48 protein-coding genes and 1 other annotated feature (1 of these 49 only partly in view) are annotated in these 57,671 nt (G+C 51.9%); of the genes, 41 read left to right on the top strand and 7 right to left on the bottom strand.

Translation table 11 applies throughout. The annotated features are described in order from the left end of the window. On the top strand, nucleotides 1-1,505 hold the 3' portion of the coding sequence (locus ACTRC3_RS01940) for an NAD(P)/FAD-dependent oxidoreductase (RefSeq protein WP_440321127.1). It extends 58 nt beyond the left edge of the window; the window shows 1,505 of its 1,563 coding nt (coding positions 59-1,563); its start codon lies beyond the left edge, outside the window; it ends in the stop codon at nucleotides 1,503-1,505. Nucleotides 1,506-1,600: 95 nt separating this feature from the next. Here the strand turns inward: ACTRC3_RS01940 and ACTRC3_RS01935 are convergent, their stop codons facing one another. Both ACTRC3_RS01935 and ACTRC3_RS01930 read right to left on the bottom strand, forming a co-directional pair. After that, nucleotides 1,601-2,974 (bottom strand): sodium-dependent transporter, encoded by a 1,374-nt coding sequence (locus tag ACTRC3_RS01935; protein WP_440321125.1) that lies wholly within the window; start codon nucleotides 2,972-2,974, stop codon nucleotides 1,601-1,603. Between the two features lie 193 nt (nucleotides 2,975-3,167). Further along, nucleotides 3,168-3,659 carry a QueT transporter family protein gene (locus ACTRC3_RS01930; RefSeq protein WP_178039227.1) on the bottom strand — a complete coding sequence of 164 codons (492 nt, stop codon included), beginning with the start codon at nucleotides 3,657-3,659 and terminating at the stop codon, nucleotides 3,168-3,170. 261 nt (nucleotides 3,660-3,920) lie between these two features. Between ACTRC3_RS01930 and ACTRC3_RS01925 the strand changes: the two genes are divergently transcribed. The 3 genes from ACTRC3_RS01925 (at nucleotide 3,921) to ACTRC3_RS01915 (ending at nucleotide 9,497) form a co-directional block, all read left to right on the top strand. Next, complete coding sequence (locus ACTRC3_RS01925) at nucleotides 3,921-4,679, top strand: DeoR/GlpR family DNA-binding transcription regulator (protein WP_440321121.1); 759 nt, start codon at nucleotides 3,921-3,923, stop codon at nucleotides 4,677-4,679. A 65-nt stretch (nucleotides 4,680-4,744) separates the two neighbouring features. Further along, nucleotides 4,745-6,751: a 2-oxo acid dehydrogenase subunit E2 gene (locus ACTRC3_RS01920; protein ID WP_440321119.1), complete on the top strand. Its 2,007-nt coding sequence runs from the start codon at nucleotides 4,745-4,747 to the stop codon at nucleotides 6,749-6,751. A gap of 265 nt (nucleotides 6,752-7,016) precedes the next feature. Next, nucleotides 7,017-9,497, top strand: coding sequence for an alpha-ketoacid dehydrogenase subunit alpha/beta (locus tag ACTRC3_RS01915; RefSeq protein ID WP_349163808.1), 2,481 nt, complete (start codon nucleotides 7,017-7,019; stop codon nucleotides 9,495-9,497). Between the two features lie 88 nt (nucleotides 9,498-9,585). Here ACTRC3_RS01915 and ACTRC3_RS01910 read toward each other — a convergent pair whose 3' ends face one another. Then, nucleotides 9,586-10,923 (bottom strand): MATE family efflux transporter, encoded by a 1,338-nt coding sequence (locus ACTRC3_RS01910; protein WP_440321117.1) that lies wholly within the window; start codon nucleotides 10,921-10,923, stop codon nucleotides 9,586-9,588. Nucleotides 10,924-11,047: 124 nt separating this feature from the next. On the opposite strand from ACTRC3_RS01910, the gene ACTRC3_RS01905 reads away from it, so the two are divergent. The 17 genes from ACTRC3_RS01905 to ACTRC3_RS01825 all read left to right on the top strand — a co-directional run bounded on the left by ACTRC3_RS01905 (nucleotide 11,048) and on the right by ACTRC3_RS01825 (nucleotide 31,042). Then, on the top strand, nucleotides 11,048-12,034 hold the full coding sequence (locus ACTRC3_RS01905; protein WP_440321115.1) for a lipoate--protein ligase: 987 nt from the start codon (nucleotides 11,048-11,050) through the stop codon (nucleotides 12,032-12,034). A gap of 196 nt (nucleotides 12,035-12,230) precedes the next feature. Then, complete coding sequence (locus tag ACTRC3_RS01900; protein WP_178038733.1) at nucleotides 12,231-13,223, top strand: rod shape-determining protein MreB; 993 nt, start codon at nucleotides 12,231-12,233, stop codon at nucleotides 13,221-13,223. A 124-nt stretch (nucleotides 13,224-13,347) separates the two neighbouring features. After that, entirely contained in the window at nucleotides 13,348-15,630 is a 2,283-nt protein-coding gene (gene recD2 / locus ACTRC3_RS01895; RefSeq protein ID WP_440321112.1) for an SF1B family DNA helicase RecD2, read from the top strand. Continuing rightward, complete coding sequence (locus ACTRC3_RS01890; RefSeq protein WP_440321110.1) at nucleotides 15,551-16,285, top strand: double zinc ribbon domain-containing protein; 735 nt, start codon at nucleotides 15,551-15,553, stop codon at nucleotides 16,283-16,285. Before recD2 ends, ACTRC3_RS01890 begins: the two co-directional genes overlap by 80 nt. Before the next feature lie 50 nt (nucleotides 16,286-16,335). Next, entirely contained in the window at nucleotides 16,336-16,767 is a 432-nt protein-coding gene (locus tag ACTRC3_RS01885) for a hypothetical protein (RefSeq protein ID WP_440321109.1), read from the top strand. After that, nucleotides 16,764-17,750: a hypothetical protein gene (locus ACTRC3_RS01880; RefSeq protein WP_349163801.1), complete on the top strand. Its 987-nt coding sequence runs from the start codon at nucleotides 16,764-16,766 to the stop codon at nucleotides 17,748-17,750. The genes ACTRC3_RS01885 and ACTRC3_RS01880 overlap by 4 nt, the downstream gene beginning before the upstream one ends. Before the next feature lie 30 nt (nucleotides 17,751-17,780). After that, nucleotides 17,781-18,659 carry a diadenylate cyclase CdaA gene (gene cdaA, locus ACTRC3_RS01875; RefSeq protein WP_178038738.1) on the top strand — a complete coding sequence of 293 codons (879 nt, stop codon included), beginning with the start codon at nucleotides 17,781-17,783 and terminating at the stop codon, nucleotides 18,657-18,659. Then, the gene (locus ACTRC3_RS01870) at nucleotides 18,637-20,073 is read left to right on the top strand and encodes a CdaR family protein (protein WP_440321106.1); all 1,437 of its coding nucleotides are present in this window, start codon (nucleotides 18,637-18,639) and stop codon (nucleotides 20,071-20,073) included. Before cdaA ends, ACTRC3_RS01870 begins: the two co-directional genes overlap by 23 nt. Nucleotides 20,074-20,094: 21 nt before the next feature. After that, entirely contained in the window at nucleotides 20,095-20,358 is a 264-nt protein-coding gene (locus ACTRC3_RS01865; RefSeq protein WP_178038740.1) for an HPr family phosphocarrier protein, read from the top strand. Beyond that, the gene (locus tag ACTRC3_RS01860; RefSeq protein ID WP_440321104.1) at nucleotides 20,348-23,059 is read left to right on the top strand and encodes a DUF2142 domain-containing protein; all 2,712 of its coding nucleotides are present in this window, start codon (nucleotides 20,348-20,350) and stop codon (nucleotides 23,057-23,059) included. Before ACTRC3_RS01865 ends, ACTRC3_RS01860 begins: the two co-directional genes overlap by 11 nt. Before the next feature lie 18 nt (nucleotides 23,060-23,077). Next, on the top strand, nucleotides 23,078-24,604 hold the full coding sequence (locus ACTRC3_RS01855; protein WP_440321103.1) for a lipopolysaccharide biosynthesis protein: 1,527 nt from the start codon (nucleotides 23,078-23,080) through the stop codon (nucleotides 24,602-24,604). 24 nt (nucleotides 24,605-24,628) lie between these two features. Continuing rightward, entirely contained in the window at nucleotides 24,629-25,639 is a 1,011-nt protein-coding gene (locus tag ACTRC3_RS01850) for a glycosyltransferase family 2 protein (protein WP_440321101.1), read from the top strand. Further along, the gene (locus tag ACTRC3_RS01845; RefSeq protein WP_440321100.1) at nucleotides 25,632-26,606 is read left to right on the top strand and encodes a glycosyltransferase family 2 protein; all 975 of its coding nucleotides are present in this window, start codon (nucleotides 25,632-25,634) and stop codon (nucleotides 26,604-26,606) included. The genes ACTRC3_RS01850 and ACTRC3_RS01845 overlap by 8 nt, the downstream gene beginning before the upstream one ends. After that, nucleotides 26,593-27,663: a glycosyltransferase gene (locus ACTRC3_RS01840; protein WP_440321098.1), complete on the top strand. Its 1,071-nt coding sequence runs from the start codon at nucleotides 26,593-26,595 to the stop codon at nucleotides 27,661-27,663. The genes ACTRC3_RS01845 and ACTRC3_RS01840 overlap by 14 nt, the downstream gene beginning before the upstream one ends. 127 nt (nucleotides 27,664-27,790) lie before the next feature. Continuing rightward, nucleotides 27,791-28,049 (top strand) — a binding site (T-box leader). A 106-nt stretch (nucleotides 28,050-28,155) separates the two neighbouring features. Next, on the top strand, nucleotides 28,156-29,214 hold the full coding sequence (locus tag ACTRC3_RS01835) for an ABC transporter substrate-binding protein (RefSeq protein ID WP_440321096.1): 1,059 nt from the start codon (nucleotides 28,156-28,158) through the stop codon (nucleotides 29,212-29,214). 95 nt (nucleotides 29,215-29,309) lie between these two features. Then, on the top strand, nucleotides 29,310-30,233 hold the full coding sequence (locus tag ACTRC3_RS01830; RefSeq protein ID WP_440321094.1) for an ABC transporter permease: 924 nt from the start codon (nucleotides 29,310-29,312) through the stop codon (nucleotides 30,231-30,233). After that, complete coding sequence (locus ACTRC3_RS01825; RefSeq protein WP_440321093.1) at nucleotides 30,233-31,042, top strand: ABC transporter ATP-binding protein; 810 nt, start codon at nucleotides 30,233-30,235, stop codon at nucleotides 31,040-31,042. The genes ACTRC3_RS01830 and ACTRC3_RS01825 overlap by 1 nt, the downstream gene beginning before the upstream one ends. A 60-nt stretch (nucleotides 31,043-31,102) precedes the next feature. On the opposite strand, the gene ACTRC3_RS01820 is transcribed toward ACTRC3_RS01825, so the two are convergent. Both ACTRC3_RS01820 and ACTRC3_RS01815 read right to left on the bottom strand, forming a co-directional pair. Beyond that, a complete protein-coding gene (locus ACTRC3_RS01820; RefSeq protein ID WP_440321091.1) occupies nucleotides 31,103-31,912 on the bottom strand; it encodes an alpha/beta fold hydrolase in 810 nt (269 codons plus the stop codon). Then, the gene (locus tag ACTRC3_RS01815) at nucleotides 31,905-33,020 is read right to left on the bottom strand and encodes a Gfo/Idh/MocA family protein (RefSeq protein WP_440321089.1); all 1,116 of its coding nucleotides are present in this window, start codon (nucleotides 33,018-33,020) and stop codon (nucleotides 31,905-31,907) included. Before ACTRC3_RS01815 ends, ACTRC3_RS01820 begins: the two co-directional genes overlap by 8 nt. 142 nt (nucleotides 33,021-33,162) lie before the next feature. Between ACTRC3_RS01815 and ACTRC3_RS01810 the strand changes: the two genes are divergently transcribed. Genes ACTRC3_RS01810 through ACTRC3_RS01795 form a run of 4 tightly spaced genes read left to right on the top strand, consistent with a single transcriptional unit; the run spans nucleotide 33,163 to nucleotide 35,069 of the window. Further along, nucleotides 33,163-33,789 carry a MurR/RpiR family transcriptional regulator gene (locus ACTRC3_RS01810; protein ID WP_440321087.1) on the top strand — a complete coding sequence of 209 codons (627 nt, stop codon included), beginning with the start codon at nucleotides 33,163-33,165 and terminating at the stop codon, nucleotides 33,787-33,789. A gap of 18 nt (nucleotides 33,790-33,807) precedes the next feature. Further along, a complete protein-coding gene (locus tag ACTRC3_RS01805; RefSeq protein WP_440321085.1) occupies nucleotides 33,808-34,029 on the top strand; it encodes a hypothetical protein in 222 nt (73 codons plus the stop codon). 34 nt (nucleotides 34,030-34,063) lie between these two features. After that, nucleotides 34,064-34,423, top strand: a complete 360-nt coding sequence (locus tag ACTRC3_RS01800) for an FGGY family carbohydrate kinase (RefSeq protein WP_440321083.1) — start codon at nucleotides 34,064-34,066, stop codon at nucleotides 34,421-34,423. Then, nucleotides 34,377-35,069, top strand: coding sequence for an FGGY-family carbohydrate kinase (locus tag ACTRC3_RS01795; protein WP_440321082.1), 693 nt, complete (start codon nucleotides 34,377-34,379; stop codon nucleotides 35,067-35,069). Before ACTRC3_RS01800 ends, ACTRC3_RS01795 begins: the two co-directional genes overlap by 47 nt. Here the strand turns inward: ACTRC3_RS01795 and ACTRC3_RS01790 are convergent. Both ACTRC3_RS01790 and ACTRC3_RS01785 read right to left on the bottom strand, forming a co-directional pair. After that, complete coding sequence (locus ACTRC3_RS01790) at nucleotides 35,029-37,581, bottom strand: YfhO family protein (RefSeq protein ID WP_440321080.1); 2,553 nt, start codon at nucleotides 37,579-37,581, stop codon at nucleotides 35,029-35,031. The genes ACTRC3_RS01795 and ACTRC3_RS01790 overlap by 41 nt on opposite strands. A gap of 37 nt (nucleotides 37,582-37,618) precedes the next feature. Beyond that, a complete protein-coding gene (locus ACTRC3_RS01785) occupies nucleotides 37,619-38,359 on the bottom strand; it encodes a hypothetical protein (protein ID WP_349163777.1) in 741 nt (246 codons plus the stop codon). A 177-nt stretch (nucleotides 38,360-38,536) separates the two neighbouring features. On the opposite strand from ACTRC3_RS01785, the gene ACTRC3_RS01780 reads away from it, so the two are divergent. The 16 genes from ACTRC3_RS01780 to ACTRC3_RS01705 all read left to right on the top strand — a co-directional run bounded on the left by ACTRC3_RS01780 (nucleotide 38,537) and on the right by ACTRC3_RS01705 (nucleotide 57,596). After that, complete coding sequence (locus ACTRC3_RS01780) at nucleotides 38,537-41,566, top strand: fucose pyrophosphorylase domain-containing protein (protein ID WP_440321078.1); 3,030 nt, start codon at nucleotides 38,537-38,539, stop codon at nucleotides 41,564-41,566. An 11-nt stretch (nucleotides 41,567-41,577) separates the two neighbouring features. Beyond that, nucleotides 41,578-42,783, top strand: a complete 1,206-nt coding sequence (locus ACTRC3_RS01775) for a glycosyltransferase (RefSeq protein ID WP_440321076.1) — start codon at nucleotides 41,578-41,580, stop codon at nucleotides 42,781-42,783. 4 nt (nucleotides 42,784-42,787) lie between these two features. Further along, entirely contained in the window at nucleotides 42,788-43,534 is a 747-nt protein-coding gene (locus tag ACTRC3_RS01770; protein WP_440321074.1) for a glycosyltransferase family 2 protein, read from the top strand. Between the two features lie 175 nt (nucleotides 43,535-43,709). After that, nucleotides 43,710-44,411 (top strand): glycosyltransferase, encoded by a 702-nt coding sequence (locus ACTRC3_RS01765; RefSeq protein WP_178038760.1) that lies wholly within the window; start codon nucleotides 43,710-43,712, stop codon nucleotides 44,409-44,411. Then, nucleotides 44,408-44,767, top strand: coding sequence for a DUF2304 family protein (locus ACTRC3_RS01760; RefSeq protein ID WP_178038761.1), 360 nt, complete (start codon nucleotides 44,408-44,410; stop codon nucleotides 44,765-44,767). Before ACTRC3_RS01765 ends, ACTRC3_RS01760 begins: the two co-directional genes overlap by 4 nt. A 4-nt stretch (nucleotides 44,768-44,771) precedes the next feature. Next, nucleotides 44,772-46,400, top strand: a complete 1,629-nt coding sequence (locus ACTRC3_RS01755; protein ID WP_440321072.1) for a DUF6056 family protein — start codon at nucleotides 44,772-44,774, stop codon at nucleotides 46,398-46,400. Nucleotides 46,401-46,410: 10 nt separating this feature from the next. Further along, on the top strand, nucleotides 46,411-47,277 hold the full coding sequence (gene rfbD, locus ACTRC3_RS01750; RefSeq protein WP_178038763.1) for a dTDP-4-dehydrorhamnose reductase: 867 nt from the start codon (nucleotides 46,411-46,413) through the stop codon (nucleotides 47,275-47,277). Nucleotides 47,278-47,308: 31 nt separating this feature from the next. Further along, nucleotides 47,309-48,262, top strand: coding sequence for a glycosyltransferase (locus ACTRC3_RS01745; RefSeq protein WP_178038764.1), 954 nt, complete (start codon nucleotides 47,309-47,311; stop codon nucleotides 48,260-48,262). 13 nt (nucleotides 48,263-48,275) lie between these two features. Next, nucleotides 48,276-49,478 (top strand): hypothetical protein, encoded by a 1,203-nt coding sequence (locus ACTRC3_RS01740; RefSeq protein WP_440321069.1) that lies wholly within the window; start codon nucleotides 48,276-48,278, stop codon nucleotides 49,476-49,478. Beyond that, the gene (locus tag ACTRC3_RS01735; protein ID WP_440321067.1) at nucleotides 49,478-50,380 is read left to right on the top strand and encodes a hypothetical protein; all 903 of its coding nucleotides are present in this window, start codon (nucleotides 49,478-49,480) and stop codon (nucleotides 50,378-50,380) included. Before ACTRC3_RS01740 ends, ACTRC3_RS01735 begins: the two co-directional genes overlap by 1 nt. 22 nt (nucleotides 50,381-50,402) lie before the next feature. Continuing rightward, nucleotides 50,403-51,836 (top strand): MBOAT family O-acyltransferase, encoded by a 1,434-nt coding sequence (locus ACTRC3_RS01730; protein ID WP_440321066.1) that lies wholly within the window; start codon nucleotides 50,403-50,405, stop codon nucleotides 51,834-51,836. A 93-nt stretch (nucleotides 51,837-51,929) separates the two neighbouring features. Further along, nucleotides 51,930-52,865, top strand: coding sequence for a hypothetical protein (locus tag ACTRC3_RS01725; RefSeq protein WP_349163769.1), 936 nt, complete (start codon nucleotides 51,930-51,932; stop codon nucleotides 52,863-52,865). 81 nt (nucleotides 52,866-52,946) lie between these two features. Further along, nucleotides 52,947-54,107 carry an acyltransferase family protein gene (locus tag ACTRC3_RS01720; RefSeq protein WP_440321064.1) on the top strand — a complete coding sequence of 387 codons (1,161 nt, stop codon included), beginning with the start codon at nucleotides 52,947-52,949 and terminating at the stop codon, nucleotides 54,105-54,107. A 5-nt stretch (nucleotides 54,108-54,112) separates the two neighbouring features. Beyond that, nucleotides 54,113-55,030 carry an acyltransferase family protein gene (locus ACTRC3_RS01715; RefSeq protein WP_178038770.1) on the top strand — a complete coding sequence of 306 codons (918 nt, stop codon included), beginning with the start codon at nucleotides 54,113-54,115 and terminating at the stop codon, nucleotides 55,028-55,030. 184 nt (nucleotides 55,031-55,214) lie between these two features. Beyond that, complete coding sequence (locus tag ACTRC3_RS01710; RefSeq protein WP_440321062.1) at nucleotides 55,215-56,276, top strand: pyridoxal phosphate-dependent aminotransferase; 1,062 nt, start codon at nucleotides 55,215-55,217, stop codon at nucleotides 56,274-56,276. 18 nt (nucleotides 56,277-56,294) lie between these two features. Continuing rightward, nucleotides 56,295-57,596, top strand: coding sequence for a Gfo/Idh/MocA family oxidoreductase (locus ACTRC3_RS01705; protein WP_440321061.1), 1,302 nt, complete (start codon nucleotides 56,295-56,297; stop codon nucleotides 57,594-57,596). Nucleotides 57,597-57,671: the final 75 nt, after the last annotated feature.

Genomic DNA, 57,671 nt, shown 5'->3' with positions numbered 1-57,671 from the left:
TATTGAAGAAATCTGACGAGTACGAGGTGCTGATTCTTGAGGAGAGCCAGGAGATCGGCGGTATCTCGCGAACAGTGCGTTACAACGGTAACCGTATGGATATCGGCGGCCATCGTTTCTTTTCCAAGGATGACCGTGTAACCGCGTGGTGGGACGAGATTATGCCGCAGCAGGGCGCGCCGTCCTACGACGATAAGGTGCTGGGACGTACGATTCCGCTGAAGGCGGGCGGACCGGATCCGGAGAAGGAAGACCGGGTTATGCTGACACGTAACCGTGTATCCCGCATTTATTATCAGAAGAAGTTCTTCGATTATCCGGTTAAGATGAACGCGCGGACCATTAAGAACATGGGCTTTGCCACTACCATGGTAGCAGGCTTCAGTTACCTGAAGGCAGCCGTAGCCAAGAAGCCGGAGGACTCTCTGGAGAATTTCTATATCAACTGCTTCGGTAAGAAGCTGTATTCCATGTTTTTCGAGGGTTACACTGAGAAGCTGTGGGGACGTCATCCCAGCGAGATCGATGCTTCCTGGGGTGCGCAGCGTACCAAGGGCTTGTCTATCATGGGCATTCTGAAGGATAATTTCCAGAAGCTGCTGCCTCAGAAGCAGGACAAGCATCAGGTACAGACTTCTCTGATTGAGGAGTTCAATTATCCGAAGTACGGCCCGGGCCAGCTGTGGGAGACCGCGGCAGCCGAGGTAGAGAAGATGGGCGGCGAGATCCGCAAGGGCTGCAAGGTGACCAGACTGCACACCGCAGATGGCCGCGTGCAGAGCCTGTCTTATGTACAGAACGGAGAGGAGTACACTATCGAGGGTGACGTATTTATTTCCTCCATGCCGGTGAAGGATCTGGTAGGCGGCATGAACGACGTGCCGGAAGATATGAGCAAGATTGCGGCGGGACTGCCCTACCGTGATTTCGTGACTGTAGGACTTCTGGTGGACAAGCTGAACCTGAAGAACGAGACCAAGCTGAAGACCCTGAACAATATCGTTCCGGACTGCTGGATTTATGTTCAGGATGTGGGTGTAAAGCTGGGTCGTATCCAGGTATTCAATAACTGGTCCCCGTATCTGGTATCCGATCCGGATCATAAGGTATGGATTGGTCTGGAGTACTTCTGCAGCGAAGGCGACAAGTACTGGAACATGAGCGAAGAGGAGTGGGTACAGTTCGGTATCTCCGAGCTGGTAAAGATGGGCGTTATCACCAGCGAGAAGGACGTGCTGGATTCCCACAGAGAGCGTGTAAAGAAGGCATATCCGGCATACTTCGATACCTACGATCATATGGATGACCTGATCAAGTATCTGGACACCTTCGAGAACCTCTACTGCGTAGGTCGTAACGGTCAGCACCGCTACAATAACATGGATCACTCCATGGCCACTTCCTTCGAGACCGTGGACAACATCCTGAGCGGCAGAAAAGACAAGAAGAATATCTGGAGCGTAAATACGGAGAAAGAGTATCACGAAGAGAAGAAAGAAGCATAAAATAAAAGTCCAGACAGGTTTACACATGGCCTGTCTGGACTTTTATTTTATGTAATAGGAAATTTCGATGGAATCCCCTATTACATAAATAATATTTACGCTGCGAACTTCTGCCAGTATCCCATCACAAAGATGAACAGTACAATCAGCGGAAGAATGTAGCTTACATAGAACCGCGCCCACTGCGGAAAATTGATGCCCTTGCCGGCGTCTGCCTCGGCGATGAACCTATCCCAGCCCCAGCCGTAGCGGCTGGTACAGAATAAAAGATACATAAGGCTGCCCAGGGGAAGCAGATTGTTGGAGACGATGAAGTCCTCCAGATCCTGGATGGTGCTTCCGGCGCCCAGGGGCGCGATGCCGCTCCATACATTGAAGCCCAGTACGCAGGGCATGGAGAGAACCAGAATCAGAATCAGGTTTACAAGGACAGATTTCTTACGGGTCCAGCCCCAGAGGTCAATGCCGAAGCTGATGATATTTTCAAATACGGCAATGATGGTGGACAGGGCTGCGAAGCTCATAAATACGAAGAACAGGGTTCCCCAGAGGCGGCCGCCTGCCATCTGGTTGAAGATATTTGGCAGGGTGACGAAAACCAGTCCCGGTCCCTCACCCGGGTCTACACCAAAAGCAAAGCAAGCCGGGAAGATAACCAGTCCGGCCATCAGCGCAACGACAGTGTCCAGAATGCAGATATTTACAGATTCTCCCATTAACGTACGGTCGCGGCTGATATAGCTTCCGAAGATAGCCATAGCGCCAATACCAAGACTTAAGGTGAAGAATGCCTGCCCCATGGCAGCAAAGATCACCTCGCCGATGCCATTTTCCACAATCCTGCTGAAATCCGGAATCAGGTAGAAACGAAGGCCTGCACCTGCGCCCGGCAATGTGACGCTTCGGATGCAGAGAACCACCAGGATTACCAGCAGGAAGGACATCATGACTTTTGTGATACGCTCCACACCGTTCTGCAGGCCCATGCTGCAGATACCGAAAGCCAGAAGCACAGCCACGATCATCCAGAAGGTCATGGAACCCGGGGAAGCCAGCATACCGTTGAAGACATCGCCCACCTCGTCCGGTGTGAGACCATGGAAGGAGCCGGAGGCTATCTTAAAAATATAGGAAATCATCCAGCCACCCACGGTGGTGTAGAACATCATCAGCAGGTAATTGCCCGCCATGGCGATATAGCCTTCGATGTGCCATTTAGTGCCCTTCGGCTCCAGTACATGGAAGCTCCGGGCTGCGGACTTGCGGCTTGCGCGGCCCACCGCGAACTCCATGGCCATAATCGGCATGCCTAAGATAACAAGGAATACCAGGTAAATCAGCACGAAAGCGGCTCCGCCGTATTTACCGGTGATATAAGGAAAGCGCCATACATTGCCCAGGCCGATGGCGCAGCCGGCTGAAATCAGGATAAAGCCCAGCCGGGATGAGAATTTTTCACGTTTCTCCATAGTAAATCTCCCTCTTGCTATTAAAAATAAATTCGTGACTTATCATAGCAGAGAATGCAGCGGTGCGTCAATGCGACGCTTCAACGCTTCGAAACGGCAAAACTGCAATACAAAAAAGAAAGCTCCACTGCCGGAAGCTTTCTTTAAGGTGTTTTCAATATGGAGTTGTTTTATACAGATAAGTAATTCTGCGTTATAAAGCAGTCTTGAAAATAGAACTCCGGTAACGATCCAGCACCAGCAGCAGAATCGTGCCGATGATGGTGGCAGTCAGAATCTCGCCGAGAGCCACCGTTCCCATCATAAAGGGAATCGGGAGAGGCTCGCCGTAGCCGTATTTCAGAACCCAGGGAATGATAAGCGCGTTGGCTGCCACCGGCGGAACAGAAGCCAGATACTTACTCTTGTTCCGAAGGGCGTAAGTGGCAAATGCGGCGATAAGGGTCGCCACGCTTCCGGCGATAACGTCCAGAATAATACCGCCGCCCAGCACATTTGCGATGAGACAGCCCACGAAGAGACCGGGAATCGCAGCCGGCGTAAAGAACGGCAGAACCGTCAGCGCCTCGGCGATACGCGTCTGGATGGGGCCGTAGCTGATGGGCTGGAACACCACGCAGAGTACTACATAGATAGCAGCGATCATAGCTGCTTGGGTCATAAACTGCACTTTGTTTGTTTTCATATTCAGTTCTCCTTTAGTTTTGTTTTACGAGTGGAAGGTCACGAACACTCGGCACATTTATAGGCGGTGACCGCCTGGCAAGCCCTGTACGACCTTGGTTTTAGCGGGCATTGCAACGTGTGACAGTATAACACGACAGGAGTGTAAAATCAAGTCCCAGAAAAATGTGAAAAATACGTTGACTTAAATGTTATAAAATGTTATGATGTGTTATACGGAACGGGAGTAATATAACAAATCTTAACAAGAGGATGTATCAATATGAATCTGCTTAGAAAAGAGACCATAGGAAAATATATCCAGGAGAAGGGCGCTGTTACCGTAAAAGAGTTGGGGGCTCTTTTTCCGGAGGTTAGTCTGATGACCATTCACCGTGATCTGGAGAAGCTGGAGCGGGAGGGTGTGATAACCCGAACCCGGGGAGGAGCCATAGCCGTGACGCAGGGTTCCAGTCCTACGGAGGCTAAGCTGGAGGCGCGGATGCAGACCAATATGAAAGCGAAGCGCGAGATGGCGAAGAAAGCATTGAAGCTGATTGAACCGGGAAGCGCCATTTTTATGGACGCGGGAACCTCAAGCATTGCCCTGGCACAGATGCTACCGGACATGGATCTGAACATTTTTACGACGGCCCCCAATGTAGCCATTGAATTGTCCAGGCTGTCCGCACCGACGATTCATATGTGCTGTGGAACGCTGAACCGGCTGAATCAGGCAGTCTCAGGGCAAAGTACTTTGCAGATGCTGAGCGGAATCAATATCGCGCTGGCCTTTATCGGAGTATCCGGTTATACGGACGAAGGCGGCTTCACCTGTGGCAAAGAGGATGAGATGCTGGTCAAGCGGCTCATGGTGGAGCGGGCCGGAAAGAAGGTAATCCTGATGGACAGCTCCAAGTGTGGAAAGATTCTCCCCTATACCTTTGGAAATGTGGAAGATGTGAATTATATCATTACGGATGGGGAGCTTCCGGCATCCATAAGGGAACGGGCAGGAAAGTGCGGAACCCAGATTCTGTAGACAGAATCCTGAAAATGTGAGCAATAAAATGGAACTATATAGGAATTATAATGGAGGGTAAAAACATGGCAGTAGGCGTATTGATGCCAAAGGCGGGAATCACCGTAGAGGAATGTGTGATTACGGAATGGCTGAAGAAGAAGGGCGACCACGTAAATGTAGGCGACGTTCTCTTCACTTATGAGACGGACAAGGCTTCTTTTGAGTGCGAGTCCACAGCAGAAGGAGAATTACTGGAGATCTTCTACCAGGATGGAGATGAGGTACCGGTACTGGTCAATGTCTGTGCTATCGGACAGCCGGGAGACGATATTTCCGGAATTAAAGAAGGCGGATCCGCACCGGCAGCAGAAGCCGCACCGGCAGCAGCACCCGCACCCGCGGCAGCACCTGCACCGGCGGCAGCACCCGCAGGCGGAGCCCACATGGCACAGGGCGTCCTGATGCCGAAGGCAGGAATCACTGTAGAGGAGTGCGTGATTACCGAGTGGCTGAAGAAAGAGGAAGATCAGGTCAATGTAGGCGATGTTCTCTTTACATATGAGACAGATAAGGCGTCCTTCGAGTGTGAGTCCACAGCAGCAGGACAGCTTCTGAAAATCTTCTATCAGGATGGCGATGAGGTACCGGTACTGGTTAATGTCTGTGCAATCGGACAGCCGGGTGACAGCATCGAGGGTCTGAAGGAAGGCACCGCACCGGCGGCAGCGCCCGCAGCGGCTCCGGTCCCGACAGCAGCACCTGCACCGGCGGCAGCACCCGCAGGCGGCGCGCATATGGCAACGGGCGTCCTGATGCCGAAGGCAGGAATCACTGTAGAAGAGTGCGTGATTACCGAGTGGCTGAAGAAAGAAGGAGACCAGGTCAATGTAGGCGATGTTCTCTTTACATATGAGACAGATAAAGCATCCTTTGAGTGCGAGTCCACTGCGGCAGGAACTCTGCTTAAGATTTTCTACGGCGACGGAGACGAAGTACCTGTACTGGTAAATGTCTGCGCGATCGGACAGCCGGGCGACAGCATCGAAGGTCTGAAAGAAGGCACCGCACCGGCGGCAGCGCCCGCAGCGGCTCCGGCCCCGGCAGCGGCTCCGGTCCCGGCAGCAGCACCCGCACCGGCAGCAGCGCCGGCAGCAAGCGGCCCGGCTAACCCGGACGCTAAGGTATCTCCGAGAGCCAGAAAGGCAGCTGCAGAGCTTGGTGTAGACGCTACAGCGGCAGCCGGTACCGGCGCTCACGGAAGAGTCATGGAAGTAGATGTGAAGACCTATGCGGCAAACGCGCCGGCACCTGCAGCGGCTCCGGCTGCAGCAGCACCTGCAGCTCCGGTTACAGCAGCAGAAGCTCCGAAGGCAGCACCTGCAGCAGACGACGCAGAGTACACAGATGTGAAGTTCTCCGGCGTCAGAAAGGCCACCGCGAAGGGCATGATGAAGTCCTTAAGCACCATGGCTCAGCTGACCCATTACCATTCCTTCGACGCGTCCGCACTGCTGGCTCTGAGAAAGCAGATCAAGGCCAACGGCGAAGCGATGGGCATGCCGAACATTACCTTGAATGATATGGTACTGTTCGCGGTATCCAGAATCCTTCTGCATCATCCGGATCTGAACGCGACCATGCCTCAGGAGAATATGCTCCGTCAGTATCATCACGTACATCTGGGAATGGCAGTAGATACCCCGAAGGGACTGTTCGTACCGACCATCTTCAATGCGGATCAGATGAGCCTGGCAGAGATAAGCACAGAGGCAAAGCGTCTCGCAAAGCTTTGTCAGGAAGGCAAGGCTACACCGGATATGCTTTCCGGCGCCACCTTCACCGTATCCAATGTAGGTTCCCTGGGCGTGGAGATGTTCACCCCGATTGTAAATCCGCCGCAGGTAGGTATCCTGGGCGTGTGCGGAACCACCACCCGCATCAAGGAAGTAAATGGAGAAATCAAGCCGTATCAGGCTATGGGACTTTGCCTGACCTACGACCACAGAGCCATCGACGGCTCCCCGGCATCCCGCTTTGTAAAAGAGCTGTGCGGTGCGCTTGAGAACTTCTCACTTCTGATGATGAAATAATTTTATTTAGCCAACCAACTTTCAAGCCGGGGGCGACACCAACCCCGCCCTCGGCTACTGCCATTTTGATACTATTCAGCAGTGCGCGGATAGGTGAATTCTGTGAAAGCCGTGCAAGTTTACTTGCTAAGGCCTGAACAGAATTCACATAGACGCATAGGGCGCTTAGCCCAAGCGAGACGGAGTGCGAAGCACGGAATCGAGCTTGCACTGCGTCCGTGCTGAATAATATAGAACTTAACCAAATTAAAAAAGGAGAAAAAACATGCCAAAGTCATTATATGTAGATCCGGACAAAATGCGTGCGGAAGGAAAAATCACATTTAAAGACATCCCGATCAATGTATACAAAAAGAGCGTAAAGGAAGAAGTAGAGGAAGGCAACTATACCAAGGAAGATCTGCTCCGTATCTACCGCGATATGAGCATCTGCCGTGAGTTTGAGGATATGCTGAACCAGATCAAGACTCAGGCGAAATATGCGGACGTTGAGACAACTTATCCGGGTCCGGCCCATCTGTCCCTGGGACAGGAGGCAGCCGCAGTCGGCGAGGCTTATCTGTTGGGCAAAGAGGACTTCACCTTCGGAAGCCACAGAAGCCACAGTGAGATTCTGGCAAAAGGTCTGTCCTGTATCCAGAAGCTGAATGACAAAGAGCTGATGGACACCATGGAGAATTTCTTCGACGGCAAGACTCTGAAGGCCATTCAGACTGTCAGCAAAGCAGACGGCGATGTAAAAGAGCTGGCTATCGAGTTCCTGGTATACGGCGCCCTGGCAGAGCTGTTTGCCCGTGAAAATGGTTTTCACAAGGGACTGGGCGGCTCCATGCATGCGTTCTTCCTGCCCTTTGGTATCTACCCGAACAATGCATTGGTAGGCGGTTCCGCAACCATCGCGACAGGAGCATCCCTGTTCAAGAAATGTAACGACAAGGACGGCGTCGTAGTAGCCAACCTGGGCGACGGCTCCATGGGACGCGGCCCCGTATGGGAGGCACTTTCCTTCGCTACCATGGATCAGTACCGTACGCTGTGGGAAGAGGGAAGAAAGGGCGGCCTGCCGCTGATCTTCAACATCAACAATAACTCCTATGGTATGGGTGGTCAGACCTGTGGTGAGACCATGGGTTACGGCGAGCTTGCACGTATGGGTGCAGGCGTAACCGAGAGCCAGCTGCATGCAGAGCGTGTAGACGGCTATAACCCGCTGGCTGTTATCGACGCATACAGAAGAAAGCTTCCGCTTGTTAAGAGCGGCGAAGGTCCGGTATTCCTGGATGTGGTTACCTACCGTCTGCTTGGACATTCTACCTCCGACCAGAATGCATACCGTACCAAAGAGGAGATCGAGGCTTGGAAGGCACAGGATCCGATCATCACCTTCCGCAAGGCTATCGTAGACGCAGGCATTGCTGAGGATAGTGAGTTCGATGCTATCTGGGCGAAGACCAAGGAAAGAATGGCTCGCATCTGCCGCCTTGCAGCAGACAAAGAGGCTTCTCCGTATCTGGACTTCGATAAGGATCCGGCTATCGTAGAGCGTCTGATGCTGAACAACGGACACCAGCGCAGCATGGATACCACCAGAGAGCCGTCTGTAATGGGACCGAAGGAGAACTGCAAGCGTTACAATGATATCCAGAAGAAGGTTCGTACACATTACATTGATGGTACAGAAGTAAGCTCCATGAAGCGTTACAATATCCGTGACGCTATCTTCGAGCCCATGTTCAATAAATATTATGAAGATCCGACACTCATCGCTTACGGCGAGGATGTGCGTGACTGGGGCGGCGCATTTGCTGTATACAGAGGATTTACCGATGTGATTCCTTACTCCAGACTGTTTAACTCACCGATTTCCGAGTCCGCTATCGTAGGTACCGGCGTAGGCTATACCATGTGCGGTGGCCGTGCGGTTATCGAGCTGATGTACGGCGACTTTATCGGATGCTGTGGTGACGAGATCTTCAACCAGATGGCAAAATGGCAGGCTATGAGTGCCGGAATCCTGAAGATGCCGCTTATCTTACGTGTATCCGTAGGTTCCAAGTACGGCGCTCAGCATTCTCAGGACTGGACCGCAATGTGCGCTCATGTACCGGGCCTGAAGGTTTGCTTCCCGGCTACCCCGTATGAGGCAAAGGGTCTGATGCAGGCAGCTCTGAACGGAACTGACCCGGTTGTATTCTTTGAGAGCCAGAGAATCTACGATGTAGGAGAGAAGTTCCATGAGGGCGGTGTTCCGAAGGAAGAGTACGAGATCACCATGGGTGACGTGGACGTTATCACTACAGGTTCCGATATCACAATTCTGACTGTAGGCGCTACCCTGTACCGTGCATATGACGCAGTGAAGGAACTGAAAGAGAAATACGGTATCTCTGCAGAGCTTATCAATCTGCATAGCCTGGTACCGCTTGATTACACCAAGATTCTCGAATCTGTAAAGAAGACCGGCAAGGTTGTTCTGGCTTCAGACGCATGCGCAAGAGGAAGCTTCCTGGACGATGTGGCAAAGAACATCACCACACTTGCTTTCGATTATCTGGACGCACCGCCCGCTATCGTTGGAGCTCAGAACTGGATTACACCTCCGTTCGAGTACGACAAGTACTTCTTCCCGCAGAAGGAGTGGATCCTGGATGCCATCAACGAGAAGATTATGCCGCTTAAGGATTATAAGCCGGTAACCAATATGACAGCAGAAGAGGAAATGCGGAAGCTGAAGCTGGGTGTCTAATTCAGAGGTAAGGCGAGTAAAAGATTAAGAGAGAGAATAAAATAGGGCGTCCCATAGAAAGGGACGCCCTATTTTTAAAAACGACGATTTACAGAAGATAATTTCTTTCTCCGGGTTTTCTGAAATAGGTTTGGTGCATGCCGAGGGTAAGCACCAGAGTCAGAAATTCTGCTACCGGGATAGCAAGCCATGCTCCGGTTACCCCGAGAAACCGGGGCAGAATCAGCAGGGACAGTACGATAAACACCAGCGTCCGTAAGAATGAGATAATTGCGGATACCCTTCCATTGGACAACGCGGTAAAGAAGCCGGAGGACGTGATATTGATTCCGCTGAACAGAAAATTAATGGCGAAAATCCGAAAGCCTGCGTCAGCCAGGGCAAAGGTTTCCGGGTCATGGGTGAAGATGGATACCAGCAGTGTGGAGGTGGCGACGGCAGCCAGGGTCATGAGGACAGATGACGCAGCCACGAAGAGAAACGAGGTTTTATAGATGCTCCTAAGCTGCTTCCGGTTCTGCGCGCCGTACTGGAACCCCACGATGGGACTGATGCCGATGGAAAAGCCCAGATAAAAGCCGTTAAATAAGAACTGCCCATAGAGCAGAATCGTGATGGCGGCTACGCCGTTTTCCCCGGCCAGATCCAGCAAGATAATGTTGAAGAGAAAGGTAATCACTGCATTGGAAAGCTGGGTGACCATCTCGGAAGAACCGTTATAGCAGGCCATAAGAAGTTCTTTCCCATGCAAACGGAAACGGGTGAAATAAAGGCCCTTCCGGGAAAGCAGGAAAAAGAATAACCCGGCGATGGCCGGAACGGACTGGCCGATACCGGTGGCCAAGGCAGCGCCTGTGATTCCCATAGGGAAGACCAGAATGAGAACGTAGTCCAGAACCGCGTTCAGAATACCGGCGCCGATAGTCAGGAAAAGACCCAGGGCAGGCATACCGGCTGTCACCAGATAGGACTGGAACAGGGTCTGAAGCATACAGGCCGGCGCGAACATCAGGGACACGGACAGATAAGCCCTGCAGTCCGCAAGCAGGACGTCTGTGGAGCCTAGGATGCGGCAGAGGGGTGTCAGAAAGATCTGGGTCAGCACCAGAAGGAGCAGGCTGACGGCCAGGCCGATGACGGTAAACTGGGTCAGGCATTCCCGGGCGTCCCTGCCCCTGCCTTCTCCCAGATATTTACTGATGATAGCGTTGCCGCCGGTGCCCAGCATGGTGGCGATGGCAATGACCACATTGATTACGGGAAAAACGATATTGAGGGAAGACAGGGCGTTGCTTCCCAGAAAACGTGAAATATAAATGCCGTCTACAATGGTGTAGAGGGACATGAAAATCATCATGATGATGGATGGAAACGCGAATTTTAAAAGCGCCCAGGGCGTGAAATGCTGATTTAACGACGTACTCATAACAAACTCCTTTATCATCTGTAAGGGATAGCATATAGGATAAGAAGGAATACGTCAAGAAATCTATGGAAAATTAGAGAAAAATTAAGAAACAGAGAAATGACCTGCAAGGAGGAGACGCGACATGAATAATTATTTTGTACAGACCTACACCTGGAACCCCTGGAGAAATCTGGCCGTGGAGAAATATCTGGCAGACAAAATTGAGCCCGGCGACGTGGTGCTTTATCTCTGGCAGAACGAGCATACGGTGGTCATCGGACGGAATCAGAACGCGATCCGGGAATGCAAGGCCCAGCTTCTGGAGGAGGAGGGAGGCTTTCTGGCCAGACGTACTACCGGAGGTGGAGCCGTGTACCATGATCTGGGCAATCTGAATTTTACGTTTCTGGCATCCCCGGAGCGCTATGATCTGGAAAAGCAGCTGAAGGTGATTCAGGCAGCCTGCCGGAAATTCGGCATTGAAACGCAGTTTTCCGGACGGAACGACATCATTACCGAGGATGGGTTCAAGTTTTCCGGAAATGCGTTTTCCAAGAATTCCCATTGCAATATTCAGCATGGAACCCTGATGGTGGATGTGGATGTGACGCAGCTTGGCAGATACCTGACTCCGTCCAAGGAGAAGATGAAGGCCAAGGGCGTGAAGTCTGTACAGTCCCGGGTATGTAACCTGAAGACGTTGAATCCGGACATCACCACAGACGCTCTGCGGTCAGCCCTGAAGGAGAGCTTCGTGGAAGCCTACGGCGATTTTTCCGAGCTTAACCCGGCTATCTTTGAAAACGCTGAGGTACAGGAAATCTATAATCTTTATTCATCCTGGGACTGGAAGTTCGGCAAGTCTCCTGAGTGTGAGACCTCTTACAGCAGGCGCTTCGACTGGGGTGAGGTGGAGATCTGGCTGCGCCTGAAAAATATGCACATGGAAGAAATTAAGATTTATTCCGATATGCTGGACGTGGAATTCCCGGCGAAGCTGGAGAAGCTGTTACAGGGGAAACGGTATGATATGGCGGACCTGAACCTGGATGATGAGACAGCGGAATTTACACCGGAGCAGCGGGAAAAAGCAAAGCAGGTGTGCGAATGGCTGGCTCATTGTTTCTAAACGGGATCTTACAAGGATCTTAAGAAACCATTAAATTTTCCTGCGACGAAAAAAAACACTTTTCTTTTTGGAATTCCTTGTATATAATATAAGTTACGCAAATAGGTGTTTGCACAAAGCCTGAATAACAGCTTGAAAATGTGTAAGACTGATATTATAGAAGATTAAGGAAATGTGAGAAAGGGGAATCTGTAAAATGGCAGGAACAGATATCGGAATTGACCTGGGTACAGCCAGTATCCTTGTATATATAAATGGAAAGGGCGTCGTATTAAAAGAGCCGTCCGTAGTGGCATTTGACCGTGATACCAATAAGATCCGCGCCATCGGCGAGGAAGCCCGTCTGATGCTGGGAAGAACCCCCGGCAATATTGTAGCGGTACGTCCGCTGCGTCAGGGCGTTATCTCTGACTATACCGTAACGGAGAAGATGCTGAAGTACTTCATCCAGAAGGCTACAGGAAAGAGATCCTTTCGAAGACCGCGTATCGCAGTCTGTGTACCCAGCGGTGTAACTGAGGTAGAGAAGAAGGCTGTAGAGGACGCTACCTATCAGGCAGGCGCCCGTGAGGTTATGATCATCGAGGAGCCCATCGCGGCAGCCATTGGAGCCGGTATCGATATTTCCCGTCCCTGCGGTAATATGATCGTAGATATCGGAGGTGGTACCAGCGATATCGCTGTTATCTCCCTGGGCGGCGCGGTAGTCAGCACTTCCGTGAAGATTGCGGGAGATGACTTTGACGAGGCTATCGTCCGTTATATGCGTAAGAAGCACAATCTTCTGATCGGTGAGCGTACCGCAGAGGATATCAAGATCAAAGTAGGTACCTGCTATCCCCGCGCGGAGGTGGATCGTATGAGCGTCCGCGGACGTAACCTGGTGACAGGTCTTCCGAAGTCCGTAGAGGTAACCTCTGAGGATTGTGAGGAAGCGCTTCGTGAGTCTACCATGCAGATCGTGGAGGCTGTTCACAGCGTGCTGGAGAAGACTCCGCCCGAGCTGGCAGCAGATATTGCGGACAGAGGAATTGTCCTGACCGGCGGCGGCGCTCTGCTTCGTGGTTTAGAGGAACTGTTGGAGGAGAAAACCGGCATTAACACCATGACGGCAGAGGACGCCATGAAGTGTGTAGCCATCGGAACCGGTAAGTTTGTAGAGTTCATGGCCGGTAACCGGGACGAGTAAATTATACTTTTACAAATGAGGGGCATGACGGAGGTTTATCTGTCATGCCCATTTGTATATAACAGAGAAGTGGCGGGGAATCCTGCAATGCAGGATTCCGAAAAATACATAAAGGTATAAACGTATGAAACTTGAGGGGTATGTGGAACATATTATCTACCGAAACGCGGAAAATGGATATTCGGTGCTGAATCTGATGGCCGATGAGAATGAAATCACGGTTGTCGGCGTCTTTTCCTATATCGGCGAAGGAGAATTGGTGGAGCTGGAGGGCGACTATACGGAGCATCCCATGTACGGTCAGCAGTTCAAGGCGGAACGCTTTGAGGTGAAGACGCCAAAGGACGCCCTGGCCATGGAACGCTATCTGGCCAGCGGAGCCGTAAAGGGCGTGGGTGCGGCGCTGGCGGCCCGGATTGTGCGGCGCTTCGGCGCAAAGACCTTCGAAATCATGGAACGGGAGCCGGAGCGCCTGTCTGAGGTGAAAGGTATCAGCGATCGGAAGGCCCGGGAGATCGCGGAGCAGATGGAAGAAAAACGGGATCTTCGGGACGCTATGGTTTTTTTACAGGAGTATGGCATCTCCATGAATTTGGCTGTGAAGATTTACCAACAGTACGGACAGGAGATTTATCGTATAATAAAGGAGAATCCGTACCGATTGGCGGACGATATCGCGGGCGTAGGCTTCCGAACAGCGGATGAGATCGCAAAGCGCGTCGGGATCCGGGAGGATTCAGACTTCCGGATCCGCAGCGGTATTCTGTATACACTGCTGAACGCGTCGGCGGAGGGGCATACCTGCATTCCGGAGCAGATGCTGCTGAACCGGACCGTGGAGCTTCTGGGCGTGCCGCCAGAATCCGTGGAGCGCCATGTGTCGGATCTCAGCATCGACCGGAAGCTTATACGAAAAGCTCTGCCGGACAGCCGGGGACAGGAGACGGCCTTTGTCTACGCGGCGTCCTATTATTACGCAGAGCTCAGTATCGCAGCCATGCTGTATCATCTGAATCTGTCCATGGATGAGACAGACGCGGTGATTGACACGCGGATTTCAAAGATAGAAAAGGCCACGAAGACCACGCTGGACGAGCACCAGCGGGAGGCGGTGGCGGAAGCAGTGCGAAACGGTCTGCTGATTCTGACCGGAGGTCCCGGCACCGGAAAAACCACGACCATCAACGCTATGATACATTATTTCGAGGCGGAGAACTTAAGCATCTTTCTGGCAGCGCCCACCGGGCGCGCGGCCAAGCGGATGACCGAGGCTACCGGCTGTCAGGCCCAGACCATTCACCGAATGCTGGAGCTGTCCGGCGGGCCAGAGAGCGCCGTTGGAGGCCGAGCCATGTTCGCCCGCAATGAGGAGAATCCGCTGGAGGCGGATGTGATCATCATTGACGAGATGTCTATGGTGGATCTGCATCTGATGCAGGCGCTTCTAAAAGCGGTGGTACCGGGAACCAGACTGATTCTGGTGGGCGACGTGAACCAACTGCCCAGCGTGGGACCCGGCAGTATTCTGCAGGATATGATCCGTTCCGAGACCTTTCCGGTGGTGCGCCTGACTAAGATCTTCCGACAGGCGGCGGAGAGCGATATCATTGTAAATGCCCATAAGATCAACCGTGGCGAGCCGGTAACTCTGGATAATAAGAGCCGGGATTTCTTCTTTTTGCAAAGGCAGGATCCGAACATCATTCTGCGGGTGGTGCTGGCTCTGGTGCAGGAGAAGATGCCCCGTTATGTAAATGCGGAGATTTCGGATATCCAGGTGCTGACCCCCATGCGCAAGGGCGCGCTTGGTGTGGACAATCTGAACCGGGTATTGCAGCGTTACCTGAATCCCGAGGATAAGGACAAAGCGGAGATTCCCTTTGGACACGGCGTCGCCGCGGAGGACGGCGGAACCGGAAAGGGCATCCTGCGGGTGGGCGACAAGGTCATGCAGATCCGCAACAACTACCAGCTGGAGTGGGAGGTCCGCAATCGCTACGGCATTGCCATTGATAAGGGCGTGGGCGTATTCAACGGCGATATGGGAATCGTCCGTGCCATCAATACCTTTGCGGAGGAAGTAACCGTAGAATTCGATGAAGGGCGTATGGCTTCTTATCCGTTTAAACAGCTGGATGAACTGGAGCTGGCTTACGCCATTACCGTACATAAGTCTCAGGGAAGCGAGTATCCGGCAGTGGTGATTCCATTGCTTTCCGGCCCCCGCCCCCTGATGAACCGGAACCTTTTATATACGGCAGTGACCCGTGCCAGATCCTGTGTGACCCTGGTGGGCAGCGCCGCCACCTTCCAGGCAATGATTGAAAATGGTACGGAACAGAAGCGTTACACAGGTCTTTGCGAAACTATCAAATCTTATATATCCTCGCAGATGTCCGATATGTGATGAGATTACCGGCGGGGCAGAAAAGCTTATCTGTGACAGCTGCCGGACGGTATTGCAGCCGGTGCGCGAACCGGTCTGTATGAAATGTGGGAAGCCGCTTTCAAAAGAGGAGGCAGAATATTGCCCCGACTGTCTGCGGCGGAAGCATCGATATGAAAAGGGCAGGGCAGTTTTCCTATATGACAGAGTCATGCGGGCGTCCATCAGCCGGTTTAAATATCACAACCGCAGGGAATATGCGGATTTTTACGCAGAAGAGCTGCTGCGGGCCCATGGGCGTATGCTTCGTTCCTGGCAGCCGGACGCCCTGATTCCGGTGCCGCTCCATAAGAGCCGCATGCGGAAACGCGGGTTTAATCAGGCAGCGCTGGTGGCAGAACGTATGGGAGAGAGGCTGGGAATTCCGGTGGAAGAAAAGCTTCTCATACGGGTAAAGAAGACCAGTCCCCAGAAGGAATTAAACGATTCCGCAAGACGGGAGAATCTGAAAAATGCTTTTCAACTCTGTGGGAATGATGTAAAATTAAAGAGAGTGGTACTGATAGACGATATCTACACCACCGGCAGCACCCTGGATGCGGCGGCAGCCGCCCTTCTGACAGCGGGGGTGGAAAAAGTGTATTTTTTAAGCATTTGTATTGGAAGAGGCTTTTAAATATGCTATACTGAATTCAATTAGGAGTATGCAAAAGTTAAGGGGTATTTATGTTAAATGAAGAAAAAATCAGACTCATGACAAAGGCGGCCTCCTTTGAGGCGGGCGAGGGAAAGAAAGCGCTGGAAATGAACCGTTTTTACAAGGGTGATTACTTAAGTATTCATCTCATCGGCGCGTGGATTTCCTACACGGTGGCATTCTGCCTGTGCGTGGGTCTCTGGGCTTTTTATAAAATGGAATATCTGATGACAAACCTTCATAAGATGGATCTGGCCGCGTTTGGAAAAGGGCTTGCGCTTCTCTATCTTGCGCTTCTGGGCATCTATCTGGTGATCCAGTATGTGGTTTATTATAACCGGTATCAGGAAAACCGGAAGAAGCTGGCTGCATATAATCACATTCTGAAGCGTATTTCCGGCATTTATGAGTCGGAGACGTCGGGCAGCACAAGTATGGCAGAAGGAGCGAAGGAAGAATGAAGACCTTACTGGAAATGAGAGAAAAACTGAAGATTTTTTTAAGCAAATATGATATATATATATATCCGGTGCTGAAGTTTATCATGGCACTGGTGACATTTCTGCTGATCAACGGTCATGTGGGCTTTATGAAGAAGCTGGATAACCCGGGGATAGCCCTGGTGCTGGCGCTTCTTTGCTCCTTCCTGCCGGTCAATGTGACGGCGGTGTTCGCGGCGATTCTGATTTTGCTGCATGCCTACGCGCTTTCTCTGGAGGTATTCGCAATTACCCTTGTGGTATTCGCGGTGATGTTTCTGCTTTTTTTCAGCACTGCGCCCAAGTTCGGATATGTGCTGATCCTGACACCATTGGCCTTCGTGTTCAAGATTCCGTATTTTGTTCCGCTTGCCATGGGACTGGTTTCCACGCCGGTGACAGCGATTCCGGTTGCCTGTGGTACGGTGGTGTATTTTCTGCTTCACTATCTGGGCATGAATACAGCCATGCTGAGCAGCGCCCAGAACAGTACGGTGACCGAGAAGATTACTTATCTTCTGGATAATGTACTGAACAATAAAGAAATGATTCTGACAGTTGTGGCCTTTACCCTGACGATAGTGATTGTATACATGATTCGAAGAATGTCCGTGGATCATGCATGGACCATTGCCGTAGTGGCGGGCGCTGTGGCGGACGCCATCGTGCTTTTGACCGGAAGTCTGATCCTGGGGGTGTCTCCGAAGCTGCTCAGCGTGATTGTGGGTGGGATCCTGTCGGCGGTGCTGGCGCTGCTTTTGCAGATCAGTATATTCAGTCTGGATTATTCCAGAACCGAATATGTACAGTTTGAGGATGACGAGTATTACTACTATGTAAAAGCGGTTCCCAAGATCAGTATCGCGGTTCCGCAGAAAAAAGTAAAGAAGATCAACGCGCAGAAAGCGCCGCAGAGAAAGGTTTCATCGGGAAGAAAGAAGAGCAGCGCGTCGAGACACCAGTAAACTGGCCGGCGGCAGAGAGGATGTGAAAAAGTGCAGGGTTCTGTGTGGAACTATATCAATCAATATGTGGCGTTCAACACCATCCACTGGAATGATCTACTGGATATTATTATCCTGTCTTTCCTGCTCTATGAAATCATGGTGTGGATCAAGAAGACCCGCGCATGGGTGCTTCTGAAGGGCTTTGCGGTTCTGCTGGTATTCATTTTTGTGGCCTGGGCCTTCCGCCTGAACACGATTCTATGGCTGGGCAAGAATATCTTCAGCCTGGGAATTACCGCGCTGGTTATTGTATTTCAGCCGGAGCTTCGTAAAGCGCTGGAGCAGCTGGGACGGCAGAATATCATCAGTTCGGTATTCAGCTTTGACAGCGCGAAGGAGTCGGAAGCCAGGTTCAGCGACAAGACCGTTAATGAGCTTATAAAGGCGGTCTTTGAGATGGCCAAGGTCAAGACCGGAGCGCTGATAGTCATTGAGAAGAAGACGCCGCTGAACGAGTATGAGCGTACCGGCATTACGCTGGATTCCGTGATTACCAGTCAGCTTCTGATCAATATTTTCGAAAAAAATACGCCGCTGCATGACGGCGCGGTCATCATCAGGGGTGACCGGATTGTGTCAGCCACTTGTTATCTGCCGCTGTCGGATAACCTGTTTCTGAGTAAGGAGCTGGGAACCCGTCATAGAGCAGCTGTGGGAATCAGTGAGGTGACGGATTCCCTGACCATCGTGGTATCGGAAGAGACCGGAGCTGTGTCTGTGGCCATGGAGGGTGACATTAAGCGCAATTTGAATCAGGATGACCTCCGGGCGCAGCTTGTGGCAGCCCAGGATAAGGCGCAGGACAATGGCAGATTCAGATTATGGAAAGGACGGGTGAAGAAGCATGAAAAAAATGCTGACAAATAACCTGGGACTGAAGCTCCTTTCCGTGATCGGAGCCATTATGCTCTGGCTGATTGTCATGAATATTGACGATCCCTATACATACAGGGATTTCTCTCCGATTCAGGTCACGATGCTCAATGAGAACGTGGTAACGGATCAGGGTAAGGTTTACAAGATAGAGGACGGCAGCGACGTCATCAGTATCCGTGTGTGGGGCAAGAAATCCGTTCTGCGTGAGTTGGATATCACGGACTTTACCGCGACGGCGGATATGCAGAAAAATATCAAATACAACGATCTGGTAGGTATCGAGGTGACCTGCAGCAATAAAAACATCCGCAGCGCCGACATCAACCTGAGCCGGGAAAACGTAGTTATCAGCGTAGAGGACGCATCCTCGGAGCAGTTTAACGTAGTGGTGAAGCAGAACGGCAAGGTGGCCGACGGTTACATGATCGGAACCGCGCTTCCGGAGCAGAGCCTGATTCAGATCAGCGGCCCGGCTTCCGTGATCGCCAAGATCAAGCGCGTGGAGGTAGAGATCAAGACCACCGGCGTCAACTCAGACCGGACCATTCACGGCAAGCTGAATGTGCTGAACAGCGACGGCGAAGCCGTAGATACCACTTATTTGGAATATACCGGAAAGAACGACGGTATGGATGTGGCCATCACCATGCTGCGGACCAAGACAGTTCCGCTGTCTGTAGGCCATACGGGCACACCGGAAGAGGGCTACAGCTTCAGCTCCATCTCCTATAAACCGGAGACAGTGATGATTGCCGGAGCTTCTGACGCAATCAGTAAGATTACAGCGATTTTGATTCCGGATGAGGCGATCAATATCGACGGTGTTTCCGAGAATCAGCAGCAGACCATCGACATTACCCAGTATCTGCCCGATGGCATTCGACTGGCGGACGAGACAGACGCTTTGATCGCGGTCAGCGTGGAAATTGAGAAGAAGCAGGGTAAGACTGTGACCATCCCGGTATCCCGCATCGGTGTACAGAATGTGCCGGCAGGAATGGAAGTGGACTTCGGCGACACCAGCAGTATTGAACTGGTGGTAATGGGAACCAGCAGCGAACTGGCAGCTCTGGATACAGAGGCGATTGCAGTGACGCTGGATGTGGGACACACCAGAGCGGGGAATTATACAGAAACCCTGAACGTAACCCTTCCGGACGGTGGCTACAGCCTGATGCAGGATGTGGAAATCCAGTATAAACTGGTAAAGAGAACAGCAGCTGACGACAATAAGACTACAGGAGACAGCAGCAGTACAAACGGCAGCACAGACAGCAAAAAGGAGAATGTCTCGGACGCCGGAAATGACAATACAACGGGAAACAGTACCCCGGATAACACCGCTGGTGACAATAGCAGCGGAGACAGTGCGGGGGAGAGTAAAAATGACTCGGCAACAGAGTAAAAGAACGGGAGGTTGACATCTATGGTAAGTCAAAAAGTAACTATCACAAATCCGACAGGTCTTCATCTTCGTCCGGCAGGAATCCTCTGCAAGACGGCCATGCAGTTTCGCTCCGCGGTAACCTTCACCTTTGGCAATACAACAGCCAATGCGAAGAGTGTTTTAAGCGTACTGGGTGCATGTGTAAAATCAGGAGATGAGATTGAATTTCATTGTGAGGGCGCAGATGAAACAGAAGCGCTGGCTGCAATGGTAGAAGCAGTGGAGAGTGGTCTTGGAGAATAAGAAGAAATGGGCGATAGGGTATGCAGTATTCTGCATACTCTATTTCGCCGTGTCTGTTGCTATGCCCCATGACAGACTGGAATCCCGGGGGCTGGAGGGTATCGGAAAGCCCTCGTTAAAACTGAAGACAGAAACGATAACGGATGATACAGAGCTGAGATTTGAATACCTGCCAGATGCACAGGCGTTAAGCCAGCTTTCTTTTTATTTTACGGCGGATGACGAGGGTGTCTATACGGATGGCCGGATTGATATCGGGGCCTATGACGCGCAGACCCGGGAGCTTCTGGCCAGCGCTTCCTATGATTTGCAGGATCTGGGTGCCGAGGGTTTCTGGGGTGTGGACTTTACACAGGAGCCGGTGGGACAGGCTGTCGAGGTGGTCATCACCGGAAAGGGTATAAAGAACGGACCCTATATCTGGCTGAATACGGAGACGGAGACAGCCGGAACATCCTACGAGGATGGACAGATCCTGGAGAATAATCTGATTTTTAATGCGGTGTACCGGACACAGGTGCACTATGTGAAGAAACCGCTGATCACGACGCTGATGTTGACGATTCTGGGAGCCATGTTTTTCCTGGTGTCCGGGAAGAAGCAGGAAAAAGCGACAAAAAAGCGGGATTCCGGACTTGGGAAAAAAGCGGCTGCTTTCGGGAGAAAGCTGAAGACCTTCTATGAGAAACATAAAAAGCTCCTGGGGCTGGGACTGCTGCTTTTTATTACGGCGCTTATGTTCCTGTATGTGTATGACGTACAGATTCGAAAGGCCATGAACAGCACCCATCGGGAAGTAGTCATGAAGGACAATCAGGAGCTGCTGCCCGTGACAGCGGATACACAGGAGCTGATTCAGTATTATACCACCGAAGAAAAACAGTTGGTGGGGTTGGGTGTGCGGATGGATCTGGGCGAGAATTTTGCGGGAGAGGGGCTGATTCACGCAGAGGTCTATGATGTGACCGGGGCGGCAGCTTCCGGCGAGACGACCGATCTGGCGGATCAGGGAAGCCTGCTCTGCGCAGCGGATATCGACGCGGCCACATTGCTGGATGGTCAGTATATGGGCCTGATTTTTGACAACTCCCAGACGGATACCAAGGGACATACCTACGAGGTGAAGCTGCATTTTGCGGATACGCTTCTGGATTCAGGTCTGTCAGTGATTGTGACGCCAAAGGGTTATTACAAAGAGAATACCCTGCTGGTAAACGGCGCGGAGAGCGCGGTCCGGCTCAGCATGAACGCCCATACGTATTTCAATCTGTTCCTGAAAAAGTATTTCTTTGCCATGTTTCTGTTTGCGGAGGCCGTGTGCGCAGGCTTTTATTACCTGGCTTTTATGCGGAAGTGCAAGATAGAGAAAGTATTTCTGTTTACGATTCTCTGCCTTGGCATTCTGTATAATTTCCTGATTACGCCTTATATGACGCCGGATGAGTCCTATCATATCGACATGACCTACCGGCATTCCAATACGCTGCTTGGTATCGAGTCGGCGGGCGAGAATAAGTGCTATAAGCGGATGGATGATACGAAGATCGAATTTACATCGGAGCCCAGCCTGGAGAATTATAAGAACATTTACGACGGATTCTTCAGGGGCGTAAGGGACAACCGGTTGGTGGAGGCGGACGCTACATCCACCACGGAAGCGCCGATGATTCTGTATCTTCCGGCGGTGCTTGGCATGACGCTGGCGCGACTTCTGCATCTGGGAACAGTGCCCATGTATCTGCTGGCGCGCTGGTGCAGTCTTCTGTTCTTCGCGCTGATGACATATATCGGCATGAAAAAGCTGCCCTTTGGAAAGATAACGCTGTTTTTGCTGGCAATTTTGCCCATGAATCTGCAGCAGTGTACATCCTTTTCCTATGACGCGGTGATTAACGGTGTGATTTTCCTGTATATCTGCTGCTGCATTTCTCTGACCTGGCGGGAAGAACCGGTGAAGCCGGTGGATATTCTGGTCATGGGAATCTTGAGTATTGTGATGATCTACGGAAAAAGCGGTATCTATCTGCCTATCGCATTGCTGGCGCTGCTGATTCCGGCGGAGCGCTTCGGCGGAAAACGGGTGCGGAATTTCTGCATTCTGGCTCTGTGTCTGCTGCCGGTGCTGGCTTTTGTAAATAAGAACACCGTGGCAGTCAATTATATAGCAACGACTACAGAGGCCACGGCTACAGTCGGTTCTTCCACCACAGCCGGTTATACCCTCGGGTATTTCCTGTCACAGCCTCTGGAGCTGGTGCGTATCATGGCGAATACCATTGCGGACAAGAGTGCTTTCTATCTGATGTCTCTGGTGGGACAGAAGATGGGGTGGGTAGAAATCGAGATTTCGGAAGTGATTCCCATGCTGTTTCTGCTGCTTCTGGTACTGTCCTGCATGCGGACGAAGGACGAACCTCAGTATGTGAAGACCGGGCAGAAATGGTGGATTGTCTGCGTCTGTGCGGTCTGTGCAGGGCTGATTCTGGCGGGCATGCTGCTTACCTGGACGCCACGGGATCATATCTCCATTGAGGGTGTGCAGGGACGGTATTTCATTCCGTTTATGCCGGCGTTTCTGCTGGTGCTCCGGAATGGACGGCTTACCTGGAACCGGTCTGCGGAGCGGGGCCTGATGTATGCGGGTCTTGTAGGACAGCTGCTGACGGTGATGTATTTCATCAAGGCAGTATTGATATTGTAAAAAAGGAAACGGAACTTTATGAATAAAAAACGAGTAGCGATCAATATGACGGCTCAGCTTCTGGCCTTTGGCGTCAATATGCTTCTGGGCTTTATCTTGGTGCCGATTATTGAGTCGATGATTCCCAATGCCTATGGTTTCACGGATATCGCCAATAAATTCGTGTCGGCGGCCCAGATCATCGTGTCGGCCCTAAATACCATGGCCAGCCGGTTTATTACTATCCGGATTCACCGGAACGAGCAGCAGGAAGCGGAGGAATATTTTTCTTCCGTGTTCTTCGCCAATGTGCTGATGGCGGTGGTATTTATGTTCCCGGCGTTGTTCGTGGTCATGTATATAGGAAGAATTTTCCAGATTCCGGAAGCGGCCAGCCTGATGGATATCCAGATGCTGTTCTTCTTTATCTTTTTGAACTTCCTGATCAGCATCATTACTTCCGTGTTCAGCGTGGCTTCCTACAGTAAGGATCGTCTGGAGCTCAGCTCCATTTCCACGATTCTCGGAGAGCTGACCCGTCTGACTGTACTGTCGGTCTGCTATCTTTGCTTTAAGCCCTATCTGTTTTACGTGGGCTGTGCGTCAGTCTGCTCCACGGTGATTCAGGCGGTGGCGAACCTGACCTTTACCAGAAGGCTGCTGCCGGATATGGAGATTCGGATTCGGGATTTCCGCTGGAGCAAGATCTGGGAACTGGTGTCTCTGGGGGCCTGGAATTCGGTGACCCGTCTGGGACAGCTTCTGCTGGATGGATTGAATACCTCTATCGCGAATATTATGGTCAGCTCAGCGGCCATGACGACCATCTCTATCTCTACCCAGATTCCGGAGGTAATCTCGAATCTGATGGGAACCATTGCGGGCGTCTTTAACCCGCAGATGACGATTGCCTATGCAAAAGAAGATAAGGAACAGCTGCTGGAGATTATCGCCAGCGCGGATCGCATTATGATATTTATTATCAGTATCCCCATTGCGTTCCTGACGGTATTCGGTAAGACCTTTTTCGGACTCTGGGTGGGCAAGACACAGGACCCAAAAGAACTCTATATTCTGGCTCTTCTGAATGTGGGTACGCTCTTTGTCAGCGCCAGCATTCAGGTACTGTACCATGTATTTCTGATTACCAAGAAGGTAAAAGTGAATTCCATGGTCATTGTGGGAAGCGGCGTACTGACCGTGGCAACGGTTTTTGTGTTGCTGGAGACCACGGATCTCGGTATGTATGCCATCGTGGGCGTCAGCATGGTCTATGGAATCCTGCGTAATCTGATTTTCACGCCGCTTTACGCGGCTCACTGCCTGAAGGTGAAATGGTATACCTTCTACGGCGATATTCTGATGGGTCTGGTGTCCATCGGCCTGATTTGCCTGGTGGTACTGCCCTTTGAGTTATTTATCAACATCGACGGCTGGCTCAAGCTGTTTGGCGTAGGCATCGTGGCCGGAATCCTGGCGCTGCTTGTGAACTTTTTTGTGGTGCTGCGGAAAGGTGAGCGGCAGATGGTGCTGGAAAAGGTGCGCAGTAAACTGGTAAAGCATTAGGCTCCAGTATGAGGAGGGACTGAAATGGTAAGTATCATTGTACCTGTGTATAAAAGTAAGGATACGCTGAAACGCTGTGTGGAAAGCCTGCTGGCGCAGACGGTAGAGGACACAGAGATGATCCTGGTGGACGACGGTTCGCCGGACGGTTCCGGGGAGCTCTGTGACAAGCTGGCGGAAGAGGACAGCCGGATTCGGGTGATTCATAAGGAAAATGGCGGCGTGTCCTCGGCCCGGAATGTGGGTATTGAGGCTGCGAAGGGTGATTATCTGCTGTTCGCGGACAGCGACGATTATGTGGAACAGGATATGGTGGAGAAGCTTCTGGGTGGCATCGGAAATGACGATATCGCCATCTGCGGCTTTCATCATCACTATCAGGGCCGGGACATCGTCCGGATTCCGGAGGTGCCGGGACAAAGCGGCGAGGAAAATTTTCTGGCGCTCTACGGCGAAGGATTTCTGAATATGCCCTGGAACAAGCTGTATAAACGGGAGCTGACGGGACGTTTTGACGAGTCCTTAAGTCTCGGGGAAGACCTGCTGTTTAATCTGGATTATCTGCGGCGGGCGGATGGAATCGCCATTGTGAAAGCGCCGCTTTGCCACTATATTCAGGATGAGACCGGGGCGAGTCTCTCGTCGCAGAAGCGGGAGGATCGCCTGATGCTGGCAAAGCATATCTGGCGGGAGACGAACGAGTTTTATCAGGAACTGGCAGGGCATCCGGATGAGAGCGGTGTCATCAATGCCCGTTTGATTCAGGATATGCTGGACGACGTAGAGGGGCTTCCTTTCGATGCGGAGAAAACGAAGAAGGAGAAGCTGGAAGTCATAGACGCCTATTGCCGGGACGCGGAACTGCGGGAAGCGGGGCAGGTGGCGGCACTTAGGGCTCTCGATTATCAGGTGATTCATTTCTGCATGCGCCGGGGCTGGAAGCGGCTAACCTATGAGCTGTGCGAGCTGCGGGCCATGCTGGTTCGGGCCAGACGGGCGGCAGAGGAAGAAGAAAAGGAAGCAGAAGATGCATGATCTAATATCAGTAATTATTCCTGTTTATAAAGTGGAAAAATATCTGTGCCGGTGCGTGGATTCAGTGCTGGAGCAGACCTATACGAATATGGAAATCATTCTGGTGGACGACGGATCGCCGGATAATTGCCCGGTCATGTGTGACGAGTATGCCAGACAGGACAGCCGGGTGAAGGTCATTCACCAGGAAAATGCAGGTCTGTCCGGGGCACGTAATGCGGGCATTGACATGGCGCAGGGTCAGTGGCTGGCTTTTGTGGATTCGGACGATTATCTTGCGGCAGATTTTCTGGAGCGACTATATCAGGCCTGTGTGGATACGGGCAGCAGCTTAAGTGTCTGCCGCTGGGAATATGTGCGCGGTGAGACAATTCCGGAGCATGGAACCGGGGAGACGCGCGTGTATACAGGCCGGGAGATGCTGGCGAATCTCTATGTGCCGGACGGAGCTTATTTTGTGGTAGCGTGGAATAAGCTTTACAGAAAAGAATTATTCGAGGATATCCGATATCCGCTGGGCAGAATCCATGAGGATGAGGCGACCACTTACCGTATCTACGATAAGGTGAAGAAAGCGGCTTATGTGGATCGCTCCCTGTACGGCTATTTCGTGACGCCGGTGAGTATCACCCGGGGGTTCAATCCAAAACGGATGGACTGGGTGACGGCGGTAGCGGAGCGGCTGGATTTCTTTGAACAAAAAGGCTATACAGAGCTGATGGTGCCGGGACTTCAGGCGCTGGCGGATGGAAGTATCGATATCTGGTTTGGCTTACGGGATCAGCTTCCGGGCAGTGAAAAGCAGCAGGAGGAAATACGGACATTGATTCGCGAAGGTCTGCGGCGTGTGAAGAAGTATGGGAAGTTCCCGCTTCGGACGGAGATTGGCTATCGGATGTTTCTGACCTGGCCGGGATTGTATCGGAAACTACTGAATCAGGTGAAGGATGAAAATGGAAAGCAGTAAGAGATTAAGCGTGATTGTACCGGTCTACAATGTGGAGCAGTATCTGGAGCGCTGTGTGGACAGTATTTTAAATCAGACAGTGAAGGAGCTGGAGATTATTTTAGTGGACGATGGTTCCACGGACAACTCCGGGTCCATGTGTGACGCTTATGCAGCGGAGCACGCCAATATCCGGGTGCATCATAAGTCAAACGGCGGCCTGACGACCGCCTGGAAAGCGGGACTGGAGCTTGCGACCGGTCGGTACGTGGGCTTCGTGGACAGCGACGACTGGATTGACGCGGATATGTATGAGCGGATGCTGACACTTGCCGAGCAGGAGGATGCGGATGTGACGGTCTGCGGGCTGGTCTTTGATTTTGAGGATCCGAAGATTCCGAAAAGAAATGAAATTTCGAATTTCAAAAAAGAAGTCTATGGACGGGCGGACTTGGAGGCTTTATTTCCAACGCTTATCAATGATGGCTACTTTTTCGGACGGACATTGCAGCCTGCCCGGGTGACGAAGCTGTTCCGGAGATCGCTTCTGCAGGCAAATGTGCAGTTCTGCGATGACAAGGTGGCGGTGGGGGAGGATCTGCAGATTACGTTCCCGGTGCTTCTGGATACGAAGAAGCTATGCGTGGTGCAGAATTTTTATCCCTATCATTACTGGATTAATAACAAATCAATTACGGGGCAGTATGACAGTTCTTATATTGAGAAGGCGAAGCTTTTAAGCAGCCGGCTTCAGGCTATCAGCGACGCTAAGGGCGTCTATGATTTCACGGCGCAGATTCGGAATGATTTTCTCGGACTGGCTGTGCTGGCGGTGAAAAATGAGATTTATCGGAATTATAAGGCCGGGCGCCGGAATGTGGTCGCTAATGTGAAGCGGATCTGTGAGGACGTGATGGTACGTGATGCCATGGAAAAGCATACGATGGATAAGCTGTCGGCGTCGATCAAGCTTTACCTGTGGCTGATGCGGACGGGGCATTATAACCTGTGTTACTGGCTGGTGCTGGGGTTTTTTAAGGTGAATTATTATCTCGGGAGAGAGTATAAGAGGCAGTAGAATATAGGACGGACGAAGAGGGAATGTCAAGTGGAGAGACTTTAATAAGTTAAACTAATAAAATAAATTTTTAGAAAACTATTGACAAACCAGAAAAACGTGCATATAATACAAACAACATCAAACAGAGAAACCTGTGAAGAAGAGTAGTAGCGGACAGATGTGGATCTACAGAGAGTTCCGGAGGGTGGAAACGGAGCGTGAGGCAGTCGGTGAATGGACTTCGGAGGGCGGCTTTGAACGAGTAAACGGTCAAGTAGAAGCTGACGGGACCCCACCCGTTATCCATCGGGGCACGTATGATGGTACGTGTAGCGAGTGGACATTTCGCAGGAAATGTCAATTTGGGTGGTATCGCAGAAGTATACAACGCTTTTGTCCCATGTATATGGGGTAAAGGCGTTTTTTATTACTTTCCTCCAGACAGTCGGCTCCGGCAAGGCGGGCTGTTACATCTGCCATCTAAATTAAAAAAGAATGGAGAACAAAATTATGAAGAAGATGAATCTGAAAAAACTGGTAGCTTTTGGTTGTGCGGCAGCACTGACAGTTTCCATGGCAGGATGCGGATCCAAGGCCGATACTTCCGCAGATGCCGCGGCAGACAGCACCGCAGCAGAGACGGAGGCGGATGCAGCATCCGGCGATACTGCAGAGTACAACGTAGCCATCGTAAAGCAGCTTGACCATGCTTCTTTGGATGAGATTGCAAATGCAGTGGCAGCAGAGCTGGATCAGATTGCAAAAGATAATAATGTGACCATCAATTACGAGATTTATTCCGGACAGAACGACCAGACGACCCTGAAGCAGATTGGCGACCAGGCCATTGCGGACGGCGTAGACGCTATTATCCCGATTGCGACTCTGGCAGCACAGGTTATGACCGTATGCGCCCAGGACACCCAGACACCGGTTGTCTTCGCAGCAATTTCCGATCCGGAGGCAGCAGAGCTGACCGGCATTGACTATGTGACCGGAACCAGCGACGCTCTGGATACCAACAAAATCATGGAAATGATGCTGGCCCAGAACCCGGATATTAAGAATGTAGGCCTTCTGTACTCCCTGTCCGAAGCAAACTCCACCAAGCCGATTGCAGACGCGAAGGCATACCTGGATAAGAACGGCATTTCCTACACCGAGCAAACAGCCAATACCAACGACGAGGTTATCGCAGCAGCATCCGCGCTGGTAGCTGATAAAGTAGACGCCATCTTCACACCGACCGACAATGTTATCATGGCAGCAGAGCTGGCAATCTATGAGGACCTGGCAAAGGCAGGCATCCCCCATTACACCGGAGCTGACTCCTTCGTAAGAAACGGCGCTTTCGCTACCTGTGGCGTGAACTACACGGATCTTGGTTCCCAGACAGCTGACCTGGCATACACCGCTATGACAGAGGGTATGGACGGTCTGGAAGACTACTATGTAACAGAGGGCGGCATCATCACTGTTAATACAGAGACAGCTGATACTCTTGGCATCGACCACTCCGTATTCAATGACCTGGGAACTGTCGTAGAGGTTCAGACTAGCGAAGACTAATCACAGATTTTAAAATAAGAAGAGACAAAAAGCAGGACAGCGGCGATTTTTAGAAACGCGGCTGTCCTGCCCATCTTTATTTTGGAGGGATTCCTGTGTTACATATTTTACAAACAGCCCTGGAGTTGGGCTTTCTGTACGCGTTGGTGCCCATGGCCCTGTTCTTAAGCTTCCGTGTACTGGACATCGCCGATATGACCACCGATGGCTGCTTCGTGCTGGGCACTGCGGTGTCCGTCACCATGGCGGCAGCCGGACATCCGTTTCTGGCTATTCCGACGGCCATGGCAGCAGGCGTCTGTGCCGGCTTTGTGACCGCATTTTTGCAGACGAGACTTGGCGTGCCGTCCATCCTGGCCGGTATCGTCACCAATATGGGACTTTACACCATCAACCTGATGGTTATGAAATGGAGTGCCAATGTGAGCCTTCTGAAGACAGCCACCATTTTCACCCTGTTCCAGCAGACCGGTATCGGCGGACAGTGGTATGAGGCACTGCTGGCCGGAGCAGTGGTTATTCTGGCTGGCGTATTGCTGGTGCTGTTCCTGGGCACCCGGCTTGGCCTTTCCATCCGTGCCACCGGCGATAACATCGACATGGTGCGTGCTTCTTCCGTCAATCCGACCTTCACGATCACCGTAGGCCTTTGCGTGGCCAATGCACTGACGGCTCTTTCCGGAGCCATGGTAGGTCAGTATCAGAACACCGCCGATATCAACGGCGGAACCGGTATCGTGGTGATCGGTCTGGCCTGTCTGATTATCGGTGAGACAGTGCTGGGACGAAGAAGCGTCGTAAAGGGAGCCGTGGCCGCGGTGCTTGGTTCCATCATCTATCGCTTTATCTACGCTATTGTATTGTATACAAAGATCATGCCGGTGCAGGGATTGAAGCTGGTGACGGCAGTGATTGTGGCGCTTGCCATCGCGTTTCCGACCATGAAAAACTGGATTGCTTTCCAGAAGCGGAAAAATGAACGGAAAATGGCGCACAGGACGAAAGGAGGCCGCGCGTAATGCTGGATCTTCAGAATATATCGAAAACCTTTAACCCGGGGACGGTCAATGCGAAGAACGCCCTGTCCGGCCTCTCCCTGCACCTGGACCGTGGAGATTTTGTGACCATCATCGGTTCCAACGGAGCCGGAAAATCCACTCTGTTCAACGCCATCGCAGGCGGGTTTTACGTGGATGACGGCGCAGTCATTCTGGACGGTGAGGACATCACCTTCCTGCCCGAGCACAAGCGCAGCCGCTTCATCGGGCGGCTGTTTCAGGACCCCTTAAAGGGCACGGCTCCGGGCATGACCATCGAGGAAAATCTGGCGCTGGCGTATCTGCGTAGCGCCAAGGGAACCTCGGCCTTTTCCCGTATCTCGAAGAAAGATAAGGAACTGTTCCGGGAGCGTCTGGCCCTGTTAAATATGGGCCTGGAAGACCGGATGAAGCAGCCGGTGGGTCTTCTCTCCGGCGGACAGCGCCAGGCACTGACACTACTTATGTCAACCTTGGTAACGCCGAAGCTGCTGCTCCTTGACGAGCATACCGCAGCCCTGGACCCGGCAACGGCAGAGAAGGTGCTACAGCTGACCAAAGACATCGTAGAGCAGGAACAGATCACCTGCATGATGATCACCCACAACATGCGCCAGGCCCTGGAACTGGGCAACCGGACCTTGATGATGGCCGATGGCAATATCGTCCTGGATGTGGGCGGCGAAGAGCGAAAACATATGACTGTGGAAGACCTGCTGACCCGCTTCAAGGCAGGCGCGGGACATGAACTGGATAATGACCGGATCCTGCTTTCGGACGCAGCGCAGTAGCAGAAAAGAACAACACAAAATCCCCGAACCGTCTCTGTCATAACGGTTCGGGGATTTTTATTAGTGAAGCTGTGCAAGCAGAAAATCCAGAGTTATCTGATTGTATTTTTCAAGCTGCTCCCAGTGCTGCACATGGCCGCCGTTTTGGGCCATATAAAGCTTTGCGCCCGGGATGGCGTCGCACATAGCCTTGGTGACTTCAACCGGAACAAAGAGATCCCGGTCACCGCCGACAACCAGGGCAGGAGCTTTGACCTTGGGAAGATCCTTTAAAATGTCAAAGCCCAGAATGGCGTTGCACTGTGCTTTATAGGCGTAGCCCGGCATCGGGTAGGGGGCGGCCATATCGGCCAGCTCAGAGTCCAGCATATAAGACTCGTCCGTTTCCTGGAATGGCTGCGCAAAGATCATCCATTGTCCCAGACGGCCAAAGGTGATGCCATCCAGCTGGCCGCAGGCTTCGCGCAGAATTTCGATGGCGCGCCGGAAGCTGACACAGCAGCTGGGAAAGGTATTGGTCAGGATAATGGAGCGCACACGTTCCGGGTAATGCACAGCCAGATACTGGGTGATAGCTCCTCCCATGGAAATGCCATTGAAATGGGCGGATTCGATACCAACCGCATCCATAAATCCGATGGTGTCCCTGGCCATTTCTTCGATGGTATAGGAATAGGAAACGGGTTTATCAGACTGACCGGCACCCCGGTTATCCAGCGCATATACATGAAAATGTTTCTCATATGCAGCTATATGCGGAGCCCATTTGCTTCCCGGTGCGCCAAGGCCCATCAGGAGAATAAGAGGCTCGCCTGCGCCGCTTTCTTCATAGCTGATTGTAAGTCCATTTGCTTTGCATTGTTTAGTCACGTTCTTCTCTTGGCTCCTCTCCTGTATATAGTGCTCTTAAATGAGTTCCGCATTCCGGCAGTTCCTTTTCCATACGTTCCAGAACCGGCTCGTAATCAAAATTAGTGAGCGGAAGATCTATGCGGGTGTTATTCAGGGCGCTTAAGCACATAGCCTCCAGAATTTCGTATCCATGGAAGGCGGTTTCGATGTTGCAGGAATGAGGCTTGGAGTCATCGTCCAGCCAGTTAGCGTATTCGGTGTAGTACGGAGTCTGGATCTGTTTTTCCTGATGATGGTACCAGCCTGGTTCCTTTCCGGTAACGAATTCGCCCTTGGTAGCCTTGCTGCATTCGCCCCAGAAACCATCAGTTTCGGCATAGCCATAACCGTTGGTTCCCCAGATAGTCAGACGGTTGTCGGAATCTGCGTACATTTCCGGATTGTGCCGTTCGGAAAAATAACCGCACTCCAGATATCCGCGCACGCCATTCTCGAAGAGAATTTCGCCCATCAGGAAATCCGGTGACGGATGATTATCCTTTAGAGTGGCCGGGCCGTGTACGTGACCAACAACAGATTTTGCGCGGCAGCCGCCGTTTGCCCAGATAATGTAGTCCACATAGTGGGTTCCCAGCTGAGCCATCCAGGGCTGTGTCTCCGCAAAGATCTTCTTAATTTGTCCGAAATCGCCGCGATCGGCCTTTTTCTTCAGTTCCTGCATCTGGGTCAGATATTTCTGCTGATGGCATACAATGGCCTTTACACCATTTTGTACGCACAAGTCTGTCATTTTTTTTGCTTCCTTCATGTCTTCGGCCATGGGCTTTTCGAAGGATACAGCTTTAATACCATATTTCAGGGCCAGTTCTATCATAGAGAGACGGAGATTCGGATAAGTAACGAATACAAAAACCTCCGGCTTTGTTTCAGCCAGCATTTTTTCTACATCTGTGTAAAGCGGTACGTCCAGCTTCCACTGTTCAGATACGGCTTTCATAACTTCTTCACGAAGATCACAGAGACCTACCACTTCATAACGGTCAGAATTCTCCATAATTCCTTTTAAATGTGTTTTGCCGCGGACGCCCAGGCCCATAATTGCGACGGTATGTTTTTTTACGCTCATGTAAAAACCCCCTGTTGATTGATGAAAGTGTCATTTATTTTGATGATTTTTGGTAAGAACAGACAGAATAGCAGAAAATATATGTCGATTTCAAGAAAATATGCTATAATGGAAAATATTAGTAAAGACAAGGGGAAGTAGCATGGGAAGAAAACCGACAGGAGCCATGAGCTGCAACGTGAATGCCGAAGGCATGCTGACTGTATGGGAAAATATAAAAAATAATTATGAAAAGCTGTATGCGGCAGAAGCAAAGGTGGCGGATTTTATCATGAATAATCCGGCACAGGCTCTGGATGCCAACGTGTCGGAAACGGCGGAGCTGAGCGGGGTATCGGACGCGACAGTAGTAAGATTTTGTAAGCGTATCGGATATGAGGGCTTCTATCAGATGAAGCTGCAGCTTTCACATGATATGGGAAAAAACTGGTCCTTGGAGAACCCGGGTGGGAAGCAGGATTCGGCGCAGGAAAAGATAATGGTGATAGCCAACAATATCACGACGATTTCGCGTCATATTGATAAAGAGGTGTTAAAAAAATGCGCGTCCGCCATTGATGCCAGCGAGACAGTATTTGTAATCGGCAATGGGTACGCAAAAATCATTGCCTGTGATATTATGTACCGCTTAACACGTATGGGCGTGCGGTGCAGTGGTGGTGGTTATTCAGAGACAGATTTTGAGAACCTATCTTTGGGCCGTGAAGGAGATGTGGCTATTTTCATCTCACGCTCCGGGGAGGATAAGAAAACTTATAAAGAAATGTAGCTGGCAAAGAAAAAGAAAATGATTACCGTTTCACTGACAGATGCGATCAAATGCCCGATGGCACAGCTGGCAGATTATGCGCTGACTACAGGAATTGAAGACCGCGCCCGGGTGTTTATCCATGGCAACAGTTCCAGCCTGAATATGATGGTATTAGTTGAGGTATTGTTGGGTTATGTCACAGAGAAACATAAGGACAAGAGCTTTCTGGATGAGGTTGTAGCAGACGACAGACTATAGAATAGAAGGACAGGGCGGAAGGGAGATTTCGCTGATGAAGGTAATAGGAATTGATATCGGAACGACGACCGTCAGTGCAGTGGTGCTGGAGCCAGACGGACATGGCGGACAGAAGCTTTTGACATCCAGAACCATTGCCAACGGAAGCTTTTTAAAGGGCGCAGACTGGGAACGGATTCAGGATGCGGAAAAGCTGACAGATAAGGCTAAGGCAGTGCTGGATGAGCTTCTGGCGGCATATCCGGAGACGGAGGCCATTGGCCTGACCGGGCAGATGCATGGTATCGTGTATACAGACCGGGAAGGACGGGCTGTGAGTCCTTTGTATACATGGGAGGATGGAAGCAGTGGGAAGCTATCAGGGAATTCCGGTGACTGTGGCCCTTGGAGATAATCAGGCCAGTTTTCTCGGTTCCGTAGGAATGCAGGAACAGGTATGGCAGCTGAATGTGGGAACGGGTGGACAGCTTTCCGTACTTTCGCATGAGCATTTTGAAACAGAGGGAATAGAAGCCAGACCGTTTTTGCATGGAGCCTGGATTCTGACAGGCGCTATCCTCTGCGCGGGAAGGGCTTATGCATGTCTGGAAAAATTCTTTCGCAGCTGCGCGGAGGCTTTGGGAGTAGAAGAATGCTCCTGCTATGCTATGATGGCAGAGCTTGCCGGGAAAGCAGCTGCGGATGCGGATGGTTTCCGGGTGACAACGCTGTTCCAGGGGACGCGGACCTATCCGGAATTGCGCGGTCATATAGAGGGGATCAGTGAGAATAATTTTCTGCCGGAAAATCTTACATTGGGTGTGATTCAGGGAATCGCGCGGGAATATTATGAGCTTTATCAGGTGATTCATGAGGGAACAGGACTGGAAGCCAGAGTAATCAATGGTTCCGGAAATGGGCTGAGAAAGAATCTGTTTTTACAAAAAGCTATTTCTGATATGTTTAAAGCTCCGCTCATCCTGACAGATTTGCAGGAAGAGGGAGCTTCCGGAGCAGCGCTTAGTGCCGCTCTTTATTTGCATGAAAGTGCTGGAAGATAAGAAGGCTAAGCCACACAATTCCAGCCAGCATACTGATCCAAATCCCGGCCTTCATGCCGGGCGGATCGAAGCGCAGCCGGATCTCATGCTCTCCGGCAGTCAGCCTTGCGCCCGCAAAGGCGGTATTGACGGTGACCAGATCAGTCTTTTCACCGTCCACGAAAAGCGTCATTCCCTTCTGCATGGGAATGGAAGTAACGAACCAGGTATCCTCGTCTGTCGAAGCGCGGCAGGCGAGGATTTCGTTTTTCTCTGTATCCAGTGATTCCACAGAATTCCAGCTTTTTTCCTGAAAGACCGAAGCGTCCAGAAGACCGAACCGGATATTTCTCAGGGTGTAATGTCCTTTGGGCAGCTTGATTTTTAATTTTGTAAGTTCCTTCTCGGCGGAAGCCAGGAACTGATACTGGAAGGTTTCATTTCCGTTTGGATAGGCAGCGCTGGGGGCAGACAGCTTATTTTTCACGCCGTTGATGGTGATGGTGACAGCCTTTCCGGTGTGGTTGACCACATCGAATTTCAGAAGCAGGAGCTGCTCCTTTATGGGCTGCTTGAAGGTCAGGGTGACGGTGCTGTCCCGGCTGACCTTCAGATCGTAGGAACGGTTCTTTATGTCTCCCGTGGTGGTGAGCTGTACTGTGGCCGGAATCTCTTTTGAAGACCACAGAGGTTGATAGTAGCGGATTTCTGTGTGCCAGCCATCAGCATTTTCGGTAGAAACCTTTCCGGAAATGGTGGAAGCGTCAGCTTCGGACTCCGGAATTACAGTGGTACGGGTCAGGGCTTCGGCCTGTTCCCAGCCTTTAATCCGGTTGAACAGGGTATCGGTCATGGTGTCGGTGGTCAGATAGGCTGTCGGCAATACAGACGTATTTTCCGAAACTGCGGTTTTGCCGTCTTCCCAGAGCACCCGGTAGCCCGCAGGCACATGGGACGGGCTGGTCTCCAGATAGCGGACGCCCATGAAGTTCAGCAGAAACGGGTTGTTGGCGGTAAGGATGGCCAGTCGGTTGTTGATCTGCACCGGCGTTTTCAGGTAGTCGTAGTACACCTGAGAATATTCGTTGCTGTAGACCGACGAGTACATGGAGCTTTTACTCCGGGCCCGGGAAGCGTCCCGGTTGCCATTGACTAACGGGTGAACCAGTGAATCGTAGCGGTACAGGGAGTCCGTATACAGGGCCAGCGCCGGTTTGTCGAGGGCGGCGTCCATATCGGCCTGGGTGACAAATTCTTCCTTCGAAGCCGAGCGCAGGAAAAAGAGGCAGGGCATAATCAGAAGACAGAGGAACGCAAAGCGTGACAGCAGGTAGCGAAGCCTGGAGCCCGGCATAGGCGTGACGCCCTCGGAAGCCTCCGTCCGCTCCTCGCTGACCGCCATAGCCAGCAGCACTACAGCCAGCAGAAAGATGAAATCCGTCAGCACCAGCGTCCAGTAGCTCTTATGCAGGTAGCGGAAAATGACGGCAAAGAGCAATGGGAACGGCCAGAGCTGCCAGCGTTCCCGCCCATTTTTCAGATCCGACAGAATCAGCGCACAGTGGAGCAGCAAAAGCGGCAGAAAGGGCATCAGAATCTTCGCCCGGGCATAAAGGGTCGCGTTTAATAAATAGGAAATACCGCCCCAGAGGAACAGCAGAAGAAAAGTCAGGCTGATAGCCCGGTATTTTCGGATGGCGACGCCCAGTATTACCAGATACAGGACGATAAGGGTCACGCCCAGCCCGTAGGAGCTGTAAAGCAGGGATTGGAAATCTTCAAAAAAGGTGGCCAGTCCCGCGTCGCCTGAGGTCGAAGCGCGCCGGTGTTCCAGAATGGACAGGCCGGTGGGCAGAAGCAGGGCGAAGGCCATGAAGCCGCCCAGAGCGCAGGATACGAACCAGGGGCGGAAAAAATATTTACCGGACAGCCAGGCCCAGTACCAGCCGATGACCACGAAGCAGGCCGGTGCATAGTAGAAGCTGTGGAGGCAGATGAGCAGCATCCACAGCGGCAGCAGGGCCGGCATTCGCCGGGGGCTCTTTTTTACCGCCAGCAGGGCCAGCAGCAGGAACGGCATATAATTCACGAACATCAGCTGCCGGTGTGTATGGAAAAAACAGGAAGCAGTCAGAAAGAGGACGCTTCCCATAAAAGAGTCAAAGCCGGACAGGTTATGCCGCCGGAGCAGCAGATAAAAAAGCAGGACGCTTAAAAGATAGCCGCCCAGTGCATAGGCAATGACGATTTTGTACATAGAAACTGCGGGCAGCAGGCACCCGAGCAGGATGTCCGGCCTGAGATACCCGTAATAAGAAAACTGAAAGCCATTGCTGCCGCCGCCCAGAGAAAGGTATGTGGGCAGAAGCGTCTTCTGTTCCAGCATGGCGGTACGGATGGTCTCCGCCAGGGCAGTGTGCTGGCTCAGCCAGTCGGTGGTGGAGCCGTAAACGCAGCCTGCAGGGAGTGACAGACCTATAAGCAGTGCAAAAAGACCGGTCAGAAGCACCGGATAAATCCATTTTCGAGTCATAAAATCTCCTTAGATGTCTGGTGATACAGGTCGCGGGCTACTCGCCTGCGATGATTTTTTCAATGCCATGCATATCCGCAGCTGTGTCCGTAAAGGAGCTCCAGTAGCTGCCGATAATCTTGTCGCTGGCGGCCAGGCAATAGAGATCCAGAAGAGCGTCGTGCATGCCGGCCACGGAATTGCGGTCGATGGTTCGGGATTGATTGCTGATGATTTTTCCCGGGAACCGGCTGCGAAGCAGCTCTTCCTCGCTCTGGTCGTCGGTGGCCAGGAAGAACCGTGTCTCCGGGTGCGCTGTCAGCTCCTTTTCCATTTCGGCAATAAACTGTTCCGTGGTGCTCTTTCCCATGGAAACCGCATTGTCGGTGCGGCGGATATGGACGCCTACACAGCGGGGCGCAAAGTCTCTGGTAAATGTGTCCACACGCTTCTGAAGCGTGTCGGTGGGCACAAAGAGGGAATAGTCCTTCGTCGGATCAAAGCGCTCGCAGGTGAAGATATAGACCCGCTTTTTCAATGCCCGATAAAAGTCGTCGTTCAGGCGGTCATCCGTCTTGTTATTGCGGATATCGTCGTCGCCGAAGCGCTGGCCTGCGGAAAGCTGGTAATAGAGCTTCCTGGGATCCTTCAGGGAATGGATGTTGATGAGTGTGATATCCGGCTCAAGGATTGGCTGAAACAGATCCTCAAAGGCGGCGTTCAGTTCCGGATTCAGATACCAGAGGATGACCAGCTTTTCCTTTCTGCGCTTCGCAAGCTTCATTGCGGAATTTATCACGCGCATCCTATTGCATAAACCGCCGGAAGGTTGTATTATTAACATAGTATACCCTGCCGTAGCTGCGGACAGGTCATGCGACGGAAGCAGCTACGGTTGCCTTTCATTTTTATATCGATTGTAATAGGTAACGCGGATATTATAGCATTCTGCCCGAATGCACACAAGGGAGAACTTATGAAACCACAGAAAATTAAGAATCTGTTTTTACGACAGAGCTATCAGGACGCCTGGGAGGAATACGAAAAATCTCTGACCAGGAAATATTTTATTCACTGGGACTATGTGATTCTGACCGCCTCCAATGAGGAGCAGGCTGACGCTTACCAGGCGCAGATTGACGCCAGACTGGAAGCGGGAAGACTGCCGAAGGAGACCATCTACCGGGTGCTGCCCGATCCGGACGGCAAGCGGGTAGGCAGCGGCGGAGCCACCTTCCATGTGATGAAATATTTAAGCGAGCAGGGCGAGGGCGCGGACTTTTTCAGGGGAAAACGAATCCTGGTGATTCATTCCGGCGGTGATTCCAAGCGGGTGCCCCAGTATTCGGCCTGTGGAAAATTATTTTCACCGGTACCCAGGGAACTGCCGGACGGACGGCGTTCCACCCTGTTTGACGAATTTATGATCGGAATGGCGGGTATGCCGTCCCGGTTCAGAGAGGGCATGCTGGTGCTCTCCGGTGATGTGCTGCTTTTATTTAACCCGCTGCAGATTGATTTTACATTCCACGGAGCAGCGGCCATTTCCATCAAGGAGGACGTGGATACGGGAAAGGATCACGGCGTATTCCTGGGTGACGAGAGCGGTTACGTGGCTAACTTCCTGCACAAGCAGAGCGTGGAGCATCTGCGGGAGCTTGGCGCGGTGAACAGTCAAAATGCGGTGGATCTGGATACCGGAGCCATTATGCTGGACTGCGATCTTCTGGAAAGCCTGTTCTCCCTGATTGGCGAAAACGGAAAAATCATTCCGGAGAAATATGACCGCTTTGTCAACGAGCGGGCGCGCATCAGCTTTTATGGGGATTTCCTGTACCCGCTGGCGTCCCGATCCACTTTTGAGCAATTTTTAAAAGAGAAGCCGGAGGGTGAATTCTGCCCGGAGCTTTTAGCCGGCAGGAAAGAGATTTGGGAGGTCCTACATCCCTATTCTCTGAAGCTTTTGTGCCTGTCTCCGGCTCAGTTTATCCATTTTGGAACGACCCATGAGCTGCTGAAGCTGGTGACGGAGGACATCGACAACTATGAGTTCCTGGACTGGAAGCGACAGGTTCTGGGTGTGGAGGAGTCGGAGGACGCCAACGCCTGCAGCAACAGCTATATCGAGAGAAATACGAAGATTGCGGAATCTTCCTATATAGAAGACAGTTATATCTACGACGGCAGCCAGGTGGGAGAAGCCTGCGTGATTTCTGCGGTGACCCTGCGGGGGGAGAAGATCCCGGAAAATACGGCACTGCATGGATTAAAGCAGAAGGACGGCTGCTTTGTGGTGCGCGTCTATGGCGTGCAGGATAACCCGAAGGTGACGCTGGAGGATGGCGGAGCCTTCCTGAACGGTACCTTGCCGGAGTTTCTGGTAAATGCAGGCATGCAGCCGGAAGACCTCTGGGAAAATGCGGAAGGTACTCATTACCTCTGGACCGCGAAGCTTTATCCGGTGTGTGAAACTATCGAGGAAGCTGTGGCAGCAGCCATGAGAATTCTGGCTATTGCGGATGGCACGGCGGACGCGGCGACGCTTATCTGGTATTGCAGCCAGAAACGTCTGAGCCTGCAGGAGAGCTTTGAGCAGGCTGACGTAAAGGAAATTACCGCATGGCAGGCGAAGCTTGGTACAAGAGTGAGAATTGCCAGATTTTTACTGATGCTGGAGGAGCGCAAAAGCATCGAAGAAACCAGGACGGTTTTTGGCGAGCAGGGTGTGACGGCTTCCCAGGTGGAGAAGCTGCGTGACATTGCGGAGCAGTCGGACTTCAGTATCCGCATGCGTATTTACTATTATTTATCGAAAATGACGACCGGTCAGGTCAGCGAGGATTTGGAAAATCAGTGTTTCCGCTACCTCTGCGACAGCTTATATGAGGCCAGCATCGGCAAGACCCCTGCGGAGGAGCCATACCACATCACAAAGGATGAAGTGAAGGTGGAGCTGCCCATCCGTGTGAATTTCGGCGGCGGCTGGTCCGATACGCCGCCTTACTGCAACGAGCATGGCGGCACAGTGCTCAATGCGGCGGCGAAGCTGAACGGTATTCTGCCGGTGATTGTGACCGTGAAAAAGATAGACAAGCCCTGTATTGCGCTGGCAAGTACCGATTCAGGTGCTTACGATGAATTTACGGATGTGAAGGCATTGCAGAGCTGCCGGGATCCCTTTGATACCTATGCCCTTCACAAGGCTGCGCTTCTGGCCTGCGGCATCGTGCCCCTGAACCGGGAGACAACGCTTAAGGAGCTTCTTGGTAAGCTTGGCGGCGGTCTGTACCTGTCCACAGCGGTTATGGGAATTCCCAGAGGTTCCGGTCTTGGCACCAGCAGTATCCTGGCGGGTGCCTGTGTGAAAGCTATTTTCGAATACATCGGGAAAAAAGTGACTGAAAATGAATTATATACTCATGTGCTCTGCATGGAGCAGCTCATGAGCACCGGCGGCGGCTGGCAGGATCAGGTGGGCGGCCTCACCGACGGTATCAAGCTGGTGACGACCAGGCCTGGGCTGATGCAGAATATCGAAGTCCAGCATCTTCAGATTCCGGAGGAGGCGCTTCAGGAGCTGAAGGACCGGTTTGTACTGATTTATACGGGGCAGCGCAGACTTGCCCGGAATCTGCTCCGGGAGGTGGTCGGCGGCTATATCGGCTCCAATCCCAATTCCCTGCAGGTGCTTTATGAGATTCAGCAGGTGGCGGTCCTGATGAAGTTTGAACTGGAAAAGGGTAATGTCGACGGGTTCGCAGAGCTTCTGGAACGGCACTGGGAACTGTCCAGACGTCTGGACGGCGGCAGCACCAATACCTGTATCGATCAGATTTTCCTAAGCTGCGAGGATCTATTAGAAGCCCGGATGATCTGCGGCGCCGGCGGAGGCGGCTTCCTGCAGGCCATTCTGAAAAAGGGCTGCACGAAGGAGCAGCTCCGGGAGCGGATCCGCAGCGTGTTCCAGGACAGCGGCGTGGACGTATGGGACTGTGAGTTAGTATAAGGAGTATCATTTTGAAAGTATTACAGATTAATACCATCTGCGGAAGCGGAAGCGTGGGCCGTATCACGGTGGATATCGTACATGCCCTGGAGGAACAGGGAGACGAGGGAATGGTGGCCTTTGGCCGCCGGACTGGGCCGGAGGGAATCCCCACGTATAAATTCGGAACGGACCTGGACATGGGCTTCCATGTGCTTCATACCTTTTTCCGGGGGGAGCACGGCTTTGCTTCCAAAAAGCAGACGGGCAGACTGATAGAAAAGATCAGGGAATACGACCCGGATATCATTCATCTCCACAATATCCACGGCTTTTACCTGGACGTGGAGCAGCTGTTTTGGTATCTGAAGCAGGCCGGGAAGCCGGTAGTCTGGACGCTCCATGACTGCTGGAGCTTTACGGGACATTGCGCCCATTTTGATTATATCGGCTGTATGAAATGGAAGACAGGCTGCGGAAGCTGCCCCCAGTACCGTAGCGTCTATCCCTATGCGTTATTTAAGGACAATACAGCCTCCAATTACCAGAGAAAAAAGGCAGCTTTTACCGGCGTGCCTTCCCTGACGGTGGTGACCCCCTCCCGGTGGCTGGCAGGCTACGCAAGAGAGTCCTATCTGGGAGAGTATCCGGTGCAGGTGATTCCCAACGGGATCGCCCTGGATAAATTTCATCCGGTGGATCAGGGACTCCGCAGGAAACTGGGCTTCGAGGGAAAATACATTCTTCTGGGCGTGGCAAGTATGTGGGAGGAACGGAAGGGTTATGCTTATTTTGAACAGCTGGCGGATCGGCTGCCCGATGACTATCAGATTATTTTAATCGGTTTATCGAAGCGGAAGATGAAAAAGCTGCACCCGAAGATTCACGGAGTTATGCGTACCAACAGCATGGAAGAACTGGCGGAGTACTATTCCATGGCAGACGCCTATGTGAATACCACCCTGGAGGATACCTTCCCCACGACGAATCTGGAGGCCCTGGCCTGCGGAACCCCGGTTATTACCTTTGCCACCGGAGGAAGCGTGGAGTCTGTGGACGAAAGCTGCGGCAAGGTGGTTCCCAAGGGGGATGTGGAAGCCCTGGAGGCGGCGGTGAAGGCCATGCGGTCAGAGCCGGATAAGCGGACGGCCTGTCTTACAAAAGCGTCTCATTATGATAAGAACGAGCGGTTTCAGGATTATCTGAAGCTGTACGCGAAGCTATTACACGAGGAGTAAAATTATGGAAAATCCAAAGGTTTCGATCATTACGACGACCTATAATGATAAAGAGAATCTGAAAAAAATCATTGCCCAGGTGAAGAAGCAGGATTATGAGAATATCGAGTACGTCATCGTGGACGGCGGTTCCACCGATGGCACCCGGGAGGTCATTGCGGAGGCAGAGGCATATTTCGGCGATCGGCTGAAATGGATTTCCGAGAAGGACAAGGGAATCTATGACGCCATCAACAAGGGAATCCGGCTGTCCACCGGCGATATCTTAGGCTGCTGCTTCGACCAATATGCAGGCCCGGACGTCATCAGTAAGATGGTGGCCATCATGGAAAAGGAGGGCACGGACGGCGTACACGGCGACCTCTATTATATGGAGGGCGACAAGGTGGTGCGCTACTGGCACCAGGGCCAGGGTAATATCCGCTGCGGCTGGATGCCCGGTCATCCGACCCTGTATCTGAAGAAAAGCGTGTATGACAAATACGGTCTTTATAAGACCGATTACCGGATTTCCGCGGATTATGAGTTTATGATCCGGATTCTGAAGAATAAGAAAGTGAAGTTATCTTACTTGCCGGAGGTGTTGATTTACATGTCCCACGGCGGCACCAGTACGAACAGTCTGGGAGCGTATCTGGCCGGAATGAAGGAGGGGCATCGGGCGCTTCGCGAGAATGGCGTGCGGTTCGCGTGGTTCACGGATTTATGCAGAACGCTTCGTGTACTTGCACAGTTTATAAAAAAGATGTAAAATGTGACATACACTAAGGCATGCGAACGTGCATACATAAGCAGGCGCGTCGTGCTTGCACGTAAGCGACAGTTTATGTATGCACGTTCATAGGGCGCAGCCCGACAGCGAGATGGAGCGAAGCGGCATCGAGCTGCATGCCTGGACGATCTATAAAACATAAGGAGACACACAGATGAAATGTCTGGTCATCATCCCCGCCTACAATGAAGAAGAAAACATTGTGCGCGTGGTGGAAAACCTGAAAAATAATTACCCGATGTATGACTATATCGTCATCAACGACGGATCCTCCGACAGCACGGCAAAAATCTGCCGGAAGAACGGCTATGAGCTGGTGGATCTGCCGGTGAACTTAGGGCTGGCCGGAGCCTTCCAGACGGGTCTCAAATACGCCTATCGGAATGGCTACGATTACGCCATCCAGTTTGACGCGGACGGACAGCACCGTCCGGAATTTATCGGCCCCATGCTGGACAAGATTCAGGAGGGCTACGATATCGTCATCGGTTCCCGGTTTGTGACCGAGAAGAAGCCCCATTCCTTACGGATGCTGGGCAGCAACCTGATTTCCATGGCCATGAAGCTGACCACCGGCCGCAGGGTCAAGGATCCCACTTCGGGCATGCGGATGTTCAATAAGAAAATGATAGCGGAATTCGCCCTGAATATGAACTACGGCCCGGAGCCGGATACGGTATCCTATCTTCTGAAGCAGGGCGCCACCATCGCCGAGGTTCAGGTGGAGATGGATGAGCGGATCGCAGGCGAGAGCTATCTGAACCTGACCAAATCTATGATGTATATGTTACGGATGCTTCTGTCGATTCTGCTGATTCAGAACTTCCGGAAGCGCAGGGAGGTGAAGGTTTCATGACACCGGTATTTCGCATTGTGCTGATTGTGGTATCACTCCTCAGCACCTATTATATTTTGAAGAAAATCCGTCAGTCCAAGCTGCAGATCGAATATGCGATCTTCTGGATTGTCTTTGCGGGCGTGCTGGTTATCATCAGCCTGTTCCCGTGGCTTGTGACCCTGTTTACGAGACTTCTGGGTATGCAGCTGCCGGTAAACTTCGTGTTTATGGTGTTCATCTTCATTCTGCTGCTGAAGCTGTTTATGATGACCATTGAGCTGTCTACCCTGGAAAATAAGGTAAAGGACCTGACCCAGGAGCTGGCTCTGGAGGAAAAGGAGCGGGCGGACGAACTGAAAGAAAAGGAGAATTAGAAACGTGGAAACAATATACGAGATTACCAGAAATCTCTGGGAAAAGTATGTAAACTGGATGAAAGACGAAAAGAATATGGCGAAGTTTCTGGTATGCTGCTTTGTACTGAGCCTGCTTCCGATTCTGGCATTGAGCTTTTTCAACCATCCGGTTATGGATGATTTTAACTATGGTATTCTGACCCGCCATGCCCTGGAGGAGAATTCCGGACTGGCTGTGATTCCGGCAGTGCTGCGGGCGGCGGTGCAGAGAGCGGAGAACCTGTGGCATGAGTGGCAGGGAACCTACAGCTTTGCGGTGATTGGAGCCCTGCGGCCCTCGATTATCTCTGAACGCCTGACCTTCATCCAGACCTTTATTCTGGTGGGCGTCATGGTGATTGGTTTTACTTATTTTATCGATGTCATGCTGCACCGAATCTTAGGTATGTCGAGAGCTGTGGCTGTCAGCGTGTCTGTGGTGGTACTGACGCTCTGCATCCAGTATGTCCCGGTGGGACTGGAAGCCTTTTACTGGTGGATTGGAAGCGTGGGATATACAGGATTTTTCTCCATGCTGCTGATTCTGATGGGGCTGATTGCCGACGGTATGCATAAAAAGCAGATTTCCGCAAAACGTATGGTGGGAATGATTCTGATCCTGATCCTGCTGGGCGGCGGCATGTATCCCAACGCGCTGCTGACAGCGGTATTGATGTTCCTGCTGTTCCTGGACGCGATCGTGGAAAAAAAGCGGTATCCGAAGAAGCTTCGGATTCAGCTGGGTTCCCTGTTTATCGTATACCTTCCGGCCTTTTTCCTGAATGTATTGGCTCCGGGCAACTATCGCCGCCAGTCCAATTTCCAGCCCCGTACCCCGATGGAGGCTATTTACAAGTCCTATACCAAGTCTCTGGACTATATGTTTAACGAGGCCACCAATGTGGTGATTGTGCTGGTGATTTTCGCTCTGTTCCTGGTGATGCTGTGGCAGCTGAAGAATACGAAGTTTTCCTTCCGGTGCCCGCTGATGTTTACCCTGGTAAGCTACAGCCTGGTGGTGGTTATGTGGGTTCCGGCCATCTTCGCCGTGCGTTTTATCTCCGGCGGCCGTTACTATAATATCTGCTTCTACGGTGTGATTCTGTTCTACGCGTCCAACGCCATTTACTATGCCGGATGGCTCAGACGGCAGTATGAGAAATGCGCGCAGGAGGTACAGGAGCTGCTGCGGAAAGCCACTCCGGTACTGCTGGGCGTGGCAGGCGTATGCTGTGTGGTTGTGGGAATGTGGAAGCTTAACATTGTAAACGATCTGGAAGAAATTACCTTTGCGACGGCGTTGAAATCCATGGTATATGGAGAGGCACAGGTATACGACAAGGAAATCCGCATGCGTGAGAAGCTTTATCACGATCCGGATGTCAAAGAGGTTGTAGTAGAAGAGGTTACCTACCGTCCGGAGTTGCTTTATTTCGGCACACTGACGCCGGATCCGGACGACAGCCGGAATCTGGCCATGTGCGATTATTATCATAAGGATTACATGATAAAGCATGTAGAAGAGGAAGAATCGTCTGGGGAGGATAGCGACGCTCAGACTGAGGATACAGAAAACGCAGACAATACAGAAGACGCTGAATCAGCAGAATAGGAGAAAAAACATGAAAAAGATTATTGTGACAGGATGCAACGGACAGCTGGGACGGGCAGTGAATCAGCAGTATGCAGGCAGTACCGAGTATGAACTGGTAAATACCGATGTGGCAGAGCTGGATATCACCAAGGTGGATAAGGTACTGGAGCTTGCCAGAGAGGTAAAGCCCTACGCTATCATCAACTGCGCGGCTTACACCAATGTGGACAAGTGCGAGGTGGAGCAGGATCTGGCGTATAAGATCAACGCCATCGGAGCCCGCAACCTGGCTATCGCGGCAGCAGATACCGGAGCAAAGCTCATGCATATCTCTACCGACTATGTATTTCCGGGGGATGTATCCGCCCATCCACTGACGGAGTTTGACTCAGTAAGCCCCAAGAGCATGTACGGCGCAACCAAGCTGGCAGGAGAGAATTTCGTAAAAGATTTCGCAAATCAGTACTTTATCATCCGTACTGCATGGCTGTACGGCGACGGTCACAACTTCGCAAAGACCATGCTGAAGCTGGCGGAAAATAACGATAAGATCGGCGTAGTCATGGATCAGGTGGGAACCCCCACCAGCGCGGTAGAGCTGGCCAAGGCTATCAAATATCTGCTTCCGACCGACAATTACGGTCTGTTCCACGGTACCTGCGAGGGCGACACCAACTGGGCCGAGTTTGCGGCTACCGTACTTCGCCTGGCAGGCAGCAGGACTGAGATCGAGCCGATTACCTCAGAGGAGTACAAGCGCCGCTTCCCGAACTCCGCAGACCGGCCCGCATACTCCATTCTGGAGAACTATATGCTGAAGCTGACCACCGATTTCTCCTTCGCTTCCTGGCAGGACGCTATTGAAGTGTACATGAAGGAACTGCTGGCGAAATAACATTTGCACATAAGAGAAGGAGAGAAATCCGATGACAGGAAATGATATTTTATATCTGGTAATTCCCTGCTATAACGAGGAGGCTGTACTGCATGAGACCGCGAAGCAGCTTCTGGTGAAAATGAATTCCATGTTCGATCGGGGTATGATTTCCCGGGAGAGCAAAATCATGTTTGTAAATGATGGCTCCAGGGATAAGACCTGGGAAATTATCCGGGAGTTACATGAGTCTAACCCCATATATTCCGGTGTGAAGCTGTCCAGAAATAAGGGTCATCAGAACGCGCTTCTGGCCGGCCTGATGACGGCGAAGGAAAAGGCGGATATGGCCATTTCCCTGGACGCCGATCTGCAGGACGATGTGGACGTCATTGACAAGATGGTGGAGAAGTATTATGAGGGAAATGACGTGGTATACGGCGTCAGAAGCGCCCGGGATACGGACACCTTCTTTAAGAAATTTACTGCCGAGGGCTTTTATAAGATCATGCAGGCTATGGGCGTGGAAATCGTATTTAACCATGCAGATTACCGTCTTATGAGCAAGCGCGCCCTGGAAGGATTGTCTGAGTTTCGCGAGGTAAATCTGTTCCTGCGCGGTATCGTGCCGCTCATTGGGTACAAGTCGGACATCGTCACCTACGAGCGTCATGAACGTTTTGCGGGCGAGTCCAAGTATCCGCTGAAGAAGATGCTTGCTTTTGCCACCGATGGGATCACTTCCTTCAGCATCAAGCCGATCCGTATGATTACCACCTGTGGTTTCCTGATTTTTGCCATCAGCCTGATTATGCTGATTTATTTCCTGGTGGTGCATTTCATGGGCAGAACCGTACACGGCTGGACCAGCACCATTGTGTCTATCTGGGCCATCGGCGGCCTGCAGCTTCTGGCTATCGGTATTGTGGGTGAATATATTGGAAAAATTTACCTGGAAACCAAGGCGCGCCCCAAGTATATTATTGAGACTGTACTGGATAAATAATTAGGAGAGTTTTATGAACAGCTTTTTGAAAAAGCGTGGGCTGAACCGGATGGATCTGTGCTATCTGGCGGCTCTGACGCTGATTGGCCTGGGTATCCGTGTCATCCTGCGTGTGGTGATTACAGACGACTGGCTGATGTACTGGGATCCGTGGATTTCTGATTTGAAGGAGATGGGATTTTCCTATCTGGCTACGGATCGCTATGATTATACACCGACCTTCGTTTATATTCTCTGGGCCATCAGCAGGCTGTCCATCAACCCGATGACGGCCTATAAGGGCCTGCACTGTGTGTTGGACTTTGTGGCGGCGGGCATTCTGGGAAAAATGATTTGGAAGGTTACCGGAAGCAAGCGCAAAGGCATCCTGTCCTACGGCCTGTTTCTCATTGTGCCCACCATCTGGGCCAACAGCGCCCTGTGGGCCCAGTGCGACATTATTTTTATGACCTTTTTGCTGCTGTGCTTTTATTACCTGTTTGAGGACCGCCCCTGCAAAGCCATGTTTTTCTACGGGATGGCCTTTGTGTTTAAACTCCAGTCCCTGTTTATTTTCCCGTTCCTGGTGATTCTGTGGGTGAATAAAAAGGTGGATCTGAAGCATTTTCTGTGGATCCCGGCGCTGTATTTCTTAAGTATCGTGCCGGCCTGGATTGCGGGACGGCCACTGATGGATCTGATCAATATCTACATGGCCCAGGGAGCCCAGGATGTCTGGTCCCTGTCCATCAAATGGCCGAATATCTATCAGATCATCGGAAATCAGTTCTTTTTGCTTGAATACGCTTCGGCGGGCACGTGGCTGATTCTTGGTATCCTGATGATCATCCTGTACGCCATGGCTCAGAAGCGCTACCGGATTACCAATGAATTCATCGTGCAAATGGCGCTGTTTTTTGCGATTCTGACGCCCTGGTTCCTGCCGCACATGCATGAGCGGTACGGCTGTGTGGCGGATATTCTGGCGATTATCTATGCCATGATGAATACGAAGAAATTCTATTTCCCATTGGTGCAGATTCTGGTGTCCTTCAATTCCTATATGGCTTACTTAAGCCATCTGGGTTCCGACGAGCCGACCATTTACTACGGCGTGTGGGCCTTTGCAGAGCTTGGTCTGCTCGTCCTGGTGGGCCTGGATATCTGGCATTATATGCGGAATCCGGAGAACCAGATCCCTATGGAACAAGAGACTGTGAAGAAGGAGGCCGCGTGATGGATGAATTTTTGAGAAACTTCATTTCCAGAAAATGGAATGTGCGCGGCGTGACCTTTACCTTTCTGGATCTGCTGCTGGCAGTATGTATTACCGGTACAGGACTGGCGCTCCGCTCCACGGTCATCGAATATACGCCGACCGACACATGGAAGCTCTGTGCGGTTGTGCTGGAATTTGCGCTGGCGGTTCTGTGCGGCGCGATTGTACACAGTTATACGGGAAGCCGGCTGCGGGCTTTCCTGACCTACGCAATTTTGGCGATTTATCCCACGGCGGTGGCGAACGGCTCCCTGTGGAATATTAACTGTATTTATTATGTGATTCTGTTTTTCCTGGGTCTCTATCTCTACAGTCGGGGAAATGCGCTGCTTGGAACCGGAAGTATCCTGGCGGGGCTTCTGATCGCGGTGTTCCGCGTCCGTTCCTGGTGGATGACGCTTGACGTGGCCTATCCGGTGTCCTTGAATCGGGGGTGGCCGAATTTCTACGAGATTATCGGGAAAAATGCCTTTGTGGAGCTTTACGATAAGGTATCTCTGCTGATTCTCGCTGGTATGATTTTAACTGGAATTTACTGGTTTGCTGATAAAAAGGTGAAGGTAACGAAGGACATGGTGCTTCGCATCTTCCTGTTTGCAGCGATTCTAGTGCCTTATTTTGCGCCCTATATGCCGGCCTGGGCCGGGTATACGGCGGATGTGGCGGCGCTCATCTACTTCATGCGCTGGCCGAAGCGGTTTTATCTGCCGATGCTGCATCTGATTGTGTCCTACAGTGCTTACGCGTACGCCATCAACGGCGAGACGAAGCTGCCGATGGTGGTATTTTCTGTACTGCTGCTGGCGATGCTTACGAATGTGGGCGTGGATCTTTATCGCGCGGCTGTGAAGGGCGAGTAACATTCCCCTATAGGAGAATAGAATGGTTTCAAATATTATGTTGACCCTGGCATTTTTAGTTGGCGTGGCGGCAGTCTACTACCTGGTTCCAAGGCGGTTCCGGCAGTGGCTGCTGCTTCTGGCAAGCATGCTTTTCTATGTGAGTGCCGGTCCGTGGATGCTGGTATTGTCCGGCGGAAGCGCGCTCTGGAGCTTCTATGCCGGGGCAAAAATCGAACAGGCGGAGACGAAAGAAAAAAAGAAGGTCTGGCTGTGGGCGGGAATTCTGCCGATACTGGGCGTTCTTTTTGTGTATAAATATTTCAATTTTTTTGTGGGTTCGGTGGCGGCACTGCTGACACTGGCGGGACTGGGCGGAAGCGCGCCGGTTCTAAGTCTGGCGGTGCCAATGGGGATCTCCTATTATACCTTTAAAATGATAAGCTTTTTGGCGGATATTTATCTGGGAAAACGGGGTGCGGAGCGCGGCCTGGAGGGCTGCGGCGCTTATCTGACGTACATCCTGTTTTTTCCGCAGATTCTGTCGGGACCGATTGAGCGGTCGGAGCATTTTATCGAACAGCTTCATGAGGGACCCACATACCATGCGGAGCTGTTTTCCGTGGGACTTCAGCGAATAGTGCTGGGACTGTTTAAGAAAATCGTAATTGCGAACCGGCTGGCGGGGTACGTGGACGCGGTCTTTGGCGCGCCGGAGAGTTATCCGGGACTGGCCTGTGTGATGGCGGCGTTCTTTTATTCATTCCAGCTGTACTGCGATTTTTCGGGGTACTCAGATATCGCCATCGGTATGGCAAATGTGCTGGGAATTGACAGCGGTCAAAACTTTGACTGTCCCTATTTTTCCCGGGGCATCAAGGAGTTCTGGAGCCGGTGGCATATTTCCCTGTCCGGCTGGCTTAAGGATTATATCTACATTCCGTTGGGCGGCAACCGGGTAAGCCCTGTGCGCCACCGGCTAAATGTGCTGGCAACCTTTCTGGTCAGCGGTCTCTGGCACGGAGCGAACTGGAGCTTTGTGATCTGGGGCGGGATGCATGGCCTGTGGAATATCATAAGCACAAAGAAAGAGGAGAGCGTGCCTCTGGCGCGCAGGGTGCTTGAGACACTGATTACCTTCTGCGGCGTAACCTTAGCCTGGGTCTTCTTCCGGGCTGAGAGCTTCGGAAAGGCACTGGGGTTCCTCACGCATGCAGTTACCTGCTTTTCCCTGTCCTATGTGGACATCCAGAATTCCATTCTGCCCTTCACCGGGGATAATACCTGCGCCGCCTATTTCCTGACTGCCTGTGGCTTTCTGTTCCTGTTATTCCTCTATGAGAGAGGGCAGGTGTATGGGAAGAAGGAGAAGCGCGAGGGCATGGTGCTGAGTAGTGCGTGGATGGCCGTGATGCTGGTGAGCGTGGTGCTGTTCGGAGTGTTCGGGGCGTCGGGGTTTTTGTACGCGAATTTCTAATAGAGAATTGAAAAATAGATAGGAAAGTATCTGTCCACCTTTTTATAATTGAAAAGTGGATAAATTTTATAGGATAAGTGAGAATATTTATTTATGAAACGAGTATTAAAGACCGTGGCAGTTGCCTTCATAATAGCGCTGATCCTGATTTTAATTAAAAATGAATACGCCCGCTGTCTTCCGGCATCTACCTACGGCATGCAGGCAGCCATCCGGAAAGAACGTGTGGATAACCTCTTCATCGGTTCGTCCATGTTCCGGCAGGGCCTGGATATCGACGTGCTGGAGGCGGAGCTTCCCGGCAGCAGCTACATCCTGTCTTATAATGGCAACCAGCCGGCGCTGATGGCCCTGGAGCTGCAGTATATGCTGGAGCAGGGGCTGCAGGTAAAAAATCTGTACATTGATCTGTATCCCTACACAGCGGCAGCCGATCCCTGGATCAGCGACACCAAGATTTTGCTGGACACAGATCTGAAGTTCAAGGCAAAGGCCTGGCGGCTGATGAGAAACAGCACCGACGTGAGCTTCGGGGACTTCTATGAGTTCTTTGTGACGGCCAACAACGAGCAGCTTCTGACCTATCCTCTGAACAATAAGATTGTGTCGTCCCAGTTCCGGGACGGCGGCAGTCTGATTCGCCAGCAGGGCAGGACAAGAGAAGAGCTCTATGCCCTGGGAACCCTGGGAAGCCGGGACGGCGTGAACCGCACCCAGGCCGAGGGCTATGGAAAAATCGTGGAGCTGGCAGAAGACTATGGCCTGAACCTCTGGTTTCTGGAGACGCCCAAGTATGAGCGGATGTATGCGGATGAGGATTATCAGAAGTTATACGCGGAGGCTCTTTCTATCGTGCAGGAACTGCAAAGTGGGTGGACCGGAGAGGGCAGCTTTGCGATTCTCTGCGGGGAGGAGCTGGATTTTGATATTTCGGAAGCTGGAGGTTATCAGGATTTGATTCACCTGTCGGCGGAGGGACGCGAGAGCTATACAGCCTTACTCTGTGAGAAATTAAAAGCGACAGAATAAAAATTATCAAATGATAGAAGCGAAGTTATGTAAACTAAAATTACCGCAGGGCATTGGCGGAGACAGAATGGAGGAAGCAGCTTGAAAAAACTGGACTATATCGACGGACTGAAAGGAATCGGCGCGCTGATGGTATTTTTCTGCCATTTTGTCTTTGCCTTTTATTACGCGGCCTACAGCCTGACCGGAGATGCAGTGAACACCAATTCCGGCATCGAGATTACCATCGGCAAAACGCCTCTGAATCTGCTCTACAGCGGGAATTCGGCGGTCTGCTTATTTCTGGTGTTCAGCGGCTTCGTGCTCTGCCTGTCCTATTTTCACACAAGGGATAAAGGACGGCTGAAGTCCGCGGCCTGGAAGCGTTATTTCCGGCTGATGCCGATGATTTTGATGATCAATACCTTGATCTTTGTCCTGATGAGCCTGGGATGCTATCGCAACGACGAGGCGGCCATCTTGACCAAATCGACGGTGTGGTTCGCGGGCTTTAATCAGTTTCAGCCGAACTTCCTGCAGATGCTGGGCGAGAGCCTGGCCGGCTGCTTTCTGTTCGGCACCAACAATTATAACGGCGTCCTCTGGACCATACCTTACCTGTTCTCCGGCGCGCTGGTGGTCTATCTGGCGGCTTATCTGGTGGGGGAGAATCCGTTTCGGTATGTGGTTTATCTGGTGATGCTGCTGGCAGCGGTGAAGACCGACATTTACTTTGCGGGTATCTTCCTGGGCTTCGCGGCGTCAGACTTTTTCTGCACCCGGCAGAAGGGTATGGAGCTGTGGCGGCGGTTCTGGCTTCTGCCGCTTGGCAGCTTTGTACTGGGCGTGTACCTGCTGTCCTATCCGTCCATCGGTTCGGACATGAGCGGCACGATTTACGGCATATTGCCATCGGCCTATACAACCCTTTATCACCTGGCGGGCGCGGCGCTGTTGCTGGCAGGCGTACTGGGACTGCCGGGACTGCAGAGGTTCTTCGGGGCAAAGCCCTTCCGGTTCTTAGGTAAGGTGTCATATTCCCTGTATCTGCTGCATTTCCCGGTGATTGCGACCTTTTCCTGCTGGCTGTTCTTAAGCCTTTACGGGAAAATGAGCTACGGGCTGCTGACAGCTTTAGATTTTGTCTGCACGCTGGCGCTGGTGCTGATACTCTCGGCGCTTAGCCGGAAGTATCTGGAGCCGGTGAGCGGGCGGCTGACCGCCGGAATTTCGAAGACATTTGCAGGCAGGAAGAAGGAGTGATGGAAATGGAGAAAAAACGAATCGCATGGCTGGATGCGGTCAAGGCCGTCGGCATCCTGGTGGTGCTTCTGGTACACACGGGGCGCTCCTTCGGGCCGGTAAGCTTCTACGGCGGCATGTTCTATATGCCCATCTTTTTCATCACGGCGGGCATGACCTTTTCCTATAAGCCGGAGGAGAGCTTTGGAGCTTTTGTAAAGAAAAAAGCGAAACGTCTGCTGCTTCCCTATTTCGGTTACAACCTGTTTCTGTTTGTGTTTTTCTTTTTGCGGGGAAATGCGGACGGGCAGACCCTGCTTGGCATCCTCTATTCCCGCAACTGTCTGATGCCCATGGATTCCGCCACAAATGTATATTTTATGCAGATTCTGAACGCGCCCACCTGGTTTCTGACCTGCATGTTTGTGAGCTATATCCTGTTCTGGATTCTGATGCGGGCAGCGAAGGGTGATTCCCGAAAGGCCTTTGTGGGAAACGGAATTTATCTGCTGATAGCCATTGGCCTTCATTACGCGTGTCCTGTACTGCTGCCCTGGAGCATCGACTGTGCCTTTTATGCTGTGACTTTCCTGATCATCGGCAAGCTGGCGGCGGTGCAGGACTGGGTCGGAAAGCTTTTGAAAAAGCCGTTTTATCTGTTCCTGGTGGCCGCAGCCTTTGTGCTTGCAGCCCGCTGGAATGGAAGCGTCAATATGTCCGTGGGGGATTATGGACGGAGCATGGCCCTGTATCTCTTCGTGGGAACGGCTGGCTCGCTGATTGTGATGTCTCTGTGCAGCGCCCTGTATGAGACGAAGCATACGAAGTGGCTGCAGAGACCGCTGGAATGCATCGGACGGCATACACTGCCAATTTTGTGTCTGCACCTGTTTGTGTATTCCGTCATTGGAATGGTGTTTGGTATGCTTGGCATCACGATGTAAATGAATGGATTTCCGGAACTCAGATTGAGAATTATAACTAAGAATTTCGGCAGAATCCTGACTTGTGTATTTAATCCATATGCAGTAAGATGAAGATATAGAAATAAAAAAGGAAAATATTTACAATACAATTTTGCTAAGCTCTGCTTACCAACCACAGCAGCAGAGAGACAGGAGGTATCTTATGAACTACCACGTAAATGAATATATAAAAAACACCGTCCGGGTCTTCCCCATGCAGAACCGCTACGGCATGCACCGCTATGATATGAATGAGAACCCGGAAGGACTGCCGAAGGAATTTGTGGATTCCGTGCTGAAGGAGATTACGCCGGAATTCCTTGCGATCTATCCGGAGCCGGACCGGTTCCTGCATAAATACGCGAAATTCATCGGCGCAGAGTATGAAAATGTCCTGACCACCAACGGCTCCGATATGGCCATCCGCTATCTTTTGGAGACCTTCGGCGAGGTGGGCAAGGAGGTCGTGACCGTGGCTCCGTCCTTCGAGATGTATTGGGTCAACTGCTGTATCCTGGGCTATAAGCATGTGCCGGTGGCCTACGAGCCGGATCTGACCATCAAAATTGAAAACATTCTGAATGCGATCCATGACAATACCCGCATCGTGGTGCTGCTGAATCCCAACAACCCGGTGGGAAATGTGTATACCGAGGAAGAGCTTCAGCAGGTTATCGCGCGGGCGAAAGAGGTGGGCGCTATCGTTATTATCGACGAGGCGTATCATTATTTTTATCCGAACACCTTCATCGAACATGCCCTGAAGGATGAAAACGTGGTGGTGCTGCGTACCTTCTCCAAGCTGTTCTCCATCGCGGCCTGCCGTCTGGGCGTCATCATCAGCAATCCGGAGATCATTCATTACGTAAAGAATGCCCGACTGACCTTTGACGCCAATTCCATTGCCCTGCTGTTCGCAGAGCGGATTCTCGATCACCCGGAGATGGTGGATGAGCTGATTCGCATCGAGAGGGAGGGCAAGGCCTATACGCTGGAGGAGCTTCAGAAGAAGGGCTACGAGTGCCGCGACTGTCGCGGAAACTTCATTTTCGTAAAGCCTCATCATAACGCGAAGGAGATAGCGAAGCGGCTGGAAGAGGAGAAGCAGGTGCTGGTTCACCCCTATGGAAATGAGCTTCTGAAGGATTATCTGCGCGTGTCGGTGGGCTCAAAAAAAGCCATGCAGATATTCCTGGACGCGTTTTTCCAGGTGGACGCGGACTAACAGCGCAGGGGGATTTTTATGACGAAAGTAATCACATACGGAACCTATGATTTGCTGCATTACGGCCATATCCGCCTGCTTGAGCGGGCCAAGGCGCTGGGCGATTACCTGATCGTGGGCGTGACCGCCGAGGATTTCGACAAGACCCGGGGCAAGATCAATGTGCAGCAGTCCCTGATGGAGCGCATCGAGGGCGTGCGGGCCACCGGCCTGGCGGATGAAATTATCATCGAGGAGTACGAGGGTCAGAAAATTGACGATATTCGCCGCTATCATGTGGATATCTTTGCCATTGGTTCCGATTGGCGTGGAAAATTTGATTATCTGAATGAATATTGTAAAGTGGTTTACCTTGACAGAACGGAGGGCGTGTCCAGTACGCAGCTTCGGTCGGAGAAGCACGCCATCCGTCTGGGACTGGTGGGGGATGCTTCGGACCTCCAGAAGTTCCGGAAGGAGAGTGGCTATGTAAACGGCGCAGTAATTTCCGGCGTCTGCGGGGATGACCGGAATGAATTTCGGAAGCTTCTGGAGAAGTCGGACGCCATGTATATCCTGTCACACCCGGACGTGCATTATCAGCAGATCCGGGCGGCCCTGGAGGCCGGGAAGCATGTGCTCTGCGAGTCGCCCATCGCGCTTTCTGTGCGGGAGTGCGAGGAGCTGTTCGCCCTGGCGAAGGAGAAAAAGTGCGTGCTGATGGAGGCCATCAAGACCGCTTATTCGACCGCTTATTACCGGTTACTTTTGCTGGCTAAGAGTGGTCGTATCGGAAAGGTGGTTTCGGTGGACGCCGCCTGCACCCGCCTGGAGGACGAGGCGAACGTCTACCCGGGCCAGTTCAACCGCAGCTGGGGAAGTCTCTGCGACTGGGGACCCACGGCGCTGTTGCCGGTGTTCCAGCTTCTGGGCACTGACTATGCAGAGAAGCAGATCATCACCCACTATGCGGACGAGGCGAAGGCCTATGACGCATTTTCCAGAGTGAATTTCGTATACTCGGACGCCATGGCCTCCATCCAGGTAGGCAAGGGCATCAAGTCCGAGGGCGATCTAGTGGTTTCCGGCACGGAAGGATACATCTACGTCCCGGCTCCCTGGTGGAAGACCGACTACTTCGAGATTCGCTACGAAAATCCCGCCAACAACAAGCGCTACTTCTACCAGCTGGACGGCGAGGGCATCCGCTACGAGATCGTGGCCTTCCTGAAATCCATCGAGGATGGCCGGGATAATTCCTACGTAGGCCGGGGAGTGTCGAAGGCGATAGCGGGGGTTGTGGAAGATTTTTATCGGAAAAAAGATGTGCGGGAAATCTAAATAGAAAGATCGTTGTGTGGCAGAAATGAGTACTCTGTTACACAGCGGTTTTTGTCGAATATTGTTGAACGGCAA

This window comes from Laedolimicola sp. (genome assembly GCF_051972735.1).
In the GTDB taxonomy this organism is placed as follows: domain Bacteria; phylum Bacillota; class Clostridia; order Lachnospirales; family Lachnospiraceae; genus Laedolimicola; species Laedolimicola intestinihominis.
The sequence above is the reverse complement of the archived record's forward strand: the minus strand, read 5'-3'. Positions and strand labels throughout refer to the sequence as shown.

What these genes read in the sequence shown, in the direction of transcription:
- ACTRC3_RS01935 (WP_440321125.1), bottom strand. Translation starts at nt 2,974, where the DNA reads ATGGAGAAACGTGAAAAATTCTCATCCCGGCTGGGCTTTATCCTGATT.
- ACTRC3_RS01930 (WP_178039227.1), bottom strand. Translation starts at nt 3,659, where the DNA reads ATGAAAACAAACAAAGTGCAGTTTATGACCCAAGCAGCTATGATCGCT.
- ACTRC3_RS01925 (WP_440321121.1), top strand. Translation starts at nt 3,921, where the DNA reads ATGAATCTGCTTAGAAAAGAGACCATAGGAAAATATATCCAGGAGAAG.
- ACTRC3_RS01920 (WP_440321119.1), top strand. Translation starts at nt 4,745, where the DNA reads ATGGCAGTAGGCGTATTGATGCCAAAGGCGGGAATCACCGTAGAGGAA.
- ACTRC3_RS01915 (WP_349163808.1), top strand. Translation starts at nt 7,017, where the DNA reads ATGCCAAAGTCATTATATGTAGATCCGGACAAAATGCGTGCGGAAGGA.
- ACTRC3_RS01910 (WP_440321117.1), bottom strand. Translation starts at nt 10,923, where the DNA reads ATGAGTACGTCGTTAAATCAGCATTTCACGCCCTGGGCGCTTTTAAAA.
- ACTRC3_RS01905 (WP_440321115.1), top strand. Translation starts at nt 11,048, where the DNA reads ATGAATAATTATTTTGTACAGACCTACACCTGGAACCCCTGGAGAAAT.
- ACTRC3_RS01900 (WP_178038733.1), top strand. Translation starts at nt 12,231, where the DNA reads ATGGCAGGAACAGATATCGGAATTGACCTGGGTACAGCCAGTATCCTT.
- recD2 (WP_440321112.1), top strand. Translation starts at nt 13,348, where the DNA reads ATGAAACTTGAGGGGTATGTGGAACATATTATCTACCGAAACGCGGAA.
- ACTRC3_RS01890 (WP_440321110.1), top strand. Translation starts at nt 15,551, where the DNA reads ATGGTACGGAACAGAAGCGTTACACAGGTCTTTGCGAAACTATCAAAT.
- ACTRC3_RS01885 (WP_440321109.1), top strand. Translation starts at nt 16,336, where the DNA reads ATGTTAAATGAAGAAAAAATCAGACTCATGACAAAGGCGGCCTCCTTT.
- ACTRC3_RS01880 (WP_349163801.1), top strand. Translation starts at nt 16,764, where the DNA reads ATGAAGACCTTACTGGAAATGAGAGAAAAACTGAAGATTTTTTTAAGC.
- ACTRC3_RS01870 (WP_440321106.1), top strand. Translation starts at nt 18,637, where the DNA reads ATGAAAAAAATGCTGACAAATAACCTGGGACTGAAGCTCCTTTCCGTG.
- ACTRC3_RS01865 (WP_178038740.1), top strand. Translation starts at nt 20,095, where the DNA reads ATGGTAAGTCAAAAAGTAACTATCACAAATCCGACAGGTCTTCATCTT.
- ACTRC3_RS01855 (WP_440321103.1), top strand. Translation starts at nt 23,078, where the DNA reads ATGAATAAAAAACGAGTAGCGATCAATATGACGGCTCAGCTTCTGGCC.
- ACTRC3_RS01850 (WP_440321101.1), top strand. Translation starts at nt 24,629, where the DNA reads ATGGTAAGTATCATTGTACCTGTGTATAAAAGTAAGGATACGCTGAAA.
- ACTRC3_RS01845 (WP_440321100.1), top strand. Translation starts at nt 25,632, where the DNA reads ATGCATGATCTAATATCAGTAATTATTCCTGTTTATAAAGTGGAAAAA.
- ACTRC3_RS01840 (WP_440321098.1), top strand. Translation starts at nt 26,593, where the DNA reads ATGGAAAGCAGTAAGAGATTAAGCGTGATTGTACCGGTCTACAATGTG.
- ACTRC3_RS01835 (WP_440321096.1), top strand. Translation starts at nt 28,156, where the DNA reads ATGAAGAAGATGAATCTGAAAAAACTGGTAGCTTTTGGTTGTGCGGCA.
- ACTRC3_RS01825 (WP_440321093.1), top strand. Translation starts at nt 30,233, where the DNA reads ATGCTGGATCTTCAGAATATATCGAAAACCTTTAACCCGGGGACGGTC.
- ACTRC3_RS01815 (WP_440321089.1), bottom strand. Translation starts at nt 33,020, where the DNA reads ATGAGCGTAAAAAAACATACCGTCGCAATTATGGGCCTGGGCGTCCGC.
- ACTRC3_RS01810 (WP_440321087.1), top strand. Translation starts at nt 33,163, where the DNA reads ATGGGAAGAAAACCGACAGGAGCCATGAGCTGCAACGTGAATGCCGAA.
- ACTRC3_RS01805 (WP_440321085.1), top strand. Translation starts at nt 33,808, where the DNA reads ATGATTACCGTTTCACTGACAGATGCGATCAAATGCCCGATGGCACAG.
- ACTRC3_RS01800 (WP_440321083.1), top strand. Translation starts at nt 34,064, where the DNA reads ATGAAGGTAATAGGAATTGATATCGGAACGACGACCGTCAGTGCAGTG.
- ACTRC3_RS01790 (WP_440321080.1), bottom strand. Translation starts at nt 37,581, where the DNA reads ATGACTCGAAAATGGATTTATCCGGTGCTTCTGACCGGTCTTTTTGCA.
- ACTRC3_RS01780 (WP_440321078.1), top strand. Translation starts at nt 38,537, where the DNA reads ATGAAACCACAGAAAATTAAGAATCTGTTTTTACGACAGAGCTATCAG.
- ACTRC3_RS01770 (WP_440321074.1), top strand. Translation starts at nt 42,788, where the DNA reads ATGGAAAATCCAAAGGTTTCGATCATTACGACGACCTATAATGATAAA.
- ACTRC3_RS01765 (WP_178038760.1), top strand. Translation starts at nt 43,710, where the DNA reads ATGAAATGTCTGGTCATCATCCCCGCCTACAATGAAGAAGAAAACATT.
- ACTRC3_RS01760 (WP_178038761.1), top strand. Translation starts at nt 44,408, where the DNA reads ATGACACCGGTATTTCGCATTGTGCTGATTGTGGTATCACTCCTCAGC.
- rfbD (WP_178038763.1), top strand. Translation starts at nt 46,411, where the DNA reads ATGAAAAAGATTATTGTGACAGGATGCAACGGACAGCTGGGACGGGCA.
- ACTRC3_RS01745 (WP_178038764.1), top strand. Translation starts at nt 47,309, where the DNA reads ATGACAGGAAATGATATTTTATATCTGGTAATTCCCTGCTATAACGAG.
- ACTRC3_RS01740 (WP_440321069.1), top strand. Translation starts at nt 48,276, where the DNA reads ATGAACAGCTTTTTGAAAAAGCGTGGGCTGAACCGGATGGATCTGTGC.
- ACTRC3_RS01735 (WP_440321067.1), top strand. Translation starts at nt 49,478, where the DNA reads ATGGATGAATTTTTGAGAAACTTCATTTCCAGAAAATGGAATGTGCGC.
- ACTRC3_RS01730 (WP_440321066.1), top strand. Translation starts at nt 50,403, where the DNA reads ATGGTTTCAAATATTATGTTGACCCTGGCATTTTTAGTTGGCGTGGCG.
- ACTRC3_RS01725 (WP_349163769.1), top strand. Translation starts at nt 51,930, where the DNA reads ATGAAACGAGTATTAAAGACCGTGGCAGTTGCCTTCATAATAGCGCTG.
- ACTRC3_RS01715 (WP_178038770.1), top strand. Translation starts at nt 54,113, where the DNA reads ATGGAGAAAAAACGAATCGCATGGCTGGATGCGGTCAAGGCCGTCGGC.
- ACTRC3_RS01710 (WP_440321062.1), top strand. Translation starts at nt 55,215, where the DNA reads ATGAACTACCACGTAAATGAATATATAAAAAACACCGTCCGGGTCTTC.
- ACTRC3_RS01705 (WP_440321061.1), top strand. Translation starts at nt 56,295, where the DNA reads ATGACGAAAGTAATCACATACGGAACCTATGATTTGCTGCATTACGGC.